Origin of the sequence: Pseudomonas sp. PP3, from assembly GCF_905336995.1 — a bacterium.
In the GTDB taxonomy this organism is placed as follows: Bacteria; Pseudomonadota; Gammaproteobacteria; order Pseudomonadales; family Pseudomonadaceae; genus Aquipseudomonas; species Aquipseudomonas reinekei.
This window is the reverse complement of the sequence record NZ_HG995459.1, coordinates 5,953,494-6,011,164: the sequence shown is the minus strand read 5'-3', so window position 1 is coordinate 6,011,164 and position 57,671 is coordinate 5,953,494. Positions and strand designations below refer to the sequence as shown.

Annotated in this window: 51 protein-coding genes (2 of these 51 cut by a window edge); 29 read left to right on the top strand and 22 right to left on the bottom strand. The window is 60.8% G+C overall.

The window, feature by feature from the left end:
* The 4 genes from KHO07_RS27180 to KHO07_RS27165 form a co-directional block, all read left to right on the top strand.
* Positions 1-2,645, top strand: partial view of a DUF2339 domain-containing protein gene (locus KHO07_RS27180; RefSeq protein ID WP_212626013.1) — the 3' portion only. Its footprint begins 565 nt before the window's first position; only the last 2,645 of its 3,210 coding nucleotides appear in the window; the start codon falls outside the window, past its left edge; it ends in the stop codon at positions 2,643-2,645.
* The gene (locus tag KHO07_RS27175; protein WP_212626012.1) at positions 2,642-4,003 is read left to right on the top strand and encodes a DUF3999 domain-containing protein; all 1,362 of its coding nucleotides are present in this window, start codon (positions 2,642-2,644) and stop codon (positions 4,001-4,003) included. Before KHO07_RS27180 ends, KHO07_RS27175 begins: the two co-directional genes overlap by 4 nt.
* A 273-nt stretch (positions 4,004-4,276) precedes the next feature.
* Positions 4,277-5,287 (top strand): class 1 fructose-bisphosphatase, encoded by a 1,011-nt coding sequence (locus KHO07_RS27170; protein ID WP_015093094.1) that lies wholly within the window; start codon positions 4,277-4,279, stop codon positions 5,285-5,287.
* A 3-nt stretch (positions 5,288-5,290) separates the two neighbouring features.
* Complete coding sequence (locus KHO07_RS27165; protein WP_150735511.1) at positions 5,291-5,893, top strand: DUF924 family protein; 603 nt, start codon at positions 5,291-5,293, stop codon at positions 5,891-5,893.
* Between the two features lie 116 nt (positions 5,894-6,009).
* Here the strand turns inward: KHO07_RS27165 and KHO07_RS27160 are convergent, their stop codons facing one another.
* Positions 6,010-7,902, bottom strand: coding sequence for a methyl-accepting chemotaxis protein (locus KHO07_RS27160; RefSeq protein ID WP_212626011.1), 1,893 nt, complete (start codon positions 7,900-7,902; stop codon positions 6,010-6,012).
* Positions 7,903-8,183: 281 nt separating this feature from the next.
* Between KHO07_RS27160 and KHO07_RS27155 the strand changes: the two genes are divergently transcribed.
* Both KHO07_RS27155 and KHO07_RS27150 read left to right on the top strand, forming a co-directional pair.
* Positions 8,184-8,438 carry a hypothetical protein gene (locus tag KHO07_RS27155; RefSeq protein WP_056725770.1) on the top strand — a complete coding sequence of 85 codons (255 nt, stop codon included), beginning with the start codon at positions 8,184-8,186 and terminating at the stop codon, positions 8,436-8,438.
* 31 nt (positions 8,439-8,469) lie between these two features.
* Positions 8,470-9,039, top strand: a complete 570-nt coding sequence (locus tag KHO07_RS27150; RefSeq protein WP_150735513.1) for a lipocalin family protein — start codon at positions 8,470-8,472, stop codon at positions 9,037-9,039.
* A gap of 101 nt (positions 9,040-9,140) precedes the next feature.
* Here KHO07_RS27150 and KHO07_RS27145 read toward each other — a convergent pair whose 3' ends face one another.
* Entirely contained in the window at positions 9,141-10,505 is a 1,365-nt protein-coding gene (locus KHO07_RS27145) for a formimidoylglutamate deiminase (RefSeq protein WP_212626010.1), read from the bottom strand.
* A gap of 188 nt (positions 10,506-10,693) precedes the next feature.
* Here KHO07_RS27145 and hutC point away from each other — a divergent pair, with 188 nt between their 5' ends.
* The 17 genes from hutC (at position 10,694) to mdoH (ending at position 32,376) form a co-directional block, all read left to right on the top strand.
* Positions 10,694-11,362, top strand: a complete 669-nt coding sequence (hutC, locus tag KHO07_RS27140; protein WP_244858324.1) for a histidine utilization repressor — start codon at positions 10,694-10,696, stop codon at positions 11,360-11,362.
* Complete coding sequence (locus KHO07_RS27135) at positions 11,359-11,928, top strand: HutD family protein (protein ID WP_212626008.1); 570 nt, start codon at positions 11,359-11,361, stop codon at positions 11,926-11,928. The genes hutC and KHO07_RS27135 overlap by 4 nt, the downstream gene beginning before the upstream one ends.
* Positions 11,929-12,351: 423 nt before the next feature.
* The gene (hutU, locus tag KHO07_RS27130; protein WP_150735516.1) at positions 12,352-14,019 is read left to right on the top strand and encodes a urocanate hydratase; all 1,668 of its coding nucleotides are present in this window, start codon (positions 12,352-12,354) and stop codon (positions 14,017-14,019) included.
* A 140-nt stretch (positions 14,020-14,159) separates the two neighbouring features.
* On the top strand, positions 14,160-15,632 hold the full coding sequence (locus KHO07_RS27125) for a cytosine permease (RefSeq protein WP_212626007.1): 1,473 nt from the start codon (positions 14,160-14,162) through the stop codon (positions 15,630-15,632).
* Between the two features lie 69 nt (positions 15,633-15,701).
* Positions 15,702-16,670 carry an ABC transporter substrate-binding protein gene (locus KHO07_RS27120; protein ID WP_150735518.1) on the top strand — a complete coding sequence of 323 codons (969 nt, stop codon included), beginning with the start codon at positions 15,702-15,704 and terminating at the stop codon, positions 16,668-16,670.
* Between the two features lie 70 nt (positions 16,671-16,740).
* Positions 16,741-17,592, top strand: coding sequence for a proline/glycine betaine ABC transporter permease (locus tag KHO07_RS27115; RefSeq protein ID WP_150735519.1), 852 nt, complete (start codon positions 16,741-16,743; stop codon positions 17,590-17,592).
* Complete coding sequence (locus KHO07_RS27110; protein WP_150735520.1) at positions 17,589-18,419, top strand: glycine betaine/L-proline ABC transporter ATP-binding protein; 831 nt, start codon at positions 17,589-17,591, stop codon at positions 18,417-18,419. The genes KHO07_RS27115 and KHO07_RS27110 overlap by 4 nt, the downstream gene beginning before the upstream one ends.
* Positions 18,420-18,588: 169 nt before the next feature.
* Positions 18,589-20,112, top strand: a complete 1,524-nt coding sequence (gene hutH / locus KHO07_RS27105) for a histidine ammonia-lyase (protein WP_212626006.1) — start codon at positions 18,589-18,591, stop codon at positions 20,110-20,112.
* A 117-nt stretch (positions 20,113-20,229) separates the two neighbouring features.
* Complete coding sequence (hutH, locus tag KHO07_RS27100) at positions 20,230-21,762, top strand: histidine ammonia-lyase (RefSeq protein ID WP_212626005.1); 1,533 nt, start codon at positions 20,230-20,232, stop codon at positions 21,760-21,762.
* A gap of 97 nt (positions 21,763-21,859) precedes the next feature.
* Complete coding sequence (gene hutI / locus KHO07_RS27095; RefSeq protein WP_150735523.1) at positions 21,860-23,065, top strand: imidazolonepropionase; 1,206 nt, start codon at positions 21,860-21,862, stop codon at positions 23,063-23,065.
* Positions 23,066-23,075: 10 nt separating this feature from the next.
* Positions 23,076-23,879 (top strand): N-formylglutamate deformylase, encoded by an 804-nt coding sequence (gene hutG, locus KHO07_RS27090; RefSeq protein ID WP_212626004.1) that lies wholly within the window; start codon positions 23,076-23,078, stop codon positions 23,877-23,879.
* 199 nt (positions 23,880-24,078) lie between these two features.
* Positions 24,079-25,035, top strand: a complete 957-nt coding sequence (locus tag KHO07_RS27085; protein ID WP_150735525.1) for a choline ABC transporter substrate-binding protein — start codon at positions 24,079-24,081, stop codon at positions 25,033-25,035.
* Positions 25,036-25,240: 205 nt separating this feature from the next.
* Positions 25,241-26,158, top strand: coding sequence for an alpha/beta hydrolase (locus tag KHO07_RS27080; protein ID WP_212626003.1), 918 nt, complete (start codon positions 25,241-25,243; stop codon positions 26,156-26,158).
* Between the two features lie 104 nt (positions 26,159-26,262).
* Positions 26,263-27,234 carry a prolyl aminopeptidase gene (pip, locus tag KHO07_RS27075; protein WP_150735527.1) on the top strand — a complete coding sequence of 324 codons (972 nt, stop codon included), beginning with the start codon at positions 26,263-26,265 and terminating at the stop codon, positions 27,232-27,234.
* Positions 27,231-27,668 carry a D-aminoacyl-tRNA deacylase gene (dtd, locus tag KHO07_RS27070; protein ID WP_212626002.1) on the top strand — a complete coding sequence of 146 codons (438 nt, stop codon included), beginning with the start codon at positions 27,231-27,233 and terminating at the stop codon, positions 27,666-27,668. Before pip ends, dtd begins: the two co-directional genes overlap by 4 nt.
* Before the next feature lie 321 nt (positions 27,669-27,989).
* Positions 27,990-29,813: a glucan biosynthesis protein gene (locus KHO07_RS27065; protein WP_212626001.1), complete on the top strand. Its 1,824-nt coding sequence runs from the start codon at positions 27,990-27,992 to the stop codon at positions 29,811-29,813.
* Positions 29,806-32,376, top strand: coding sequence for a glucans biosynthesis glucosyltransferase MdoH (gene mdoH / locus KHO07_RS27060; protein WP_150735530.1), 2,571 nt, complete (start codon positions 29,806-29,808; stop codon positions 32,374-32,376). The genes KHO07_RS27065 and mdoH overlap by 8 nt, the downstream gene beginning before the upstream one ends.
* A 93-nt stretch (positions 32,377-32,469) precedes the next feature.
* Here mdoH and KHO07_RS27055 read toward each other — a convergent pair whose 3' ends face one another.
* The 10 genes from KHO07_RS27055 to ubiE all read right to left on the bottom strand — a co-directional run bounded on the left by KHO07_RS27055 (position 32,470) and on the right by ubiE (position 40,652).
* A complete protein-coding gene (locus KHO07_RS27055) occupies positions 32,470-34,386 on the bottom strand; it encodes a methyl-accepting chemotaxis protein (protein ID WP_212626000.1) in 1,917 nt (638 codons plus the stop codon).
* Between the two features lie 111 nt (positions 34,387-34,497).
* Positions 34,498-35,205: a 16S rRNA (uracil(1498)-N(3))-methyltransferase gene (locus KHO07_RS27050; RefSeq protein WP_212625999.1), complete on the bottom strand. Its 708-nt coding sequence runs from the start codon at positions 35,203-35,205 to the stop codon at positions 34,498-34,500.
* A complete protein-coding gene (gene tatC / locus KHO07_RS27045) occupies positions 35,202-35,996 on the bottom strand; it encodes a twin-arginine translocase subunit TatC (protein ID WP_212625998.1) in 795 nt (264 codons plus the stop codon). Before tatC ends, KHO07_RS27050 begins: the two co-directional genes overlap by 4 nt.
* The gene (gene tatB / locus KHO07_RS27040) at positions 35,993-36,448 is read right to left on the bottom strand and encodes a Sec-independent protein translocase protein TatB (RefSeq protein WP_075947214.1); all 456 of its coding nucleotides are present in this window, start codon (positions 36,446-36,448) and stop codon (positions 35,993-35,995) included. The genes tatC and tatB overlap by 4 nt, the downstream gene beginning before the upstream one ends.
* A gap of 10 nt (positions 36,449-36,458) precedes the next feature.
* Entirely contained in the window at positions 36,459-36,737 is a 279-nt protein-coding gene (locus KHO07_RS27035; protein WP_150778905.1) for a twin-arginine translocase TatA/TatE family subunit, read from the bottom strand.
* Between the two features lie 25 nt (positions 36,738-36,762).
* The gene (locus KHO07_RS27030; RefSeq protein ID WP_008047820.1) at positions 36,763-37,095 is read right to left on the bottom strand and encodes a phosphoribosyl-ATP diphosphatase; all 333 of its coding nucleotides are present in this window, start codon (positions 37,093-37,095) and stop codon (positions 36,763-36,765) included.
* Positions 37,088-37,489 (bottom strand): phosphoribosyl-AMP cyclohydrolase, encoded by a 402-nt coding sequence (gene hisI, locus KHO07_RS27025; protein ID WP_007989281.1) that lies wholly within the window; start codon positions 37,487-37,489, stop codon positions 37,088-37,090. The genes KHO07_RS27030 and hisI overlap by 8 nt, the downstream gene beginning before the upstream one ends.
* A 168-nt stretch (positions 37,490-37,657) precedes the next feature.
* Complete coding sequence (gene ubiB, locus KHO07_RS27020) at positions 37,658-39,262, bottom strand: ubiquinone biosynthesis regulatory protein kinase UbiB (protein ID WP_150735537.1); 1,605 nt, start codon at positions 39,260-39,262, stop codon at positions 37,658-37,660.
* Entirely contained in the window at positions 39,259-39,882 is a 624-nt protein-coding gene (locus tag KHO07_RS27015; RefSeq protein WP_212625997.1) for an SCP2 domain-containing protein, read from the bottom strand. Before KHO07_RS27015 ends, ubiB begins: the two co-directional genes overlap by 4 nt.
* Positions 39,882-40,652: a bifunctional demethylmenaquinone methyltransferase/2-methoxy-6-polyprenyl-1,4-benzoquinol methylase UbiE gene (gene ubiE / locus KHO07_RS27010; RefSeq protein ID WP_212625996.1), complete on the bottom strand. Its 771-nt coding sequence runs from the start codon at positions 40,650-40,652 to the stop codon at positions 39,882-39,884. Before ubiE ends, KHO07_RS27015 begins: the two co-directional genes overlap by 1 nt.
* A gap of 155 nt (positions 40,653-40,807) precedes the next feature.
* Here ubiE and KHO07_RS27005 point away from each other — a divergent pair, with 155 nt between their 5' ends.
* From KHO07_RS27005 to KHO07_RS26995, 3 genes are all read left to right on the top strand, one after another.
* A complete protein-coding gene (locus tag KHO07_RS27005; protein WP_212625995.1) occupies positions 40,808-41,083 on the top strand; it encodes a polyhydroxyalkanoic acid system family protein in 276 nt (91 codons plus the stop codon).
* Between the two features lie 230 nt (positions 41,084-41,313).
* Positions 41,314-41,736 (top strand): phasin family protein, encoded by a 423-nt coding sequence (locus tag KHO07_RS27000; RefSeq protein ID WP_212625994.1) that lies wholly within the window; start codon positions 41,314-41,316, stop codon positions 41,734-41,736.
* 10 nt (positions 41,737-41,746) lie between these two features.
* The gene (locus tag KHO07_RS26995) at positions 41,747-42,631 is read left to right on the top strand and encodes a phasin family protein (protein WP_212625993.1); all 885 of its coding nucleotides are present in this window, start codon (positions 41,747-41,749) and stop codon (positions 42,629-42,631) included.
* Between the two features lie 138 nt (positions 42,632-42,769).
* On the opposite strand, the gene KHO07_RS26990 is transcribed toward KHO07_RS26995, so the two are convergent.
* From KHO07_RS26990 to KHO07_RS26945, 10 genes are all read right to left on the bottom strand, one after another.
* Positions 42,770-43,390 (bottom strand): TetR/AcrR family transcriptional regulator, encoded by a 621-nt coding sequence (locus KHO07_RS26990; RefSeq protein ID WP_075947222.1) that lies wholly within the window; start codon positions 43,388-43,390, stop codon positions 42,770-42,772.
* Positions 43,391-43,450: 60 nt separating this feature from the next.
* Positions 43,451-45,133 carry a class II poly(R)-hydroxyalkanoic acid synthase gene (phaC, locus tag KHO07_RS26985; protein ID WP_150735543.1) on the bottom strand — a complete coding sequence of 561 codons (1,683 nt, stop codon included), beginning with the start codon at positions 45,131-45,133 and terminating at the stop codon, positions 43,451-43,453.
* Between the two features lie 114 nt (positions 45,134-45,247).
* On the bottom strand, positions 45,248-46,102 hold the full coding sequence (gene phaZ / locus KHO07_RS26980) for a poly(3-hydroxyalkanoate) depolymerase (protein ID WP_212625992.1): 855 nt from the start codon (positions 46,100-46,102) through the stop codon (positions 45,248-45,250).
* Between the two features lie 140 nt (positions 46,103-46,242).
* On the bottom strand, positions 46,243-47,925 hold the full coding sequence (gene phaC / locus KHO07_RS26975) for a class II poly(R)-hydroxyalkanoic acid synthase (RefSeq protein ID WP_150703404.1): 1,683 nt from the start codon (positions 47,923-47,925) through the stop codon (positions 46,243-46,245).
* Positions 47,926-48,183: 258 nt separating this feature from the next.
* Positions 48,184-48,564 carry a DUF971 domain-containing protein gene (locus KHO07_RS26970; RefSeq protein ID WP_150735545.1) on the bottom strand — a complete coding sequence of 127 codons (381 nt, stop codon included), beginning with the start codon at positions 48,562-48,564 and terminating at the stop codon, positions 48,184-48,186.
* Between the two features lie 205 nt (positions 48,565-48,769).
* Entirely contained in the window at positions 48,770-50,107 is a 1,338-nt protein-coding gene (hslU, locus tag KHO07_RS26965; RefSeq protein WP_150735546.1) for an HslU--HslV peptidase ATPase subunit, read from the bottom strand.
* 55 nt (positions 50,108-50,162) lie between these two features.
* Positions 50,163-50,693, bottom strand: a complete 531-nt coding sequence (gene hslV, locus KHO07_RS26960) for an ATP-dependent protease subunit HslV (protein ID WP_007975582.1) — start codon at positions 50,691-50,693, stop codon at positions 50,163-50,165.
* 271 nt (positions 50,694-50,964) lie between these two features.
* Entirely contained in the window at positions 50,965-51,675 is a 711-nt protein-coding gene (locus KHO07_RS26955; RefSeq protein ID WP_075947229.1) for an SPOR domain-containing protein, read from the bottom strand.
* 1 nt (position 51,676) lies between these two features.
* Complete coding sequence (gene argS, locus KHO07_RS26950; RefSeq protein WP_212625991.1) at positions 51,677-53,413, bottom strand: arginine--tRNA ligase; 1,737 nt, start codon at positions 53,411-53,413, stop codon at positions 51,677-51,679.
* Between the two features lie 237 nt (positions 53,414-53,650).
* Positions 53,651-55,870 (bottom strand): primosomal protein N', encoded by a 2,220-nt coding sequence (locus KHO07_RS26945; protein ID WP_150735548.1) that lies wholly within the window; start codon positions 55,868-55,870, stop codon positions 53,651-53,653.
* 234 nt (positions 55,871-56,104) lie between these two features.
* Here KHO07_RS26945 and rpmE point away from each other — a divergent pair, with 234 nt between their 5' ends.
* From rpmE to KHO07_RS26930, 3 genes are all read left to right on the top strand, one after another.
* Positions 56,105-56,323, top strand: a complete 219-nt coding sequence (gene rpmE, locus KHO07_RS26940) for a 50S ribosomal protein L31 (protein ID WP_150703410.1) — start codon at positions 56,105-56,107, stop codon at positions 56,321-56,323.
* A gap of 35 nt (positions 56,324-56,358) precedes the next feature.
* Entirely contained in the window at positions 56,359-57,147 is a 789-nt protein-coding gene (locus KHO07_RS26935; RefSeq protein ID WP_150735549.1) for a thermonuclease family protein, read from the top strand.
* Positions 57,148-57,329: 182 nt separating this feature from the next.
* On the top strand, positions 57,330-57,671 hold the beginning of the coding sequence (locus tag KHO07_RS26930; protein ID WP_150735550.1) for a malic enzyme-like NAD(P)-binding protein. Its footprint extends 927 nt past the window's final position; the window shows 342 of its 1,269 coding nt (coding positions 1-342); the start codon lies at positions 57,330-57,332; its stop codon lies beyond the right edge, outside the window.

The following is a 57,671-nucleotide window of genomic DNA, read 5'->3' as shown; positions in this document are numbered from 1 at the left end:
AAGGCGTGGTGGTGCCGGTTGAACTGCGTTACGCCGGTGTCGCGGCGGCGGCGTTGGGACTGCTGGGCCTTGGATGGTGGCTGCGCAGCCGAAACAACCATTACGCATTGATGCTTCAGGGCGCTGGAGTCGCGGTGCTGTACCTGACGGTGTTCGCAGCGATGCGATTGCATCCGCTGCTCGACCCTTCGGCGGCGTTTGGGCTGCTGGTGGCGGTGACGGTGTTTTCGGCGATTCTCGCCGTTACCCAGGACTCGTTGGGGCTGGCCGCTGCGGCTGCATTGGGCGGGTTTGCCGCGCCGATTCTGGCGTCTACCGGTAGCGGCAGCCATGTTGCGTTGTTCAGCTATTTTGCCTTGCTCAATGCCGGCATCCTGGCCATCGCCCGGTTCAAGGCCTGGCGGACGCTGAACGTGATCGGCTTCGTCGGCACCTTCGGCATCGGTTTCGCCTGGGGCGCACGAACCTACACGCCGGAGCTGTTGTGGAGCACCGAGCCGTTTCTGATTCTGTTCTTCCTGATGTATCTGGCCATCGGTCTGCTGTTCGCCCGCCGCAAGTTGCTGGAGATCGGCGATGCGCCCGAGGGCAGCGACCGCAAGGCACTGCTGCAGTGGTCGGCCCGCAAGGGCGACTACGTCGATGGCACGTTGTTTTTCGGTCCGCCGCTGGTGGGCTTCGGCTTGCAGTTCGCGTTGGTGCAACACCTGGAATTCGCCGCCGCGTTCAGTGCCTTGGCTCTCGGCATCATCTACATGAGCCTGGCGCGTCTGCTGTATAGCGGTCGTACGTTGCTGCTGGCAGAAACCTGCCTGGCCTTGGGCGTGATCTTCACCAGCCTGGCAATTCCACTGGGGCTTGATGCGCGCTGGACGACAGCGGCTTGGGCCGTAGAAGGCGCGGGGATTTTCTGGCTTGGCCTGCGTCAGCAACGACCGGTGGCCCGGGCATTCGCCTTGCTGCTGCAACTGGGTTCGGCGCTGACGTTTCTCAGCCAGCTGAGCGATGGCGAGGGCAGCCTTCTTGACGGTGTGCCATTGGGTGCATTGCTGCTCGGTATCGCGTTGTTGTTCAGCTTCTATCAATTGCATAAAGCCCCGCCCGAGCAGGTGTCACCGTGGGAGCGCAAAGGTGTTCCGGTGTTGGCCTGCCTCGGCCTGACATTCCTCTATCTGCTGGCACCGCTGTTCTTCTTCACCGAGGGCACGACGATCAGTTGGGCGTTGGCCGGGTTGATCACAGTGTTTGTCGGTCTGCGTCTGCCGTCGCGCACCTTCGTGTTCACCGCCATGGCCGTGCAGTGGCTGGGGGGTGTGCTGTTCCTGGTGGCCGCTCCGTTGTTCACCGAGGATTTACGCCCGTTGGCCCATGGCGGTTTCTGGACACCATTGATACTCGGCCTGACGGGGTTGGTCGGCGCCTGGCGCGTGCAGTTCAGCAAGCCGACCACGGCGTTTGATGGAATGACGCTGCAACGTCTGTCTCAGGTATTGCTGGTGTGGGGCGCAGGCTGGTGGGCGCTGGCGTGGGTCAGCGAAGTGCTGCGGTTTGCTCCGCCGACCCTGCAAGCGGCGTTGTTGCTGGCGGTCGCGGCGCTGAGCGTTGCGTTGTGGGCCTTGCTGGCGTTGCGTCTGAATTGGTCATCACTGGCGTTGCTTTGCACTTTGCTGATCCCGGCTGCGGGCCTGATTTTGCTCGCCGCATGGCATTCGCGTTATCACCCGGCGGCCAACTTCGGCTGGCTGGCGTGGACGGCGCTGTTCGTGGTGCATTTCATCTCACTGCGACGCTTGGCACCGCTGTTGCCTGCGTGGGCGCTCAGTGCCGCCCATGTGCTCGGTTGCTGGCTGCTGATCGGCGTGCTCGCGCTGGAGTTGCGTTACGGCTTGTTGCTGTTGTCCGAGCAATACAACGCCTGGCGCTGGTTGGGCTGGGCGATTCTGCCAAGCCTGTATCTGGTGCTGATGGCCGCGCCCCGGGATTGGTCGTGGCCGGTTTCGGATTATTCCCGCGAGTACCGTGTGTACGCCGCCGCGCCTTTGGCGTTGTTGATGCTGGGCTGGTTCTGGTTGGCCAACGCTGTCAGTGACGGCATGGCCGAGCCGCTGCCCTACGTACCGTTGATCAATCCGCTGGAGCTGGGATTGTTGTTTGCACTGTTCGGCGTGTACGTCTGGTCGCGCAGCGCCGTGACGCAACTGGAGGTGCGCAAGGACTACGCCGCCCGCGCCACGCAGATGATCGCTGGCGTCTCGCTCTTCGTGTTCTTTACTGCGCTGGTGATGCGCACGGCGCACCATTGGAGAGGTGTGCCGTTCCAGCTCGATGCATTGCTCGAATCCATGTTGGTGCAGGCCGGACTGTCGATCGTCTGGACGTTGATCGCCCTGAGTCTGATGATCGGCGGCCATTTGCGTCATCGTCGCGAAGTCTGGCTGATCGGTGCGGCGCTGATCGGCGTGGTGGTGGCGAAACTGTTCTTTGTCGAATTGAGTAACCGTGGCGGACTGGCGCGGATCGTGTCGTTTATCGGCGTTGGCGTGTTGCTGTTGGTGGTGGGCTACTTTGCCCCGTTGCCACCCAAGCGCGCCGAGGCGGCGGATGCCGGAAAACCGGCCCCGCAAACCGGAGGAGTGTCGTCTTGAGTCAAAAGCTGAACCTGAGTTGGTTGGGCGTGATTGCCATGGGGATGGCGCTCTCGGCTGGCGCCCAGGAAAAACTCGCGGACTTCACCACGCAAGTGCCGCTGTCCGTCAGCGGCGAGGGGCCGTGGTATCGCCTTGAGCTGCCATTGGCGGTGCAACTGAATGCCCGGCAAACCGACCTGAGCGATGTTCGCGTGTTCAACGCCGATGGCGAACCACAGGCCTACGCCCTGGCGCGGGCCACCACCCAAGCGGAAGACAGCCGAACGCTGACCGACGTCAAATGGTTTCCCCTGTACAACTCGGCGGACGCCACCGAGCATGCGCCGAGCGTGCGGGTGCAATCGAGTGCCAACGGCACGCTGGTCGAAGTGCAGCCTTCCAGTCAGTTGGAGGCGGGCGAGGAAGAGTTGCGCGGCTGGCTGCTCGACGCCAGTGCGATCAAGGCGCCGTTGCAGCAATTGATCCTCGACTGGACCAGCGAGCGCGACGGCTTCCAGCGCTTCACCATCGAGGCCAGTGACGATTTGCAAAACTGGCAGTCCTGGGGAGAAGGGCAGGTCGCGCGACTGACCTTTGCCGATGAGCGGGTCGAGCAACATGAAGTCGGTCTGCCGGGGCAATCGGCGCGCTATTTGCGTTTGCTGTGGGAGACACCGCAATCGGCGCCGATCCTGACGTCGGCACAACTGCAAAGCAGCCGCAGCCTGCCGCTGCCGTTGGTCTGGTCGCAAGCGTTGGCCGGCAGCAGCGTGAAGGCCGGTGAGTACACCTGGCAATTGCCGATGGGGGTCAATGTCGAGCGAGTGCAGGTCGAGCTGAGCCAGCCCAATAGTCTGGCGCCGGTCATGTTATCCGGTCGTCGGGATAGCAGCCTGCCGTGGCAACCGTTGAGCAGCGGTTTACTTTATCGCCTGACCCAGAGCGGGCAGGACGTGGTGCAAGACGAATTGCAGTTGTCGGGGCAAACCGTACAGCAATTGAAACTGATCGTGGACGAGCGCGGCGGTGGTCTCGGGGCGCAGGCGCCTGCGGTGAAATTCGCCGTGCGGGCGACGCACCTGGTATTTCTGGCACGCGGGCCGGGGCCGTATACGCTGGCGCTGGGCAATTCGACAGTGAAGGCGGCGAACCTGCCATTGTCGACGCTGATACCGGACTACAGCGCGGCGAAACTGGCAACATTGGGCAAGGCTGCGGTGGATGGTGGGGTGGTGACACCGACGGCTGCGACAGTGCCGGTGGCCGTGGGCACCGACTGGAAGAAATTCGGCCTGTGGGCGGTGCTGTTGCTCAGCGTACTGTTCCTGGCGGCGATGGCGTTCAGTCTGCTGCGCAAACCGCCGGTCAAACCTTGAAGTCCGGTGGCTGCGCACCCGATCGCTGGCAAGCCAGCTCCCACAGGTACTGCGGCGTCCCTGTGGGAGCTGGCTTGCTAGCGATGGCGTCGGAACTGACACTGAATTATCGAAACTGCCTCTATCGGTGCCTCACATCCGGCCCATTTCCATCTACGCTCAACCCCGCGCATGAACTCTCTTCGGCCGATCACGTCTGATAGGAGGAAATACGCCCCGACTCGCGTTAAACTGCGCGGGTTTTTAGCCCCCCCCCATTCCTCGGAGCCTTCCATGTCCCGCGTTACCTTGAGTCGCTATTTGATTGAGCAGACCCGTAGCAACAACACTCCTGCCGATCTGCGCTTCCTGATCGAAGTGGTGGCGCGTGCTTGCAAGGAGATCAACCACGCCGTGTCCAAAGGCGCGCTCGGCGGCGTTCTGGGCAGCATGGGCACTGAAAACGTCCAGGGCGAAGTGCAGAAGAAGCTCGACGTGATCTCCAACGAGATCCTGCTCGAAGCCAACGAATGGGGCGGCCACCTGGCCGGCATGGCGTCCGAAGAAATGGACAACGCCTACCAGATCCCGGGCAAATACCCGAAAGGCGCGTACCTGCTGGTTTTCGATCCGCTGGACGGTTCGTCGAACATCGACATCAACGCTCCGGTCGGCACGATCTTCTCGGTTCTGCGTTGCCCGAATGAATACCTGAGCCAGAACGAACCTTTGAATGAAAAGGCCTTCCTGCAGCCAGGCACCCAGCAAGTCGCCGCCGGTTACGCGATCTATGGTCCACAGACCATGCTGATCCTGACCTTGGGCGACGGCGTGAAAGGCTTCACCCTGGACCGTGAAATGGGCAGTTTTGTACTGACCCACGAAAACATCACCATTCCTGAAGCCACCCAGGAATTTGCCATCAACGCGTCCAACCAGCGTCACTGGGAAGCCCCGGTACAGCGCTACGTAGGCGAGCTGTTGGCAGGCGATGAAGGCCCGCTGAAAAAGAACTACAACATGCGTTGGGTTGCCGCGATGGTCGCCGACGTACACCGCATCCTGACCCGTGGCGGTTTGTTCATGTACCCACGCGACAGCCGCGAGCCTTCGAAGCCGGGCAAACTGCGCCTGATGTACGAAGCCAACCCGATGTCGTTCCTCGTGGAACAGGCGGGCGGTGCTTCCACTGACGGTCACCAGCGCATCCTCGACATTCAGCCGGAAGGCCTGCACCAGCGCGTAGCGGTGTTCCTCGGTTCGAAAGAAGAAGTGGCCCGCGTAACGGCTTATCACAAGGAATAAACCATGACTGCGCCCTGGCAGCCGTTGCTCGAATGGTGGTTCGGAACCTCTGAATCAGCAAAGGAAGTGGCGGCGCAAAAGGGCAGGTTGTGGTTCGGCAAGCGTGACAGCCAGGACCTCGAAGCGCGTGAGCGTTTCGGGGACTGGGTCGAGCAGGCACTGGCCGGCGGATTGACCGAGTGGACGCAACGTCCCGAAGGTTGGCTGGCGCTGGTGCTGTTGCTCGATCAACTCCCGCGAATGATCTTTCGCGACTCTCCCAAATCCTTTTCCGGCGATCTCAGGGCTCAGGCACTGGTGGCGCAAGGCATTGCTGCGGATTTCGATCGGCAGTTGCAGCCGATCCAGCGAGTGTTCATTTATCTGGTGCTGGAGCACTGCGAGCACCTGGCGGTGCAGAACGAATGCATCTCGCGGTACATCGAACTGGTGGCACAACAATCGGAAGATGACCGGGCGTTGTTTGCCGATTATCTGGATTACGCCGAGAAGCATCAGAAAGTGATTGCGCAGTTTGGACGGTTTCCCCATCGCAATGCGGTGTTGGGGCGCGAATCTACGGCAGAAGAGTTGGCGTTTCTGTCGAAGCCGGGATCAAGGTTTTAGAATTGTATTGCCGCTGATGCCGCCATCGCTGGCAAGCCAGCTCCTACAGTGATCTGCGGTGCGGCAAAGATCTCTGTAGGAGCTGGCTTGCCAGCAATGAGGCCAGCGAAAGCGCCTTAAATCCTGAAACTACCCACCAATTGCTTCAACCGCGCCGCTTGCTGCTCAAGGTCCGCACACGCGCGCAAGGTCGATTGCAGGTTCTCCACGCCTTCCTGGTTCAGCGTGTTGATTTCGGTGATGTCGACGTTGATCGATTCCACCACGGCCGTTTGCTCTTCGGTGGCGGTCGCTACCGATTGGTTCATGCCGTCGATTTCGCTGATGCGCTGGGTCACGCTGCCCAGGCGTTCGCCGGCCTGGTTGGCGATACCGACGCTGCTTTCGCTCTGGCGCTGACTGTCGGTCATGATGCCCACGGCCGCACGGGCGCCGACTTGCAGCTCTTCGATCATGGTCTGCACTTGCTGTGCGGAGTCCTGGGTGCGATGGGCAAGGTTGCGTACTTCGTCGGCGACCACCGCGAAACCGCGTCCGGCCTCACCGGCTCGTGCCGCTTCGATGGCGGCGTTGAGCGCCAGCAGGTTGGTCTGCTGGGAGATGCTGGTGATCACTTCCAGAATCTGTCCGATGTTGACCGTGTTGCTATTGAGTGTCTCGATGTTGCCGCAGGAATCGCTGATTTTTGCCGAGAGCTGCTGCATCGCCGCGATGGTTTTATCCACCACCTGCTGGCCGTCTTCGGCCAGGCTGCGCGCATCGCTGGAGTGCTGCGAGGCGAGGGCGGCGTTCTGGGCGATTTCCTGGGCGGCGGCACCGAGTTGATTGATCGCCGCGGCCACGCTGCTGGTGCGCGAGGCTTGCTGGTCAGAGTTGTACATCGACGAGTTGGAGGCCGCCACCACACGCAGGGCGACTTCGTTGACCTGGCCGGTGGCCGAGGACACTTCGATGATCGAGGTGTGAATGCGCTCAACGAAGCGGTTGAACGACAGCCCCAGCGCGCCGAATTCGTCGTGACCGTGAATGGTCAGGCGTTTGGTCAGGTCACCTTCGCCTTCGGCGATGTCATGCATGGCGCGGCCCATGGTCAGCAGCGGTTGCATCAACAGGCTGATCAGCATGCCCAGCAGCGCGATGATGATCACCACGGCAATCACCATGGCAATGAATGCCGAGGTGCGGAATTCGCTGAGCATCGAGAACGCGGTGTCCTGGTCGAGTACCAGTGCCACGTACCAATCCGCCGACGGCACACCGTTGACGTGGGTGAAGGAGATGAACTGGCGCTTGCCGTCGATCTCGACTTCTTTCATGCCCGGGCTGACGTTCGGCGCACCGTTGGGGTAAGCCTCGGCCAGGTTCTTGAGCACCAGTTTGTTGTCCGGGTGGATCAGGATCTTGCCATCGGCGCCGACGATGAACGCGTGGCCGTGACCGCCGAAGTTCAGCGAGTTGATGATCGCGCTGACGCTGGACAGGTCGATGTCGGCGCCGGCCACGCCGATCATCTGGCCCTGACGCTGCACCGGTGTGGCCACGGTGATCACCAGTTTGCCGGACGAAGCGGCGATGTACGGCTCGGTGACGATGGTCTGTTGCGCGCTGTTGGCGGCCTTGTACCAGCCACGGGCGCGTGGGTCGTAGTCTGGCGCGCGGTTGCCGGCCGGGACCGAGAACATCACCCCGTCGGCGCCACCGAAGTAACTCAGCTGGAAATTGCCGGTGTAGGCGGGCAGGTCGATGATCCGTTTCAGGCTGGCGGGGGCATTGCCGTCGGCACTCACCTGCTGGGCCATCGATTGCAGCAACTGCATGCGGCTTTCCAGCCAGGTCTGGATGTTGCTTGTGGTCAGGCTGCCGAGTTCCTGCATCGACGCTTCGGTGCTGCTGCGCAAGGTTTGCCGTTGGCGATAGTCGTTGAACAGGATGAAACAAGCGAATGCGACGGCCACCACGAGGGCGGCAGCCAACAAAATCTTGTGGCTGAACTTCATGTTTCGAGTCATTGGATGAGCTACCGCAGGAAATCTGGTCAACAAAGGGGGGGGGCAATGGCCAGCGACGTGGCTTTGCGTTGCATTTGTGTCGACTGGGCGGCGCCAAAGATTAGGCGGATTTGCGCAAATCCGACGAAATACTCGATAGCCATGCAAAGTGGCTGATTTGCCGGATAAAGGCAGACGAGCGGCCTAACAAATAGCCAGCCGGGCAGGGAACCAGATAGGGGTTTTCTCTTCTAAGGTTCTGCTTGGCAGTCATGCCATTCCCCATCGCCCCTGGAGTTCACATGTCGCTGCGATCCATCGCCCTGCTTTCGTTCTGCGTGTTGTTGGCTGCGTGCAGCAAAGTCAATCAGGAAAACTACTCGAAGCTCTCGGCCGGTATGGCCAAGGCCGAAGTGGAAACCTTGTTGGGCAAACCCGCCGATTGCTCTGGCGCGCTCGGCATGTCCAGTTGCACATGGGGTGACAAGAACAGCTTTATCAGCGTGCAGTTCGCCGGTGACAAAGTGTTGATGTTTTCCGGCCAAGGCCTGAAGTAAACCGGGGCGACGTGCCCACGGGAGAAAAACAATGAAGCGGTTATTCATAATGCTTTTTGCCGGCCTGGTATTGGCCGGCTGTGCCAGTTCTGGCCAGGATCCGTTGGCGCCCAAGACTGCCAACAGCGTCAACCTCAAGCGTTACCAAGGCACCTGGTACGAGTTGGCCCGACTGCCGATGTACTTCCAGCGTGACTGCGCGCAATCCGAAGCCCACTACACCCTGTTGCCCGATGGTAACGTCGCGGTGTTGAACCGCTGCCTGACAGCGCAGTGGCAATGGGAAGAGGTCAAGGGCACGGCTTATCCACAGGTGCCGGGTAAAACCGACAAGTTGTGGGTCGAGTTCGACACCTGGTTTTCGAGGCTGATTCCGGGCGTGGCGAAGGGCGAATACTGGGTGCTGTATGTCAGCGATGACTACAAGACCGCCATCGTCGGCGACCCGAGCCGTCGCTACCTCTGGCTGCTGTCTCGCACCCCGACCGTCAACGGGGTGGTGCGTGAAGAATTGCTGAGCAAGGCGCGTCAGCAGGGTTACGACACCACGCGATTGATCTGGCGGGCGTCGGATACGCAGATGGCCAAGACCTCGAACTGATAGCGCATTCTTGTAGGAGCCGGCTTGCTGGCGATTCAGGCACCTCGGTGTGTCAGGCAAATCGCAATCGCCAGCAAGCCGGCTCCTACAAAGGTTGGGCGTTAGCCCAAGAGATCGCGCAGAACTTGAGTGAAGGCGCGATTGCTTTCCTCTTCCCCGGCATGCCGCCCATCACGCACGACCCACTGACCATTCACCCACACATCCCGCACCTGCCGATCGCCCCCGGCAAATAACCAGCGATTCAAGATCCCGTCGCCACTGGCCGTCGCCAGATACGGATCGTTACCGTCCAGCACCAGCCAATCCGCACGCTTGCCCACTTCCAACGCTCCAATCGGCTGGCCCAGCGCCTGCGCGCCGCCATCCAGTGCCGCATCGAACAACGTGCGCCCGACCATCGGCTGATCCGCACCATACAAGCGGTTGCGCCGCTGATCGCGCAGTCGCTGGCCGTATTCCAGCCAACGCAACTCTTCCACCACGCTCAACGAGACATGGCTGTCGGAACCGATGCCCATGCGCCCGCCTTGGGCGAGGAAGTCCACCGCCGGGAAAATCCCGTCGCCGAGGTTGGCTTCGGTGGTCAGGCACAAGCCGGCAATCGCGCGGCTTTTGGCCATCGACGAGACTTCTTCCGGGTTGGCGTGGGTCGCGTGGACCAGGCACCAGCGCTGATCGACGTCGACATTCTCGTATAACCATTGCAACGGACGTCGGCCGCTCCAGCTCAGGCAGTCGTCGACTTCTTTCTGTTGTTCAGCGATGTGGATGTGCACCGGGCACTGCTTGTCGCTGGCGGCCAGCACTTCGCTGATCTGCTGCGGCGTGACCGCGCGTAGCGAGTGGAAACACAAACCCAGCGACTGAGCCTTTTGTTGCGCCAGTATGGGTTGCAAGCGCGATTGCAGCTTGAGGTAGTTTTCGGTGCTGTTGATGAAGCGGCGCTGACCTTCGTTCGGAGTCTGGCCGCCGAAACCGGAATGGCTATACAGCACCGGCAGCAGGGTCAGGCCAATGCCGGTCGAGCTGGCGGCCTCGCTGATACGCAGGGCCAGCTCGGCCGGGTCGGCATAGGGCTGGCCATCGGTGTTGTGGTGTACGTAGTGAAATTCCGCGACCGATGTGTAACCGGCCTTGAGCATTTCGATGTACAGCTGACGGGCGATGACGCCGAGTTGCTCCGGGCTGATTTTTCCGACGAGGCGATACATCAAGTCGCGCCAGGTCCAGAAACTGTCATTCGGATTGCCCGCCACTTCCGCCAGCCCGGCCATGGCCCGCTGGAAGGCGTGGGAGTGCAGATTCGGCATGCCTGGCAGCAGCGGGCCGCTTAACCGTTCAGCGCCTTCTGCGGTGGAATCGGCCTGGATATGGGTCAAAACGCCGTCGGCGCTGACCTCAAGACGTACATTGTTGGCCCATCCACTAGGCAGCAGCGCGCGTTCGGCAAAGAAGGCGGACATGGTTCAGCACCCCATCGTGTGTTATTTGTATATACATATACAGACGTTTGCCTGCTCGGTAAACTCCGGCAATCTAGTAGCCCTCAACAAATGAACAAGGATTAACCGTGCCGACTCCGCCTGCCACATCGCCGCTGAGTGCCAATTTGGGCGACAGTCCGGCGCCCTTGTACGCCCGCGTCAAACAAATGATTACCCAGCAAATCGACAGTGGAAACTGGCCGCCGCATTACCGCGTGCCGTCGGAAAGCGAACTGGTCAGCCAGCTTGGCTTCAGCCGCATGACGATCAACCGCGCCTTGCGCGAGATGACCGCCGACGGTCTGTTGGTGCGCATGCAGGGGGTCGGTACGTTCGTCGCCGAGCCGAAAAGCCAGTCCGCCCTCTTCGAAGTGCACAACATCGCCGACGAAATCGCCTCCCGCGGCCATCGTCACACCTGCAAGGTCATCACCCTGGAAGAAGAGGCCGCCGGTTCAGAGCGCGCCCTGGCCCTGGACATGCGCGAAGGGCAGAAAGTCTTCCACTCGCTGATTGTGCATTTCGAAAACGATATTCCGGTGCAAATCGAAGACCGTTTCGTCAATGCGCTGGTGGCGCCGGACTACCTCAAGCAGGACTTCACCCTGCAGACGCCTTACGCCTACCTCAACCAGGTCGCGCCGCTGACCGAAGGCGAACACGTGGTCGAGGCGATCCTGGCCGAGCCGTCCGAATGCAAATTGCTGCAGATTGAGAAAGGCGAGCCGTGCCTGCTGATTCGACGCCGCACCTGGTCTGGCCGCCAGCCCGTGACCGCCGCTCGATTGATTCACCCCGGTTCCCGTCATCGTCTGGAAGGACGCTTTCATAAATGAGCAGTTTGAAAGTTCTACGCGCCAAAGATTACCCGCGCATGCCGTGGAAAAACGGTGGCGGCAGCACCGAAGAAATCACCCGTGATGTCGGTACCGGCCTGGACGGGTTTGGCTGGCGCTTGTCGATTGCCGATATCGGTGAGTCCGGTGGGTTTTCCACATTTGCCGGTTACCAGCGGATCATCACGGTGTTGCAGGGCGATGGCATGACCTTGTCGGTTGACGGCCACAACACCCGGCCGTTGTTACCGCTGGACCCGTTTGCGTTCAGCGGCGAGAGCAAGGTTTCCTGTACGTTGCTCGGCGGGCCGATCCGCGATTTCAACCTGATCTATGCGCCACAACGCTACGGCGCGCGGTTGCAATGGTTGAGTGGTGAGCAGCGTTTTTTCAGTGAGGCCGGTACTGTGCTGGTATTCAGTGTCAGTGAAGCGCTGGAAGTGAAGGTCGGTAACAGTGCGTCGCAGTTGGGGTGTCATGATTGCCTTCAGCTTGTTGGCAACGTCGGTCTGCTTGAGGTTTCCATTCGCGGCGCCTGCTGCGTGATCGAATTGACAGAGCGCTGAACTACACCCTGTAGGAGCCGGCTTGCTGGCGATAGCGATCGTAAGGACGCTATCGCCAGCAAGCCGGCTCCTACGAAGCTGTTCCCCAAAGCGCACCACATTGTTACCGAACGCCCCAGCGTGGCGCAAAACCCCGCTCAAGTAACAGCCTGCAGCCCCTCCGAAAAATCCCCGCGAAAAATTTCATCTGCGTCAGAACCCTTGTTTCAGGCGCTCTCCCGCCGTTTCCGAATTTTTCTTGAATGCTCATCCAATAAGTTGGCCGCTTGATTGCATATGCTTGTATGTACAAGTAAAGACGTATGCGTATGAGTCACGAAGACTCAACCGTCGTCCACTGATTCGCCGGTGTGCACTGATGCCCATCGGCTTGCTCGCCCACTGCCTGGGTTGGTTTTGGATTGATTGCTGAGGAGTTTTTTCGTGACTAAATTTCGTGACGTTGAAATCCGCGCTGCTCGCGGTAACAAGCTGACTGCCAAGAGCTGGCTGACTGAAGCGCCGCTGCGCATGCTAATGAACAACCTCGACCCGGAAGTCGCCGAGAACCCGAAAGAACTGGTGGTTTACGGTGGTATCGGCCGTGCGGCACGTAACTGGGAATGCTACGACAAGATCGTTGAAAGCCTGACCAACCTGAACGACGACGAGACCCTGCTGGTGCAATCCGGCAAGCCGGTCGGCGTGTTCAAGACCCACAGCAACGCTCCACGCGTGCTGATCGCCAACTCCAACCTGGTACCGCACTGGGCGAGCTGGGAGCATTTCAACGAACTGGACGCCAAAGGCCTGGCCATGTACGGCCAGATGACCGCCGGCAGCTGGATCTACATCGGCAGCCAGGGCATCGTCCAGGGCACCTACGAAACCTTCGTCGAAGCCGGTCGCCAACACTACAACGATGACCTGAAAGGTCGTTGGGTACTGACCGCTGGCCTGGGCGGCATGGGTGGCGCTCAACCGCTGGCCGCCACCCTGGCCGGTGCCTGCTCGCTGAACATCGAATGCCAGCAGGTGAGCATCGATTTCCGCCTGAAAAGCCGCTACGTCGACGAACAAGCCAAAGACCTCGACGACGCACTGGCACGCATCGAAAAATACACCAAGGAAGGCAAGGCGATCTCCATCGCTCTGCTGGGTAACGCGGCAGAAATCCTGCCGGAACTGGTCAAGCGTGGCGTACGCCCGGACATGGTCACCGACCAGACCAGCGCCCACGATCCGCTTAACGGCTACCTGCCAGCCGGCTGGACCTGGGACCAGTACCGCGAGCGCGCCAAGACTGAACCAGCCGCTGTCATCAAAGCCGCCAAGCAATCGATGGCCGTGCACGTTAAAGCGATGCTGGACTTCCAGAAAATGGGCGTGCCGACCTTCGACTACGGCAACAACATCCGTCAGATGGCCCAGGAAGAAGGCGTGGAAAACGCATTCGACTTCCCAGGCTTCGTTCCGGCTTACATCCGTCCGCTGTTCTGCCGCGGCATCGGCCCGTTCCGCTGGGCCGCACTGTCGGGTAACGCTGAAGACATCTACAAGACCGACGCCAAGGTCAAAGAGCTGATCCCGGACGACGCCCACCTGCACAACTGGCTGGACATGGCCCGTGAACGCATCAGCTTCCAGGGTCTGCCGGCACGTATCTGCTGGGTTGGCCTGGGCCTGCGCGCGAAGCTGGGCCTGGCGTTCAACGAAATGGTCCGTAGCGGCGAGTTGTCTGCGCCAATCGTGATCGGTCGCGACCACCTGGACTCCGGTTCGGTATCGAGCCCGAACCGCGAAACCGAATCGATGCAGGACGGTTCCGACGCTGTCTCCGACTGGCCACTGCTCAACGCTTTGCTGAACACCGCGAGCGGCGCGACCTGGGTTTCCCTGCACCACGGCGGCGGCGTCGGCATGGGCTTCTCCCAGCACTCGGGCATGGTGATCGTCTGCGACGGTACTGACGAAGCGGCCGAGCGTATCGCTCGCGTTCTGCACAACGACCCGGCCACCGGCGTTATGCGTCACGCTGACGCGGGTTACCAGATCGCCATCGACTGCGCCAAGGAACAAGGCCTGAACCTGCCGATGATCACTGGCAAGTAATGCTTGCCCTGTAGGAGCCGGCTTGCTGGCGATAGCATCTGTGCGGTGCACCCGTTACACCGCGCCGCATGGATCGCCAGCAAGCCGGCTCCTACAGGGGATCACAGCAACACCGAATAACAATCCACAGAGGTTGAACCATGGCTGTTAACAGCGAGCGTGCAGGCAACAAACCGTTGATCGAGAAACGCTCGATCGACTACATCCCGGAAGCGGAAAGACACGGTCGTCTGTTCAGCCAGTTCACCTTGTGGATGGGTGCAAACCTGCAAATCACCGCGATTGTCACCGGGGCTTTGGCCGTGGTGCTGGGCGGTGATGTGTTCTGGTCGCTGATCGGTCTGCTGATCGGCCAACTGCTTGGCGGTGGTGTGATGGCGCTGCATGCCGCGCAAGGGCCGAAGCTTGGCCTGCCGCAGATGATCTCCAGTCGCGTGCAGTTCGGCGTCTATGGTGCGGCCATCCCGATCGTGCTGGTGTGCCTGATGTACCTGGGCTTTACCGCAACGGGCACGGTACTTTCCGGCCAGGCGCTGGGCCAGTTGTTTGGCGTCAGCGACAGCGTCGGTATCCTCATTTTCGCCAGTGTCATCGTGCTGGTCACGGTGCTCGGCTATCGGGTAATCCATTGGATCGGCCGTGTCGCCAGCGTCGTTGGTGTGATTGCCTTTGTTTTCCTGTTCAGCCGCCTGATGAGTCAGACAGACGTAGGCGCACTCCTGGAAATCCGTCACTTCAGCTGGAGCAGCTTTTTGCTGGCGGTGTCGCTCGCGGCGTCCTGGCAGATCGCGTTCGGCCCCTATGTGGCTGACTACTCACGCTACCTGCCGAGCAATGTTTCCTCGGTGAAAACCTTTTTCGCCGCGGGTGCGGGTTCGGTCATTGGTGCGCAGGTGGCGATGATCCTCGGCGTGTTTGCCGCGGCTTCGGCCAACGGGCAATTCGCTGGCCACGAAGTGGCGTACATCGTGGGTCTGGGTGGTACCGGTGCCACTGCTGCGCTGCTGTACTTCAGCATCGCGTTCGGCAAGGTCACCATCTCCACGCTGAACTCCTACGGCAGCTTCATGTGCATTGCGACCATCATCAGCGGTTTCCGCGGTGACCTGAAAGTCACGCGCTTGCAGCGTCTGGTGTTCGTGCTGGTGATCGTCGGTGCCGCGACCCTGATGGCGTTGCTCGGCCAGCACTCGTTCCTCGGTGCGTTCAAGTCTTTCATCCTGTTCCTGCTGGCGTTCTTCACGCCATGGAGCGCAATCAACCTGGTGGACTACTACTGCATCACCCGCGAGCGTTATGACGTGCCGGCACTGGTCGATCCCAAGGGTCGCTACGGTCGTTGGAACGCGCTCGGTATCAGCGTCTATGTTTTCGGTGTGCTGGTGCAATTGCCGTTCATCTCCACCAAGTTCTACACCGGTCCGCTGGTCGCAGCGCTGGGTGATGTGGATATTTCCTGGATCATCGGTCTGGTGCTGCCCGCTGCCATGTATTACGTATGCGCAAAAAAATGGCATGGCTCAGTACCCGATCACCTGATTCTGCCGGTCGAGCAGGACAGCGTTGTACAAACTAAAACAAGCGGGGCCGGTCGCGCTGCGGCGCAGGCCTGACTGGACGTGGACAGGGCTGGATGCCTCTTGACTGCCGTAAGCCCATTCATGATTAGGAGCGTCACTACAATGAAATCGAACAAGACCCTGCTGACCACTTTGCTTTCCATGGGCCTGTTGGCCAGCGCTGGCGCCACTCAGGCGGCGGGCTGGTGCGAGTCGGGTAAACCGGTGAAATTCGCCGGCCTGAACTGGGAAAGCGCCATGCTCCTGACCGACGTGATGCAAGTCGTGCTGGAGAAAGGTTACGACTGCAAGACCGACAGCCTGCCGGGCAACTCCATCACCATGGAAAACGCCCTGAGCAGCAACGACATTCAAGTGTTCGCCGAAGAGTGGGTGGGTCGCAGCGAAGTCTGGAACAAGGCCGAGAAGGCCGGCAAAGTCGTTGGTGTCGGTGCTCCAGTGGTCGGTGCTGTCGAAGGCTGGTACGTGCCGCGTTATGTGATCGAAGGCGATGCCAAGCGCAAGCTGGAAGCCAAGGCCCCTGACCTGAAAAACATCGCCGACCTGGCCAAGTACTCTGCGGTATTCAAGGACGCCGAAGAGCCATCCAAGGGCCGCTTCTACAACTGCCCGGCCGGTTGGACCTGTGAGCTGGATAACAGCGAAATGCTGAAAAGCTACGGCCTGGAAAGCAGCTACACCAACTTCCGCCCTGGCACCGGCCCTGCGCTGGATGCCGCGGTGCTGTCGAGCTACAAGCGTGGCGAGCCGATCCTCTTCTACTACTGGTCGCCAACCCCGCTGATGGGCCAGATCGACGTAGTGAAACTCGAAGAAAAACCAGGCGTGAACAAGACCGTGACCATCAAGGTCGGCCTGTCCAAGACTTTCCACGAAGAAGCCCCGGAACTGGTGGCGGTGCTGGAAAAGGTCAACGTTCCGATCGACCTGCTGAACCAGAACCTGGGTCGTATGAGCAAGGAACGCATCGAGTCGCCAAAACTGGCCAAGATCTTCCTGAAGGAACATCCTGAAGTCTGGCACGCCTGGGTGAGCGAAGACGCAGCCAAGAAAATCGACGCGGCCTTGTAGGTTGGGCTTCTCCGGCTGTCGACGACGGCAGCCGGATGCTTGATCGCAACCCCTTGATTGAGAGTCTCTTATGTTTCCCGAAAGCTTTACCTTTTCCATCGCCGACTGGGTCAACGGTTGGGTCGATTCGCTGGTCACCAACTACGGCGATGTGTTCCGCAGCATCTCCGATACGCTGCTGTGGGCCATCGTCAATCTCGAAAGCCTGCTGCGTGCCGCGCCCTGGTGGCTGATGCTGGCGATCGTGGGGGGCGTTGCCTGGCACGCAACCCGTAAAGTCGTGACCACCGCCGTCATTGTCGGCTTGCTGTTCCTGGTGGGGGCGGTCGGCCTCTGGGACAAGCTGATGCAGACCTTGGCGCTGATGATGGTGGCGACGGTCATTTCGGTACTCATCGGCATCCCGCTGGGCATTCTTTCGGCGCGCAGCAATCGCCTGCGTTCGGTGCTGATGCCGTTGCTGGACATCATGCAGACCATGCCGAGCTTCGTGTACCTGATCCCGGTATTGATGCTGTTCGGTCTGGGCAAGGTCCCGGCGATTTTCGCCACGGTGATCTACGCCGCGCCGCCGCTGATCCGCCTGACCGATCTGGGCATCCGCCAGGTTGACGGCGAGGTGATGGAAGCGATCAACGCCTTCGGTGCCAACCGTTGGCAGCAACTGTTCGGCGTGCAACTGCCGCTGGCCCTGCCGAGCATCATGGCGGGTATCAACCAGACGACCATGATGGCCCTGTCGATGGTGGTGATTGCGTCGATGATCGGTGCCCGTGGTTTGGGTGAAGACGTGCTGGTGGGGATTCAGACCCTCAACGTCGGACGCGGCCTCGAAGCCGGTCTGGCGATCGTGATTCTGGCTGTAGTGATCGACCGCATTACACAGGCGTACGGTCGTGCACGGCATGAGGTGAGCAAATGAACAACGCAACCGTGAGCAAGATCGAAGTCAAAAACGTCTTCAAGATTTTCGGCAACCGTTCCAAGGATGCGCTGGCGATGGTTGGCCAGGGCAAGACCAAGGAGCAGGTGCTGTCCGAAACCGGCTGCGTGGTCGGCGTCAACGACCTGTCATTGAGCATCGGCAGCGGCGAGATCTTCGTGATCATGGGCCTGTCGGGCTCCGGCAAGTCGACGCTGGTTCGCCACTTCAACCGCCTGATCGACCCGACCAGCGGCGCGATCCTGGTGGACGGCGTGGACATCCTGCAATACGACATGGAAGCCCTGCGCGAATTTCGCCGGCGCAAGATCAGCATGGTGTTCCAGAGCTTCGGCCTGTTGCCGCACAAGAGCGTGCTGGACAACGTTGCCTACGGCCTGAAGGTCCGTGGCGAAAGCAAAGCCCTGTGCAGCGAACGTGCGCTGCACTGGATCAATACCGTGGGCCTCAAGGGCTACGAAAACAAATACCCGCACCAGCTGTCGGGTGGCATGCGTCAACGTGTGGGCCTGGCCCGCGCACTGGCGGCGGACACTGACATCATCCTGATGGACGAAGCCTTCAGCGCCCTCGACCCGCTGATCCGCGCGGAGATGCAGGACCAGTTGCTGGAGCTGCAAAAGACCCTGCACAAGACCATCGTCTTCATCACCCACGACCTCGACGAGGCCGTGCGCATCGGCAACCGCATCGCGATCCTCAAGGACGGCCGCCTGATCCAGGTCGGCACGCCGCGCGAGATCCTGCATTCGCCAGCGGATGAGTATGTTGACCGGTTCGTACAGCGTCGGGCGGCGGTGGTTTAAAGACTGGCAGTGTCTGTGCCGGCCCCATCGCTGGCAAGCCAGCTCCCACAGTGTTCTGTTGTGTGAACGAAATATGCGCAATACGACCACGTCCCTGTGGGAGCTGGCTTGCCAGCGATGAGGTCGGTGAAGCTGCATCAATATTCAGGTTGTAAGCACGAGGTCAAAGATGTCTCAGGCTGAAAAAATCGTTATCACCCAAGCGCAGGTCACCTGGCAGGACGTGGTCGCCGTAGCCCGTCATGGCGCACAGCTTGAGCTGTCGGCACCGATCTGGGCGCGCATCGAAAACGCGCAGGCCATCGTCCAGCGCATCGTCACCAGCGGCGAACGGGCCTACGGCATCAACACCGGCCTGGGAGCGCTGTGCAACGTCTCGCTGCAGGACGAACAACTCAGCCAGTTGTCGCGCAACACTTTGCTCAGCCACGCTTGCGGCGTTGGTGCGCCGCTCAGCAATGAGCAGACCCGGGCGATCATGTGCGCCGCCGTCGTCAACTACAGCCACGGCAAATCCGGCCTGCACCGGCAGGTGGTCGAAGCGCTGTTGGCGCTGCTCAACCGCGGCATCACCCCGCAAGTGCCGTCCCAGGGTTCCGTGGGCTACCTGACCCACATGGCGCACATCGGCATCGCGCTGCTGGGCGTCGGCAATGTCAGCTATCGCGGGCAGATCGTTTCCGCGCAGCAGGCGTTGACCGAAGAAGGGCTGCAGCCAGTCAAGCTGGGCGCGAAGGATGGCTTGTGCCTGGTCAACGGCACCCCGTGCATGACCGGTCTGAGCTGCCTGGCCATTGCTGACGCCGCGCATCTGCTGGAATGGGCCGACGTCATCGGTGCCATGAGCTTCGAAGCGCAGCGCGGACAGATCGACGCGTTCGATGCCGAAATCATCGCGCTCAAGCCGCACCCGGGCATGCAGCAAGTCGGTATCAACCTGCGTGCGTTGCTCGACGGCAGCGAAGTGATCGCTCAAAGCAAAGGCATTCGCACCCAGGATGCATTGAGCATTCGCTCGATTCCTCAAGTGCACGGCGCCGCTCGCGACCAACTGCTGCATGCTACCCGGCAAATTGAAACCGAACTCAACAGCGCCACCGACAACCCGCTGGTGTTGGGTACCGCGCAGAACTACCGCGTGGTTTCCCAGGCCAACCCGCACGGTCAATCCGTGGCGTTGGCGGCGGACCTGCTGGCCATCGCCATGGCGGAAATCGGCTCCATCGCCGAGCGTCGCCTCGACCGCTTGATCAACCCGCACGTCAGCGGTCTGCCAGCGTTCCTGGTGGCCAATCCGGGGGTGAACTCCGGGATGATGATCGTGCAATACGTCGCCGCGTCGCTGTGCGCGGAAAACCGCCAATTGGCGCAACCGGCGGTGCTCGACAACTACGTGACGTCGGGCCTGCAGGAAGATCACTTGAGCCTGGGCACCAACGCCGCGCTGAAGCTGCATCGCGCACTGGAAAACTGCACGCAGATCCTCGCCATCGAGTACTTGCTGGCGGCCCAGGCGTTTGAATTTTTGAAAGAGCAGCGTTTCGGCGCCGGCACCGATGCCGCGTGGCGTCTGCTGCGTGAACGCGTCCCGGCCTACGATCAGGACCGCTGGCTGGCGCCGGACATCGCCGCCGCTGCTGGCGTGTTGAAAGAAGCGAATTTGCTGCACAAGACGTTGCCGAACCTGAACTGATTTCTACATAAGCCAGCGTGCCAAGGCGCCAGCCCCCTCAAAAAGGGGGAAGCGACGGACAACGGAATTATCCGGAGCGTCTGGTAGTTAATAAAAAACTCTCAAAAGGAGAACAAAATGACTGCGCTAAACCTGATTCCCGGCCAACTGACCCTCGCTCAACTGCGTGACGTGTATCAGCAACCGGTGAAGCTGACCCTCGACAACAGCGCCTCCGCCCAGATCGAAGCCAGCGTTGCCTGCGTGGAACAGATCCTCGCCGAGAATCGCACCGCCTACGGCATCAACACCGGTTTCGGCCTGCTGGCCTCGACCCGCATCGCCAGCGAAGACCTGGAAAACCTGCAGCGCTCGCTGGTGCTGTCCCACGCCGCCGGTGTTGGCCAGCCGATCAGCGACGACCTGGTGCGCTTGATCATGGTGCTCAAGGTCAACAGCCTGAGCCGTGGTTTCTCCGGCATCCGTCGCGTGGTCATTGACGCGCTGATCGCCCTGATCAACGCCGAGGTTTACCCGCACATTCCGCTGAAAGGTTCGGTCGGCGCTTCCGGTGACCTGGCGCCTCTGGCCCACATGTCGCTGGTGCTGCTGGGTGAAGGCAAGGCGCGCTACAAGGGTGAGTGGATGGAAGCGACTGAAGCGCTGAAAGTCGCCGGTCTGACCCCGCTGACCCTGGCCGCGAAAGAAGGTTTGGCGCTGCTTAACGGCACGCAAGTATCCACGGCATTTGCCCTGCGTGGCCTGTTCGAAGGCGAAGACTTGTTCGCCGGTGCCTTGGCGCTTGGCGGCCTGACCGTTGAAGCGGTGCTCGGCTCGCGCTCGCCGTTCGATGCGCGCATCCACGCTGCACGCGGCCAGAAAGGCCAGATCGACGCCGCTGCCGCTTATCGCGACCTGTTGGGTGAGCGCAGCGAAGTCTCCGACTCCCATGAGAACTGCGAGAAGGTCCAGGATCCGTACTCCCTGCGTTGCCAGCCACAAGTCATGGGCGCATGCCTGACCCAGTTCCGTCAGGCCGCTGAAGTGCTGGCCGTCGAAGCCAACGCCGTGTCGGATAACCCGCTGGTTTTCGCGGCTGAAGGCGATGTGATTTCCGGTGGCAACTTCCACGCGGAACCCGTGGCCATGGCCGCTGACAACATGGCGCTGGCCATTGCCGAAATCGGCTCCCTGAGCGAGCGCCGGATCTCGTTGATGATGGACAAGCACATGTCGCAACTGCCGCCGTTCCTGGTGGCCAATGGCGGTGTGAACTCCGGCTTCATGATCGCCCAAGTGACCGCAGCGGCGCTGGCCAGCGAGAACAAGGCCTTGTCCCATCCGCATTCGGTCGACAGCCTGCCGACCTCCGCCAACCAGGAAGACCACGTGTCCATGGCCCCGGCGGCTGGCAAGCGTCTGTGGGAAATGGCCGAGAACACTCGCGGGATTCTCGCGGTTGAATGGCTGGCGGCGGTGCAGGGCCTGGACCTGCGTAATGGCCTGAAGACCTCGCCGAAGCTGGAAAAGGCGCGGGGGATTCTGCGTAACGAAGTGCCGTTCTATGAGAAAGACCGGTTCTTTGCGCCGGACATCAATGCGGCGACTGAGCTGCTGGCTTCGCGTTGCTTGAACGAGCTGGTGTCGACGAAGTTGCTGCCTAGCCTGTAAGGGCGCCATCGCCGGCAAGCCGGCTCCTACTGGTTTACGCGATCTGTAGGAGCTGGCTTGCCAGCGATTCGATTTTGAATTTTGTGGAGACTAAGGGATGAAAACCCTCTGGCAACACTGCCACGTCGCAACCATGGCGCAAGGCGTCTACTCGATCATCGAGGACGCGGCCATCGTGACGTCCGGTGCGCTCATTGAATGGGTTGGCCCACGCGCTGAACTGCCGGCGGGCGAATACCCGGCGGTCAATGATTTGAACGGGGCCTGGGTCACGCCGGGCCTGATCGACTGCCACACCCACACGGTGTTCGGCGGCAACCGCAGCGGTGAATTCGAGCAGCGCCTGCAAGGCGTCAGCTACGCGGAAATTGCCGCTGCCGGCGGTGGTATCGCCAGCACCGTGCGCGCCACCCGTGCCGCCAGTGAAGACGAGCTGTTCGCCAGCGCCGCCAAGCGTCTGAAAAGCCTGATGCGCGATGGCGTCACCAGCATCGAGATCAAATCCGGCTACGGCCTGGACTTGGCCAACGAGCGCAAGATGCTGCGGGTGGCCCGTCGCCTCGGTGCCGAACTGCCGGTCAGCGTGCGCGCCACTTGCCTGGCCGCGCACGCCTTGCCGCCGGAATACAAGGATCGCGCTGACGATTACATCGATCACATTTGCTCAGAAATGCTCCCGGCCCTGGCCGCCGAAGGGCTCGTGGATGCGGTGGATGCATTCTGCGAATACCTGGCGTTCTCGCCTGCGCAGGTCGAGCGCGTTTTCATCACCGCCCAGACGCTGGGGTTGCCGGTGAAGCTGCACGCCGAGCAACTGTCGTCACTGCACGGTTCGAGCCTGGCGGCGCGGTACCACGCACTGTCCGCCGATCACCTGGAATTCATGACCGAAGACGACGCCATCGCCATGGCCGAATCCGGCACCGTCGCGGTATTGCTGCCCGGCGCATTCTACTTTCTGCGCGAAACCCAATTGCCGCCGATGGACGCCTTGCGCAAGCACGGCGTGAAAATGGCCATCGCCAGCGACCTCAACCCGGGCACCTCGCCGGGACTGTCGCTGCGCCTGATGTTGAACATGGCCTGCACCTGTTTCCGTATGACCCCGGAAGAAGCCCTGGCCGGCGCGACGATTCATGCCGCCACTGCCTTGGGCATGGCGCAAACCCACGGCTCGCTGGAAGCCGGCAAAGTCGCGGATTTCGTCGCCTGGCAAATCGATCGTCCGGCCGACCTGTGCTACTGGCTGGGCGGTGACCTGGAAAAACGCGTCGTGCGTCACGGCGTCGAAACGAGTCTGTAGGAGAGCAGTTGTGGATAAGGTTCTGAACTTCAAACAAGGCCGCGTGCCCCTGCTGATCAGCATGCCCCACGCCGGTGTGCGTCTGACGCCTGCGGTCGAAGCCGGGTTGATCCCCGATGCGAAAAGCCTGCCGGACACCGACTGGCACATCCCGCAGCTTTACGACTTCGCCGCCGAACTGGGCGCCAGCACCCTGGCCGCCGAATACTCGCGGTTTGTCATCGACCTGAACCGTCCGGCCGATGACAAGCCTTTGTATGTGGGCGCCACCACCGGCCTGTACCCGGCCACGCTGTTCGACGGTATTGCGTTGTTCCGTGAGGGAATGGAACCTTCGAAGGAAGAACGCGCGACCTGGCTGGAACAGATCTGGACGCCATACCACAGCACCTTGCAGCAGGAACTGGCGCGCCTCAAAGCCGAATTCGGCTATGCGCTGCTGTTCGATGCGCACTCGATCCGCTCGATCATCCCGCACCTGTTTGACGGCAAGCTGCCAGACTTCAACCTCGGCACCTTCAATGGCGCCAGCTGCGATCCACAGCTGGCGACTCAGCTGGAAGCGATCTGCGCCCGCCACACCGATTACAGCCATGTGCTCAACGGGCGCTTCAAGGGCGGCCACATCACTCGGCATTACGGTAACCCGGCAGAAAACATTCATGCGGTGCAGCTGGAGTTGGGGCAGTGCACGTACATGGAAGAGTTTGAGCCGTTCCGATATCGGCCGGATCTGGCCGAGCCGACGCGAGTAGTGCTCAAAGAGTTGCTGCAAGGCTTGTTGGCCTGGGGCGAGAAGCACTACAAGCACTGAAACCCTACACAACCCTTGTGGGAGCAAGCTCGCTCCCACAGGTTTTTCAGATATCGCAACATCTGCACATGACAGTCGCCACTGTGCAAATCTCAGTCGCCACAGTTCGCTTTTACCGCTCGTCTGCTGCGTAATGTTCTGGCCACGGTGCACAAAGACACCGGCCTCACAATAATCGCTGCCGCACGAGATGCTCTCTATGACAAGCACCAAACGTTTGTTCACCCGCTGTCTCTCAATCCTCTGCGGCACGGCTCTTCTGAGCGCCAGCGTTCTGGCCGCTGACGACGCCTCCTGCAAAGCCGTGCGCATGGGCGTGGTCAACTGGACCGACGTGATCGCCACCAGCGGCATGGCCGATGTGCTGCTCAATGGCCTCGGCTACGAAAGCAAGCAGACCAGCGCCGTGCAGCAAATCATCTTCGCCGGGATCCGCGACAAGCGCCTGGACATCTTCCTCGGGTACTGGAAACCGGCGATGGACAAAAACATCGCGCCGTTCCTGGCCGCCAATCAAGTGAAGGTCCTGGACAAGCCAAGCCTGGCCGACGCCCAGGCAACCCTCGCGGTGCCTGATTATGTCGCGGCTGCCGGTTTGAAAACCTTTGCCGACATCGCAAAGTTCAAGGATCAACTCGGCGGCAAGATCTACGGCATCGAGCCGGGCAGCGGCGCCAACACCACGATCAAGACCATGATCGAAACCAATCACTTCGGTCTCAAGGATTTCAAACTGATCGAGTCCGGTGAGGCTGGCATGCTCGCCGCCGTGCAGCGTGCGGTGAATCGCAAGGAGTTCGTGGTGTTCGTCGGCTGGACCCCGCACCCGATGAACATCAACATGAACATCGCCTACCTGACCGGCAGCGAAGACGTCTACGGCCCGAACGAAGGCGCCGCGACTGTCTCGACCGTGACCGCTCCCGATTACGCCCAGCGTTGCCCGAACGTCAATCGCCTGCTGGAAAACCTGACGTTCACCGCCGCCCAGGAAAGCCAGTTGATGGTGCCAATCATGGAGCGCCAGACGCCTCAGGACGTTGCCAAAAAATGGCTGCGCGAGCACCCGGAAGATTTGCAGCGCTGGCTGGCGGGTGTCAGCAGTTTTGATGGCAAGGACGGCGTAGCCACGGTTCAGGCTAGTCTGAAAAACTGACGGATTTCTGGGTTGCAACCTATCCTTTGTGGCGAGGGAGCTTGCTCCCGCTCGGCGGCGAAGCCGTCGCAAAGTCGGCTGAGCAGAGGCATCGGGTGAAACCTGGCTCAGTGGGTCGGGGCTGCTTTGCAGCTCGGCGGGAGCAAGCTCCCTCGCCACAAAAACGGGTTCCAAGCGAAATCACTGAATTGACTGGCACCGGCTCATGACTCCTTACCCGCTTTCTGAACAGATGACGGCATTCGTCGACAAAACCCTCAGTTTCAACAGCACCGAAAGCAGCCTGAACGGATTGCGCCAGGCCTATAGCGAGATGTGCCGGGCATTCACGCCGCCGCGTCCTGCCGGGTTGTATGTGGTCGATTTCGAATTGGCGGGGGTTGCCGTTCGTTCGTATCAGCCGCCGGTTGCACCTGCATCCGGCGGCGTGCCGTGCATCGTCTATCTGCATGGTGGCGGCTGGGTGGTGGGGGGCCTTGATTCCCATGACTTCATTTGCGCGGAACTGGCCTCGACCCTCGGCGTGCTGGTGATCGCCGTCGATTACCGTCTGGCGCCGGAACATCCGTTTCCGGCAGCCTTCGACGATTGCCTCAAAGTCTGGCGGGTGCTGCGCACCGGGCCGTTTCAACTGGATCCCGCACGCACGCTGGTGGCGGGCGACAGCGCCGGTGGCAATCTCGCGGCCGCGCTGTGCCTGGCATTGCGCGACGCGGGCGAGCCGTTGCCGGCGGCGCAAGTGCTGATCTATCCGGGGCTGGGTGGCGATCAGCACTTGGCTTCCCGCAGTGAATGCATCGATGCGCCGTTGTTGAGCAGCAGCGATGTGGATTGCTACCACGCGTTGTACCTGCAAGGCACTGCGAAGCCGGTCGCTTATGCGATGCCGCTACGGGCCCTGGACTTCAAGGGCCTGCCCCCGGCCTTGATTGCCGTGGCGCAGTTCGATCCGCTGCGCGACGACGGTGTGCTCTATGCCGAGCGACTGAATGCCGCCGGTGTGGCCGCGACGCTGTATTACGGCGAGGGGCTGGTTCACGGTTGTTTACGAGCGCGGGGGCAGGCTGCCGAGGTGGATGCGTTGTACGAAACGCTGCTCGGGTATCTCGCGGAAAGACTCTGACCCTGCAAGGGCATGCTCATTGACGTAAATCGGGTTTATGATGCCCAACGGCAGAATAATAGAAGTCCCCCCAGGGATGACCTCGACCCCTTACGGAGCGCGCAATGCAGACTTTGTACCCGCAGATCAAACCCCACGCCCGGCACGATCTGGCCGTCGACGCGACTCACACGCTGTATGTCGACGAGAGCGGTTCACCGGAAGGTTTGCCGGTGGTGTTCATTCACGGTGGCCCCGGGGCCGGTTGTGATGCCCAGAGCCGTCGGTACTTCGATCCAAACCTGTATCGCATTGTCACTTTCGACCAGCGTGGTTGCGGTCGTTCCACGCCCCACGCGAGCCTGGAAAACAACACCACCTGGGATTTGGTCGCCGACCTCGAGCGCATTCGCAAACACCTGGGCATCGACAAATGGGTGCTGTTCGGCGGCTCCTGGGGTTCGACCCTGGCCCTGGCTTATGCGCAAACCCATCCGGAGCGCGTGCACGGTCTGATCCTGCGCGGGATCTTTCTCTGCCGTCCGCAGGAAATCGAATGGTTCTATCAGGCCGGTGCCAGCCGCCTGTTCCCCGATTACTGGCAGGACTACGTGGCGCCGATCCCCCTGGACGAACGCGACGATCTGCTCAATGCCTTCCACAAACGCCTGACCGGCAATGACCAGATTGCCCAGATGCATGCGGCCAAGGCCTGGTCGCTCTGGGAAGGCCGGACCGCCACCCTGCGCCCGAATCCGCTGGTGGTCGATCGTTTCTCCGAGCCTCAGCGCGCGTTGTCCATCGCCCGTATTGAATGCCACTACTTCACCAACAATGCGTTTCTTGAACCGGATCAGTTGATTCGCGACATGGGCAAGATTGCCCACTTGCCCGGCGTGATCGTCCATGGCCGCTATGACGTGATCTGCCCGCTGGACAACGCCTGGGAGCTGCACCAGGCCTGGCCGAACAGTGAGCTGCAAGTCATTCGCGACGCTGGGCATGCGGCGTCCGAGCCGGGTATCACCGACGCGTTGGTACGCGCTGCCGATCAGATGGCACGACGTCTACTCGACCTGGCCCCTGACGAAGCATGAAGGGTTTGCTGCAGCGCGTGCGTGGCGCGCGAGTCGAGGTAGCAGGGGAGGTGGTCGGCGCAATCGATCAAGGTTTGCTGGTGCTGGTGGCCGTTGAACCCGACGACACGCGGGCCAGCGCCGACAAACTTCTTAATAAGCTGCTTAACTATCGAGTGTTCAGCGACGCAGAGGGCAAGATGAATTTGTCCTTGGCGGACGTGGGCGGCGGGCTGCTGCTGGTCTCGCAGTTCACCCTGGCCGCCGATACCAAGAGCGGGTTGCGCCCGAGTTTCTCGACCGCCGCCCCTCCGGTCCTGGGCGAGGAGCTTTTCGACTATCTATTAGGCAAAGCGAAACAGGTGCATGGCACTGTGGCATCAGGTAGATTCGGCGCGGATATGCAGGTGCACTTGGTCAATGATGGCCCGGTAACCTTCCTGTTACAGACCTGAAAGCGCTTGAAACATCTTTTTAAGCGCATTTCGACTGAAAACAGGCGTTTTTCCCGATAAATACTTTGTTACCCCTGATGCGTTGTAACGCGGCCTACTAGATAATCGCGCGCTACGGGGATCAGCGTTCGTTGGTCCATTTTGACTTAGGTAGAGACTTGTCTGGATCCGATTGGGGAATCATTTTGCCCCAGCGGAGTCGGAACAATGCTCGCCAACTTGGCAAGAGTGGTCTGCGGGACCGGTTTTCATGTACCGGACACCGTACAGACCCTTTAACTGGCCGTTGGTTTTTTGATCTGTTTTCGGCGAGGGTTGCTCGTGATTGTTAGTCCCTGTAACGCACCAAAATTGTCTGCCAAACGGTTACGTAGCGCTCTGGTAGCGGGCTCTGCATTGCTCTGCCTGTTCAGCGCCGGTCAGCTTTGGGCATTCAATCTGGATGATGTATCGGTCAAGGCAAAAGAACTGGCCGGGCAGAAGTACGAAGCGCCGCGCAGTAACCTGCCGAACGAATTCCGCGAGATGAAATTCGCGGACTATCAGAAAATTCGTTTCCTGACTGAAAAGGCTGAATGGGCGGACCAGAAAACCCCGTTCAAGCTGTCGTTCTATCACCAGGGCATGCATTTCGATACGCCGGTGAAAATCAACGAAATCACGGCGAACACCGTCGAAGAAATAAAATACGACCCAACCCGGTTCGATTTCGGCGACCTCAAGTTCGATCCTAAAGCCACTGAACAACTTGGCTATGCCGGTTTCCGTGTGCTGTACCCGATCAACAAAGCTGACAAGCAAGACGAAATCATGACCATGCTCGGCGCGAGTTACTTCCGCGTTGTCGGCAAGGGTCACGTCTACGGCCTGTCTGCTCGCGGCATGGCGATCGATACCGCATTGCCTTCCGGTGAAGAATTCCCGCGTTTTCGCGAGTTCTGGATTCAGCAGCCGCGACCGGGCGACAAGCATCTGGTGATCTTCGCGTTACTCGATTCGCCACGCGCGACCGGTGCCTATCGCCTGACCCTGCGTCCGGGCAGCGACACCATTGTTGACGTCAAGGCACAGATGTTCCTGCGTGACAAAGTCGCCAAGCTCGGCGTTGCGCCGCTGACCAGCATGTACCTGTTCGGCGCCAACCAGCCTTCGAAAGTGCTGAACTATCGTCGTGAACTGCATGACTCCAGCGGTCTTTCGATCCATGCCGGCAACGGCGAGTGGATCTGGCGCCCACTGAATAATCCGAAACACCTCGCCGTGAGCAACTTCTCGGTGGAGAACCCGCGCGGTTTCGGCCTGCTGCAACGTGGCCGCGACTTCAGCCACTACGAAGACCTCGACGACCGCTACGACAAGCGTCCAAGTGCCTGGATCGAACCAAAAGGCGACTGGGGCAAAGGCTCCGTCGATCTGGTGGAGATTCCGACCGCTGACGAAACCAACGACAATATCGTGGCCTTCTGGAGCCCGGAAAAACTGCCGGAACCTGGCCAGCCGCTCGATGTCGCTTATCGTATGCACTGGACCATGGACGAAGCTTCGATCCACGCGCCGGACAGCGCCTGGGTCAAGCAGACCCTGCGTTCCACCGGCGACGTCAAACAGTCCAACCTGATTCGTCAGCCGGACGGCAGCGTGGCGTATCTGGTGGACTTCGAAGGTCCGTCGCTGGCGGCATTGCCGGCCGATGCGGACGTTCGCAGCCAGGTCAGCGTGGGTGACAACGCCGAGATCGTTGAAAACAGCGTGCGTTACAACCCTGAGACCAAAGGCTGGCGCTTGACCTTGCGCATGAAGATCAAGGACCCGAGCAAGTCCACCGAAATGCGCGCTGCACTGGTGCAGAACATCGTGACGGCTGACCTGGCCAAGTCTTCGGTTCCAGCGTCGAATTCGTCCGTTGCCAAGGCCGACAAAGTCGCCGCCAAACAGCAGGAGAAAGTAGACAAGGAAGCCAAGGATGCCAAGCAAGCGGAGGCCAAGCAGGCTGAAGCCAAGCCGGTTGCAGATGCTAAGGACAAGGCCAATAAAGACGCCACGCAGCCAGCCGCTGCTGACGCGGCCCCAGCCACACCGGAATCGGCGCCGACTGAAGAAGTCCTGACCGAGACCTGGAGCTATCAGTTGCCTGCCGATGAGTAATTCTCAAGTACAGCCAGAAACTCTTTACGAGTATCTGGCGCATCTGCCGATGACCGACCAGCAGCGCGCGGAACTCGCGGGCTGCAAGTCCTTCAGCGAGCTGCATGAACGCCTGTCGTCCTCCACGTTCGACGCCCCGACCGAAGCCGCCCAGGCTTCGGTGGGCAAGCGCCTGACCCTGAGCACCGCCGAAGAGCTTCAGGACGCCGAAATGCTGGCGCTCGACGCCAGCGGTCGGGTTTGCCTCAAGGCCACTCCGCCAATTCGCCGGACCAAGGTCGTGCCCGAGCCGTGGCGTACCAACATCCTGGTACGTGGCTGGCGCCGGATGACCGGTCGTACCAACCCGCCGAAGCCGCCGAAGGACGAACGTGTCCTGCCGGCTGCGCGCTGGCGCACCGTGGGTTCGATCCGTCGCTATATCCTGCTGGTTTTGATGCTCGGCCAGACCATCGTCGCCGGCTGGTACATGAAAGGCATCATGCCGTACCAGGGCTGGTCGTTCGTCGACCTTGAAGAAGTCCTGCACCAACCGCTGCTGCAAACCGCCACGCAAGTGCTGCCGTATGCGTTGCAGACCAGCATCCTGATTCTGTTCGGGATTCTGTTCTGCTGGGTGTCGGCCGGTTTCTGGACCGCGCTGATGGGCTTCCTCGAGTTGCTCACCGGTCACGACAAGTACCGCATCTCCGGCAAAAGCGCCGGCGACGAGCCGATTCCGAAAGATGCGCGCACCGCGCTGGTGATGCCGATCTGCAACGAAGACGTGCCGCGTGTATTCGCCGGTCTGCGGGCGACCTTCGAGTCGGTTGCAGCCACGGGTGATCTGGACCGTTTTGACTTCTTCGTCCTCAGCGACAGTAACGACGCCGACATCTGCGTCGCTGAACAGCAAGCCTGGCTGGACGTCTGCCGCGAAGCCGGTGGTTTCGGCAAGATCTTCTATCGCCGCCGTCGCCGTCGCGTAAAACGTAAAAGCGGCAACCTCGACGACTTCTGCCGTCGTTGGGGCAGTGACTACAAGTACATGGTCGTTCTCGACGCCGACTCGGTAATGAGCGGTGAGTGCCTGACCAGTCTGGTGCGCTTGATGGAAGCCACGCCGGACGCCGGGATCATCCAGACCGCGCCGCGTGCGTCGGGCATGGACACCCTGTATGCGCGCATGCAGCAGTTTGCGACCCGTGTATACGGTCCGCTGTTCACCGCCGGTCTGCACTTCTGGCAGTTGGGCGAATCGCACTACTGGGGCCACAACGCGATCATTCGCATGAAGCCGTTCATCGAGCACTGCGCCCTGGCGCCGTTGCCCGGTAAAGGCGCGTTCGCCGGTGCGATCCTGTCCCACGACTTCGTTGAAGCCGCGCTGATGCGCCGTGCCGGTTGGGGCGTGTGGATTGCCTACGACCTGCCGGGCAGCTACGAAGAACTGCCACCGAACCTGCTGGACGAACTCAAGCGTGACCGTCGCTGGTGCCACGGTAACCTGATGAACTTCCGCCTGTTCCTGGTAAAAGGCATGCATCCGGTGCACCGTGCGGTGTTCCTGACCGGCGTGATGTCTTACCTGTCGGCGCCGCTGTGGTTCTTCTTCCTGGTGTTGTCGACGGCGCTGCTGGCGGTCAATACGTTGATGGAACCGCAGTACTTCCTTGAGCCGCGTCAGCTTTATCCGCTGTGGCCGCAATGGCACCCGGACAAGGCCATCGCGCTGTTCTCGACCACCATCGTGCTGTTGTTCCTGCCGAAGCTGTTGAGCATCATCCTGATCTGGGCCAAGGGCGCGAAAGAGTTCGGCGGCAAGTTCAAGGTGACGCTGTCGATGCTGCTGGAGATGCTGTTCTCCATGCTGCTGGCGCCGGTGCGGATGATTTTCCACACCCGTTTCGTACTGGCCGCGTTCCTCGGCTGGGCCGCGACCTGGAACTCGCCACAGCGTGACGACGACTCCACGCCATGGAGCGAAGCGGTAAAACGCCACGGTCCGCAAACCTTGCTGGGCTTCTTCTGGGCCTTGCTGGTGATCTGGCTGAACCCGAGCTTCCTGTGGTGGCTGGTGCCCATCGTGGGTTCGCTGATGCTGTCGATCCCGGTCTCGGTGATCTCCAGCCGGGTCGGCCTGGGCCTCAAGTCCCGTGACGAGAGCCTGTTCCTGATCCCCGAGGAATACAATCCGCCGCAGGCCCTGCTGGCCACCGACCAGTACACCCACGAAAACCGCTGGCATGCACTGAACGACGGCTTCATCCGTGCGGTGGTCGATCCACAGCAGAACGCCCTGGCGTGCTCGCTGGCGACTTCTCGTCACCGCGAGGCCGAGCCGATTGAATGGCTGCGGGTCGAGAGGGTGCGCCACGCGATGAAAGTCGGTCCTGAAGGCTTGACCAACAACGAACGAGTGCAGCTGCTGAGTGATCCGGTGGCCCTGGCCCGCTTGCATGAGCAGGTCTGGAACGAAGGCCATCCAGAATGGCTGGGCGCGTGGCGCAAGTCGGTGAAGGCCGACCCCCACGCACCGCTGTTACCGCTCAAACCGTTGAGCGTGCAGCCTCAGATGGCGTAATGAAAAAACCCGCGAAAGCGGGTTTTTTTATGGCCTGATCATTCCCACGCAGAACCTGGGAGCGGTCAACGACCTGTTGCTTTGTGTGCGCAGTTAAACCTTGAACCTGCCCACCAGCATCTGCAAATGCGTCCCCAACCGCGCCAGCTCAACGCTGGAGGCCGCGGTCTCTTCACTGGCTGCCGAGGTCTGATCCGATACGTCACGCACGTTCAGCACGCTACGGTTGATCTCCTCGGCCACGGCGCTCTGCTGTTCAGCAGCGGCAGCGATCTGCTGGTTCATCGCCTGGATCGCTGACACCGTGCGGGTGATGCTTTCCAGTGAGCCACCGGCGCGGCGGGTCAGTTCGACGCTGCTGTCGGTGAGCATGCGGCTGTTATCCATGATGGTCGCGACCTGCTGCGTGCCGTTTTGCAGGCCGACAATCAGTTCTTCGATCTCTTCGGTGGACTTCTGGGTGCGCTGGGCCAGGCTGCGGACTTCGTCGGCGACCACGGCAAAACCGCGTCCGGCTTCACCGGCTCGGGCGGCTTCGATGGCGGCGTTGAGCGCCAGCAGGTTGGTTTGCTGCGCCACGGACTTGATCACGTCGAGCACGCTGCCAATCTTGTCACTTTCGCGCTTGAGCTCGCCCATGGCTTCGGTGGAGTTGCCGACTTCCTTGGCCAGGCGCTCGATCTGGGCGATGGCTTCGCCCACCACCTTGTCGCCCTCACGGGCCTGTTGGTCAGCGGCAACGGCGGCCTCGGAGGCTTCCTCGGCGTTGCGCGCGACTTCCTGCACCGTGGCGGTCATTTCGTTCATGGCGGTGGCCACCTGGTCAGTCTCGACCTTCTGGCTGTTGACCCCGGCGCTGGTCTGCTCGGTGACCGCCGACAACTCTTCGGCGGCGCTGGCGATCTGGGTGACGCCATCGCTGATACCGCCGATCAGTTCGCGCAGACCCTGGGTCATGCTCTGAATGGCGCGTTGCAACTGGCCCAGTTCGTCCTGACGTTTGGAGGCCAGGTTGTGGGTCAGGTCGCCGGCGGCGATGCGCTCGGCGACCTTGAGTGTCTGGTTCAGCGGAATCACGATCTGCCGGGTGATGGCCCAAGCGGCAAACAGACCGAAGATCAGTGCCAGGACGGTGGCCAGCATCAGCATGTTCTTGGCGTGTGCCACATCGGTGTCGCGCACAAGCGTTTGCGAGGCCGTGAGTTTGTTGCTGGTCTGCAGCAGGATCTCGCCTTGAGCCGCCATGCGTTTCAGGGCCTCGGCGCTGGCCGCCTGGGAATCACGGTACTGACTGACCGCGGCACGGTAAGCCTTGAGCGAGTCGGTGGCTTGTTGCAAGTTGGCGATGTGTTCTTCCGGCAGTTTCGCCGGCAGGCTTTCGAGGTTTTTCAGGGCATTGTCGATCGCGTCGAGAGCGGGTTGTTCGGCCTCGCTCTTGCCGCTGTAGGTGTAGCCACGAACCTGGAAGCGCGCTTGCTGGATCAGTTTGCTCAGCTCGATCACGCTGTTGAAGGCTGTCACGCTGTCGCCTTGCAGCATGGATTTCTCCACTTCAGCGACTTTGGCGACAGCGTTGTCAGCCGTGGCGCCGAGTTTACTGCGGGCATCTTCACGCATGGCGCCGGCCTGGGTCATGGCGGCGAAGGCTTGCTTGTACTGGCTGAGGGCGGCCAGTTGCTGGTCGATCATGGCAATGTCGGCGGGCTGTTCGATCATCTGGCGAGCAGCTTGCAGGCTGGTGTCGATCTTGCCCAGCAGGTCATTGACGGCGCCGGGGCCTTGCTCGCCGCGACGCGTTTCGTAGTCCAGGCGGGCGATGCGCAGGTCTTTGGTCAGCCCGTTGATCTCGGATATGAAACCGAGTTTATCGCCACGACTGGTCACATCGCTCAGGCCGGTCCAGCCGGTAAAGGTGATCAGTATTGTCAGCAGCAGCACGAGACCGAAGCCGACGCCCAACTTGCGGTTTACGCCTACGTTTCCCAGCTTATCGGCCAGCCATTGGTACATGCTGCATTCTCCCGGACCATGCATTGGTTTTATGGGAGGTATATCGGCAAGTGAGTGGAAATCTGTAGAGGCGACCCGATATGCGGGGAGGCAGGTTTCCCTGTGGCGGGGTTAGAAGAGGCGTGCCAGCAGTGCTGTAACGGCGGTTTCGACGCGCAGGATACGGTCGCCCAGTTGCACCGGTTGCAGGCCGGATTTACCAAGCAGGTCGATTTCGTAAGGAATCCAGCCGCCCTCGGGGCCGATGGCCAGGGTCACCGGTTCGCTCAGTGCGCGGGGGCAGGGCGGGTAGTTGCCCGGGTGGCCCACCAGGCCGAGGGTGCCTTCGGTAATGGCCGGCAGACGGTCTTCGACGAAAGGTTTGAAGCGTTTCTCGATGACGACTTCCGGCAGCACACTGTCCCGCGCCTGTTCGAGACCGAGGATCAGCTGCTCGCGAATTGCTTCCGGCTCCAGGAACGGTGTCTGCCAGAAGCTCTTCTCGACGCGATAGCTGTTCACCAGCACAATCCGTGGCACACCCATGGCCGCCACGGTCTGGAACACCCTACGGAGCATTTTGGGGCGTGGCAGGGCCAGCACCAGGGTCAGTGGCAGCTTGGCCGGTGGTGGCTGGTCGAGAGTGACGCGCAATTCGGCTTCAGTGGCATCCAGGCGCAGCACTTCGGCCGAACCCATCAGTCCGCCGATGCGCCCGACGCGCATGCTGTCGCCGACCTCACAGCGGTGAACGTCCTGCATGTGGGTCAACCGCCGGTCACGCAGGATCACCCGGTCGGCCGCAATGAAATCGGCCTCTTCGAGAAGCAGCAGGTTCACGCTTGGGTCGCTGGTGGCTGGTCGTTGTGATCGTCAGCCGGTTGATCGTCCGGGTGTTCGCCACGTTTGCTGATCAGGCTGCCAAACAGGATGCCGACTTCAAACAGCATCCACATCGGTACGGCCAGCAGGGTCTGCGAGAAGATATCCGGAGGGGTCAGGATCATGCCGACCACGAAGCAGCCGATGATCACGTACGGACGGATTTTCTTCAGGTATTTGACGTCGACCACGCCGATCCACACCAGCAAAACAACGGCCACCGGAATCTCGAACGCCACGCCGAAGGCGAAGAACAGCGTCATGACGAAATCGAGGTAGCTGGTGATGTCGGTCATCATTTCCACACCGGCCGGGGTGGCGGCGGCGAAGAACTTGAAGATCAGCGGGAACACCAGGAAGTAGGCGAATGCCATGCCGGCATAGAACAGAAAGATGCTGGAGACCAGCAAAGGCACGGCGATGCGTTTTTCATGCTTGTACAGGCCGGGTGCGATGAAGCCCCAGATCTGATGCAGGATCACCGGGATCGCCAGGAACAGCGACACCATCATCGTCAGCTTCAGCGGCGTCAGGAATGGCGACGACACGTCTGTGGCGATCATTGTCGCGCCGGCCGGCAGGTAAGCCCGCAACGGCGTCGAGACGAAGGTGTAGATCTGCTGGGTGAAAGCGAACAACCCGGCAAAAATGATGAAGATCGCCGCTACACAGCGCAGCAGGCGGGTACGCAACTCGGTGAGGTGCGAAACCAGCGGCATGTGCTGGTCGTTTTCTGGGAGATCGCTCATGGGGCTCGCGGCGGCAGTGTTGGGTCATGAGGGGCCGGCGCAACGGGCGCAGCCGCAGGTGTAACGGGTTCAACCGCAGGGGTTGCAGCAACAACGGGCGCAGGCTCGACAGCCGCAACTGCAGGGGCCGGTGTTGGCGCGGCGGCAGGGGCGGGTGCGTGAATCGTCTGCTCACCCACGTGCTCGACCGGTGTTGGCTCCTGCTGGGTCGGCGAGAAGATCTTCCGCGCCTCCTGCTCAAGCGACAGGATGTGTTCGTTGTGCAGTTGCCGGCGAATTTCGTCGGCACCGATCTCACGTTCAACTTCCTGTTTGATCGCATTGAAGCTGCGCTTCAGTCGCCCGACCCACAGGCCGGCGGTGCGCGCTGCGCCCGGCAGGCGCTCGGGACCCAGCACCAGCAGGGCGACGAGGCCGACGAGCAGCAATTCAGAGAAGCTGATACCAAACATTAGTCAGTGCTCACACGTCTTTGCGGATCGGCTCTTCGACTTTCTGCGCCTGCACGTCAATGGTGTGCGGCTGATTCACGGACTGGGTGGTCTGTGGCTGAACAGGTGGAACCGGTTGGGCCGGGGTCGCTGTCGGATCGGCCGGTTTCTCGTCATCGTTCATGGCTTTGCGAAAGCCCTTGATCGACTCGCCGACGTCAGTGCCGAGGTTTTTCAGCTTCTTGGTGCCGAACACCAGTACGACAACAACCAGAATGACGACCCAGTGTTTCCAGTCAAAAATGCCCATGTTGCTGCTCCTCTCTAATCGTTATTCAGGCGGACGGGCGCGAGGCTTTCTCGGCGTGTCCGGAGAGACCGAAACGACGGTCCAGTTCATCGAGTACAGCCTGAGGATGCTGCCCCAGTTGGGCGAGCATGACCATGCTGTGGAACCACAGATCGGCGGTTTCGTAGATCACATCGCTGCAGTCACCGCTGATGGCGGCGTCCTTGGCGGCGATAATGGTTTCGACCGACTCTTCGCCGACTTTTTCCAGAATCTTGTTCAAGCCCTTGTGATAGAGGCTGGCGACATACGAACTGTCCGCGGCGGCGCCTTTGCGCTCTTCCAGTACCTCGGCCAGTCGGGTGAGAGTGTCACTCATGTTTGTGTCCTGCGGAATAGATGGCGTGCGGATCTTTCAGAACCGGGTCGACGGTGGTCCAGTCGCCGTTCTCATAGACGCGGTAGAAGCAACTCTGGCGGCCGGTATGGCACGCGATGTCGCCGATCTGCTCGACCATCAGGATGATCACGTCGGCGTCGCAATCCAGACGCATCTCATGCAGGGTTTGCACATGGCCGGACTCTTCGCCCTTGCGCCACAGCTTGCCACGGGAGCGGGACCAATAGATCGCGCGATTCTCGGCAGCGGTCAGTTCCAGTGCTTCGCGGTTCATCCAGGCCATCATCAGGACGCGCCCGGTCTTGTGATCCTGGGCAATCGCCGGCACCAGGCCATCAGCGTCCCATTTGATCTCGTCCAGCCAGTTTTTCATCTTCGGTTCCTGAAAAGCAGCTACAAGCTTCGAGCTTCAAGCCGCAAGTAAAAGCCAGTGCGTAACGGTCTCTCGTATTGTGCAACGCCTGGCTACCGGCGTGAATTAAACATGAGTGCTAACCACAGCGCTTGAAGCTTGCAGCTTATAACTTGCAGCAGATTGATGCTATCGACGAACGACCAGATACAAACCGACCGCCATCATGATCCCGGCCGGCCAGTAGGCCAGTTCGTTCAGGGGACCACCCGCGGCGAGGATGGCGCCACCGGCGAGATGCGCCGTGCCGAGCAGGCGCAGGAACCAGTCGTCGCGACGTCGGTGCCACGGTGGTGGCGGGTCGTAGGCGTGGGGTTGGGACATGCGTTCGAGCAGGTCGCGGGCCATGTTGGCCAGGTGCGGTAGCTGTTCGAACTGGCTCTGCACGTTGCCGATCAAGGCTTTGGGGCTGACCCTTTCGCGCATCCAGCGCTCCAGGAATGGCTGCGCGGTGTTCCACAAATCGAGGTCCGGGTACAGCTGACGGCCCAGGCCTTCAATGTTCAGCAGGGTTTTCTGCAACAGCACGAGCTGCGGCTGCACTTCCATGTTGAAGCGTCGAGCTGTCTGGAACAGGCGCATCAGCACTTGGCCAAATGAAATATCTTTTAACGGTTTTTCGAAGATCGGCTCGCAAACGGTTCGGATCGCCGCTTCGAATTCATTGAGTTTGGTTTCCGCCGGCACCCAACCCGAATCGATGTGCAACTGCGCCACGCGGCGGTAGTCACGCTTGAAGAAGGCGAACAGGTTGCGCGCCAGGTAATCCTGGTCTTCCGGCGTCAGGCTGCCGACGATGCCGCAGTCGATCGCGATGTATTGCGGGCTCCACGGGCTCACGGTGCTGACGAAAATGTTGCCCGGGTGCATGTCGGCGTGGAAGAAACTGTCGCGGAACACCTGGGTGAAGAAGATCTCCACGCCGCGTTCGGCGAGCATTTTCATGTCGGTGCGCTGGTCGGCCAGCGTCGCCAGATCGGTGACCTGAATGCCGTAGATGCGCTCCATCACCAACACTTTCGGGCGGCACCAGTCCCAATAGACTTGCGGCACGTACAGCAGCGGCGAACCTTCGAAATTGCGCTTCAACTGGCTGGCGTTGGCCGCCTCGCGCAGCAGGTCGAGTTCGTCGTAGATGGTTTTTTCGTAGTCCAGAACCACGTCCACCGGGTGCAACAGGCGGGCGTCGGCCGAGAGCTTTTCGGCGGCGCGGGCAAGGATGAACAACCATGCCAGGTCCTGGGCAATCACCGGTTTCAGGCCCGGGCGGATGACTTTGACCACGACTTCTTCACCGGTTTTCAGCTGCGCGGCGTGCACCTGCGCCACCGAGGCCGAGGCCAGCGGTTCGACGTCGAAGCGGCTGAACACTTCGCTGATTTTCTTGCCGAGCTGTTCTTCGATCAGCTTGACCGACACCTGCGAGTCGAACGGCGGCACGCGGTCTTGCAGCCTCATCAGTTCGTCAGCGATGTCCTCGGGCAGCAGGTCGCGGCGGGTGGACAGGATCTGTCCGAACTTGATGAAGATCGGCCCCAGGTCCTGCAAGGCCAGGCGCAGTCGTGCGCCACGGCTCAGGTCCAGGGTCTTGCGCGGGAACCAGCGCCACGGCAAGGCATAACGCAGCGCTCGCAAGAACCAGGGCAGCGGCAGGGCGAACAGCAGGTCATCGAGGCGGTAGCGGATCACGACGCGCTGGATGCGCAACAAACGGCGGACGGCAAGCAGCTTCATGCGTTATCGCTTGGGTCGAGGGATCGGGAAAGGCGCTCGAAACGCGCCTCGAGACGTTCCAGATCAAGTTTGATCCGGTCCAGTTCACTGAAACGGGCTTCGGCTTCGCGCTGCCCGACGAGGGTGCGCGATTCTTCGGCCAGGTACTCGCCCAGGTTCTGGCCCAGGCTGGCAAATCCTTGCTGATACCAGCGGGCGCGGCTGCGCAGGTGGCCGCCGACCAGTTGCGTGGCGACGGGGCCGAGCCAGCGCGAGAGTTCGTACTCCCAGTCCAGCTCCAGGTCCTGAAGAATCGTCGCCAGTTCCAGCAGTACGCCGCTGTCACCGTCGAGTTCGACTTCCGGGGCGTGCAGCACCGAGGTCTTGTCCTTGCTCATCGCCAGTTTCAACAGGCTTGAGGCCGGTGCACGCAAGGTGCAATCGGCGCCGGTTTCCCACTGGGACGCGAGCATCAGGCCTTCGTCGCTGGGCAGGATGAACAATTGCAGCGCCGGGCTGCGGCAATCGACGGCAATCACTTTGCCGGTCAAATGCGCGAGCCGCGGCAGCGCCGTGCTGTCGAGACGAAGCACCCGGTTCAGGCCGAGTTCAACGCTGGCGAGCAGGCCGGCGAGCAACATCAGGGCTTGATGCCGCGGTGCAGGGCGACGATGCCTGCGGTCATGTTGTGATAGGTCACGCGGTCGAAACCGGCCTCGACCATCATCGACTTCAGGGTTTCCTGATTCGGGTGCATGCGGATCGATTCGGCCAGGTAGCGATAGCTTTCCGAGTCGTTGGTGATCAGCTTGCCCATCAGCGGCATGAAGGCGAACGAGTAAGCGTCATAGGCCTTGGACATCAGCGCGTTGGTCGGCTTGGAGAACTCCAGCACCAGCAGGCGACCGCCAGGCTTGAGGACGCGCAACATGGAGCGCAGGGCGTCTTCCTTGTGCGTGACGTTGCGCAGGCCGAAGGCGATGGTCACGCAGTCGAAATGGCTGTCCGGGAACGGCAGCTTTTCCGCATCGGCCTGGACGAACTCGACGTTGCCCGCCACACCCAGGTCCAGCAGGCGGTCACGACCGACCTTGAGCATGGACTCGTTGATGTCGGCCAACACTACCTGGCCGGTCGGGCCGACGAGGTGCGAGAATTTTTTGGTCAAATCACCGGTGCCGCCGGCGATGTCGAGCACGCGGTTGCCGGTGCGAACGCCCGACAGTTCGATCGCGAAGCGCTTCCACAAACGGTGCATGCCGCCCGACAGAAGGTCGTTCATCAGGTCGTACTTGGCGGCTACCGAATGGAAAACCTCAGCGACTTTTTCCGCTTTCTGGCTTTCCGGAACGTTTTTGAAGCCGAAGTGTGTGGTGGGTTCGGCATCGTTGCCTTTGCGCTGATCAGTCATATCGCTGTCACCAAAAGAGAATGCGCGACATTCTAATCCCCAAGGGATGCTTTGTCTTGGCAAGGCTGAAGGTAAGATGGATCACCCTCGGGACGTTTTGCCGCAGCAGCGGTCAAGATTTACCGTACAAGCATTCACAAAACAGGAGTCATTCGATGGCCCGTATCAGTGTTGAACGTGCCCACGGCCTGGGTAAGGACGCGGCGCGCGCGAAGGCCGACAAGCTGGCGCAGAAACTCAACGAGCAATATGGCCTGGAGCCGCAGTGGTCGGGTGACACGCTGAACCTCAAGCGCTCGGGCGTGAAAGGCGCGGTGCATGTCAGTGACGATTTGATCAAGGTCGATGTGGAACTGGGCCTGATGATGTCGGCCATGAGCGGCATGATCAAAGCGGAAATCGAAAAGGCGCTGGATAAAGCGCTGGCATAACGCGCGCGATCTTGTAGGAGCAAGCTTGCTCGCGATGGCATCTATGCGGTGTAACTGAAACACCGAGGTGCCTGCATCGCGAGCAAGCTTGCTCCTACAGCAAGTGGCGACGCCACCACCTGTTTATGTCAGTTGTTAGGGTGCCGTTTCTAATTTTTCTCCCTACTTTGTGCCAGAGCCCGACACTTTTCCCGGGCAGTTCCTCAAACCTTCTGCGCGTGAGGTGGACCATGGCCAAAGTTATTTTGAAGAAAAAAATCGACGCATCGACCAGTGCTCTGGGCGACGTCAAATCCTATGCCCGCAAGGTCTGGCTGGCAGGCCTGGGTGCCTACGCCAAGGTGGGCCAAGAGGGCAGCGATTACTTTCAAGAGTTGGTGAAAGCTGGCCAAGCTGTTGAAAAGAAAGGCAAAAAAGTGTTCGCTGAGAAGCTCGAAGCGGCCAATGCCGAGATCGACGACGCCAAGAATGAAGTCACTACATTCAAGGGCAAGGTCGAAGTTCAACTCGACAAGGTCGAGAAGGCGTTCGACACGCGTGTCGCAAGTGCCTTGAATCGTATCGGCATTCCGTCTAAACATGACGTTGAGACACTCTCTGCTAAGCTCGATGAGCTGACGGCATTGCTCGAACGTGTCGCGCGTAAATCTTAAGGAGAACGGGATGGCTGTTAAAAAGAACACCGAAAAAGAAGGCAGCTCGTGGATCGGGAAGGTCGAAGACTACTCCCGGAAAATCTGGCTGGCTGGTTTAGGCGTGTACTCGAAGATCGACACTGACGGCAGCAAACTCTTCGATGCATTGGTTAAGGACGGCGAGAAAGCCGAGAAGCTCACCAAGAGCGCCGTTGGCAAAAAAGTCGACGCCGCCAAGGACTCCGCTTCTTCGGCCAAATCGCGCATCAGCGGCGTGAAAGACCGCGCACTGGGCAAGTGGGATGAGCTCGAAGGCGCTTTCGACAAGCGTCTGAACAGCGCCATTTCGCGTCTGGGCGTACCGAGCCGCAACGAAGTCAAGGCACTGCACAGCAAGGTCGATACCCTGACCAAGCAAATCGAAAAACTGACCGGTGCCAAGGTTGCGCCAGCGGCGGCGAAAACCGCAGCGGCCAAACCGGCGGCCAAAACCGCGGCTAAACCTCTGGTAAAAGCTGCAGCCAAACCTGCTGCCAAGCCAGCGGCCAAAACGGCTGCCGCTAAACCTGCAGCTGCCAAGCCAGCGGCCAAACCAGTCGCTGCCAAAGCGGCTGCCAAGCCGGCCGCCAAGGCAGCCGCCAAACCGGCAGCGAAGCCAGCCGCTAAACCGGCCGCAAAAACCGCCGCAGCTAAACCTGCAGCCAAGCCAGCGGCCAAACCGGCTGCTGCGAAGAAGCCAGCGGTGAAAAAGCCGGCGGCTCCAAAAGCTGCCGCCAAGCCAGCAGTGGCAGCGGCCAAACCGGCAACCCCGGCAGCCGCCCCGGTCAGCGCATCGAACTCCGCGACTGCACCGACCCCAGCTGTCACCCCGACTGTCGCGCCGGCTTCATCGACGCCAACCAGTCAGTCCTGATTCTTCAGGGCTCAAGAAAACGCCCGGCCTGCCAAGGTCGGGCGTTTTTTGTTGTGCGTCATTTTGAAAACACCACAAACCCAATGTGGGAGATTCTATGTTGCAGGCTCGCTCCCACAGGGATTGATGTGATCAGCGCTACTCGTGTACTTCCAGGTATTGAAGGGCCAGTTGTTCTGTCGCGGCCTTGATCGGCGGCAACAGGTGCGGCGCCACCAGCATCATGATCTGGTAAACCACCAATCGTACTTCTCCCTCTCGATCGAGAATCCGCTGATAGTCCAGCGAGAACAGCAGCGTCATGGTGATTTGTTCCACCAGTTGCCCCAGCGCTTGCGTTTCACTGACCAATAACCCCTGAGCCTGCAAGCGCGCCAGCAACGAGGCCAACGTGCGCTTGAGCGCATTGAGTAAATTGCGAATGCCCTTGGCCAGTTTCGGCAGGCGCCCGGCAAGGTTCGACAGGTCCTGGAACAGAAACCGGTAGTGGGCCAGGCGTTCGACGATCAGGTGCAGGAACAGCCAGTAATCCTCGGGAGCCAGTTCGACGTCCGCCGGTGGGTCGAGCAGCGGGGCCAGCTCGGCCTGAAAGCGTTCGAACAACCCGAGGATCAATGGCTCCTTGCCGTGGAAGTGGTAGTAGAGGTTGCCCGGGCTGATGCCCATTTCATTGGCAACTTCCATGGTGGAAACGTTCGGTTCACCCTTCTGATTGAACAACAGCAGGGCACATTCGAGGATGCGGTCGCGGGTTTTCATCCAGTCTTCTTAATGTTCGGGTCCTGCCACGGCCGACATCGACCGTGGTTCGTTTGAATGTCAGCGCACGCGCACGTAAGTACCGGGCGCCGCCTCCATCGGTGGATAGTTCTGGTTGCCGAGGGCCATGTGGGTTTCCTTTTGCGCCCCTGAGCGCTGCTGAATCCAGTCCAGCCATTGCGTCCACCAACTGCCATCGACACGCTTGGCGTCGTAGTACCAGGCCCGCGGGTCGCTGCTCAGTTTGCCGTTCTCGACGTAGTTGGCTTTCGGGTTGTTCGGCGGGTTGAGGATGCTCTGCACATGGCCGCTGTTGGAGAGCACGAAGCGGCGCTCGCCACCCAGCAATAATGTCGAGCGATACACCGCATCCCATGGCGTGATGTGGTCGTTGATCCCGGCAACGCTGAAACTGTCGACGGTGACCTTCTGCAGATCGATCGGCGTGCCGCACACTTCAAGGCCGCCCGGATGGCTCAACGGGTTGTGCTTGAAGAAGTCCAGCAAGTCGCCATGCAATGCGGCCGGCAGGCGCGTGTTGTCGTTGTTCCAATAGAGGATATCGAAGGCGGGCGGCTCTTTGCCCAGCAGGTAGTTGTTGACGAAGTAACTCCAGATCAAATCATTGGGTCGCATCCAGGCGAAGATCTTGGCCATGTCACGGCCATCAAGTACACCTTTCTGATAGGAGCGACGTTTGGCCGCTTCAAGCGTTTGTTCATCGGCGAACAGGGTCGCCGGGGAGTCCAGTTCGCTGTCGAGCAGGCTCACCAGATAGGTCGCGCTGGAGACGCGGCGCAATTGTCGCTTGGCTTGCAGGTGACCTTGCAGCGCGGCGATGGTCAGCCCGCCGGCGCAGGCGCCCATCAGGTTGACCTCGCGGGCGCCAGTGATCGTGCGGCAGACATTCATGGCTTCTTCGACCGCTTCAACGTAAGTCGACAGGCCCCATTCGCGATGGCGCACGTCCGGGTTGCGCCAACTGATCATGAAGGTTTGCAGGCCGTTCTTGAGCGCGAACTGGACGAAGCTGTTATGCGGGCTGAGATCGAAAATGTAGTACTTGTTGATTTGCGGCGGCACCACCAGCAACGGTTTGGAATATTGCTTTTCGCTCATCGGCTTGTACTGGATCAGCTCCAGCAGTTCATTGCGAAACACCACGGCGCCCGTGGTGGTGGCGACGGTCTTGCCGACCTCGAATGCCTGCTTGGTGACCTGCCGGGGCAAGCCGTCGTTGTGCAGCAAATCATCAACCAGATGGCTGATCCCGCGCACCAGGCTGTTGCCGCCGGAGTTGAAGATTTCCTTGATCGCCAGCGGGTTGAGCAGGCTGTTGGACGGCGACACGGCATCGTTGAGCAGGGCAAAGGCAAAGTGCGCGCGGGCGCGATCATCCGGGCTCATGTTGCTTTCGTCGATCCAGCTTTTGACCTCTTTCTGCCAGGTCAGGTAGGCCTGCAGGCTGCGACGATAAAACGGATTGAGGCTCCAGGCCGGGTCGGCGAAACGATTGTCCTGGGGGTTGGTCGGGTGCAAGGTGTCGCCCAGCAACACGCGGCCCAATTGCCCACCCAGTTTCAAGGCGTGCCGAGCGGTGTGCAGCGGGTTGCGCAAGCCATGGGCAGCAACGCTGCGCAGGGTCGAAATCAGATCCCGGCCGCGCAGGCCGGTAATCGCACTCTGTGCGTTGATGAACGCGGCGGGAGTGGGCAACGAATCCCTGGCTGGTTTGTCACGCATCAGTCAACACTCCTTCGTCTTCAGGCCAAAAACAAACACACCGAACCAGAACACCATAGACGCTGTAACGGGTTGTTGCGCGGCGCGGCGTCCTGCCGACCGACAATGGGCGGTTTAGCCGCCCAATGGCGCCGGATGCGGATGCATCACTGCACGCTGACGTTCTTCCTCGAGAAATTTCATGATGATCGGCGCCACCGCCTCAGCCCGGGTAATCAGGAACAGATGGCCGTCATCGATGATGTGCAACTGGGCGTTGGGAATGCGCCAGGCCAGCAAGCGCATGTTGACCAGCGGGATCAGCGGATCATCATCACCCGCCAGCACCAGGGTCGGCTGGTTGATCTTGTGCAGCCAGTGAATGCTGGTCCAGCCAAGACCGGCGAACAGCTGCCAGTAGTAGCCGAGCTTGCCCGCCGAACGCACTTTCGCGGCATGGCTGGCGGCCAGCGTCGGGTCGCGACGGAACGAGCCGCCGTAAATCATCGGGGCGATGCGGATCACGTGTGACGGCTGGATATAGCGTCGTGGGCTGGCCATCATCCACAACACTTTCGGTTTGCCCGGCACCATCACCGCGCCAGCCGCCGTGGCCGCCAGCACCAGCTTCTTGCAACGCTCCGGATAGTCGTAAGCAAATTGCTGCGCAAGGGCGCCGCCCCACGACACGCCGATCACGTTGACCTGTCCGTAGTCGAGATAATCGAGCATCCGCGCCGTGAGTCTGGCCAGGCCCGGAAAACGATAAGGCCGGTTCGGCGTCGATGAACCACCGACACCGGGAACGTCGAAAGCAATGACTTCCAGGTCCGGATCCAGCGCCGCGACGAACGGAAACACCAGCTCAAGGTTGGCGCCGATGCCATTGAAAATCAGCAGGGGCGTCAAGTGAGGCTTGCCGGGACGTACTGCCGTGCGGAGGGTCTGGCCATCCAGGTCGACGGTACGGAATATGAACGGTTGCGGCATGCTCTAGCCCTGTGGGTGGATCCTGGTTCCTGACACACATCCTGTAGGAGCCGGCTTGCTGGCGATGCGACCACTGCGGTCTGCCAGTTTCACCGGGGTGATGCATTCGCCAGCAAGCCGGCTCCTAAAGGTCTGTGGGTCTAGCGTTCGTGTACATACGTGCCCGGTGCCGCTTCACCCGCCGGGTAAGCCTTGTTGCCCAGTTTCGCCGGGGCCTTCTTCATTTCACCGGAACGCTGGGCCTGCCAGGCCTGCCAATGCAGCCACCAGGAATCGGTGTGCTTGGTGGAGTTCTCTTGCCACTCCTCGGCACTGGTGGCCATTTTTTCTGTGCTGGTCATGTAGCGCGATTTCGGGTTGCCCGGCGGGTTCAGGATGCTCTGGATATGCCCGCTGCTGGACAGCACGAACTCAACATTGCCACCGAACAGCTGTGCGGACTTGTAGCAAGACTTCCACGGCGTGATGTGGTCATTGGTGCCGGCCAGGGAAAAGATATCGGCGGTGACCTGCTTGAGGTCAATCGGCGTGCCGCACACTTCCAGTGCATTGGAGCGGATCAATGGATTGTTTTTGAACATCTCGATCAGGTCGCCGTGGAACGCTGCCGGCAACCGCGTGGTGTCGTTGTTCCAGAACAGGATGTCGAACACCGGCGGCTCGTTGCCCAGCAGGTAGTTGTTGACCCAGTAGTTCCAGATCAGGTCGTTGGGGCGCATCCAGGCGAAGACTTTCGCCATGTCGCGGCCTTCCAGTACGCCGGCCTGATACGAATGGCGCTTGGCGGTCTCGAGGGTCTGCTCGTCGACGAACAGGGCCACGTCGCTGTCCAGGGTCGTGTCGAGCACGCTGACCAGCAGGGTCAGGGCGTTGACCTTGTTCTCGCCGATCGCGGCGTAGTGGCCCAGCAACGCGGTGCAGGTGATGCCGCCGGAGCAGGCGCCGAGCATGTTCACGTCTTTGCTACCGGTGATGGCGGTGACCACGTCGACCGCTTCCTTGAGCGCCTCGATGTAGGTCGACAGGCCCCACTCGCGCTGCTCCTTGGTCGGGTTGCGCCAGCTGACGATGAAGGTCTGCACATTGTTGCGCAGGCAGAACCGCGCCAGGCTCTTGTCCGGGCTCAGGTCGAAAACATAGAACTTGTTGATCTGCGGCGGCACCACCAGCAATGGACGCTCGTGGACTTGTTCGGTGATCGGCTTGTACTGGATCAGCTCCAGCACATCATTGCGGAACACCACCGCACCTTCGGTCACGCCAAGGCTTTTGCCGACCTCGAACGCGCCCATGTTGACCTGGCTCGGCATGCCGCCGTTGTGCACCATGTCCTTGGCCAGATGCGAGAGACCGTCGAGCAGGCTTTTGCCGCCGGTCTCGAAAAAGCGTTTGACCGCTGCAGGGTTGGCCGCCGTGTTGGTCGGGGCAAACGCTTCGGTCATCAGGTTGATCACGAAGTGCCCGCGAGCGACGTCCTTGGGCGCGAGGTTGCTGTCGTCGATCCAGTCGTGGAGTTCCTTGCGCCACGCCAGGTAGGTTTGCAGATAACGTTTATAGAGCGGGTTCTGGCTCCAGGCCGGATCCGCGAAGCGACGGTCATCGCTGGTCGGTTGCAGCTCGGATTTACCGAACAGCACGTTCTTGAGTTCAAGGCCGAAATGCGCAACATGCTTGGCGCTGTGCACCGGTTGCTTGATGGCCTGCCTGAGCACCATTCGAGCAGAAGCCAGTAGATCCTTTCCACGCAGCCCAACGACAGGATTCAGTCCCAAGGTATTTTCCGAGGCCTGATACTTCAAGTCATCGTTATTCTTGTTACTCATCTACGACGCTCCATTGTCCTGAGACGAGTACCGGGGCCTGCTGTGTAGTCACACAGCCAATGCCAGGTACTACTGCTCGGGTGACCGTTAATACTGCATCACTGCTTTTTGTTCGCAGAGAGCACTGCAGGGAACTTGCCAGCTCCATTGGTTACCCGAGTTTAATTTTTTTCGCAAGCAGGCCAATCGCCGACCCTGAAGCGGAGCATTCAAACAGATGAAATTAGAAAATGCCCTCTAAAGAGCAAGAGGCTCAGGCTAGAGCATCAGCTTGACGACAGACTCGCTGGGGTCGCGGGTTTTTCCGGCCGCTTTTAGTTCGGCAAGATAATCCTCCCAGAGTGCGTCATGGCGTCGCCCCAGCTCGTACAGGTATTCCCAAGTGAACAGGCCGCTGTCGTGGCCGTCGTCGAAGGTCAGTTTCAGTGCGTACTGACCGGCCGGTTCTACCTTGCTCAGGCCTACGTTGATCTTGCCAAATTGCAGGATAGGTTTGCCGTGGCCCTGGACCTCGGCGGAAGGAGAGTGCACGCGCAAGAATTCGGCGGGCAGGGTGTATTCCTCGCCGGACGCATATTTGAGCGTCAGGGTTTTCGAGGCTTTGTGCAGTTTGATGTCGGTGGGGAGTTGGGTCGTCATGGGGCCGGTCTTCCGTCTGATGGAGGCCCTGTGTCGGCGGGTGATCCTGTAGCGAGGGAGCTTGCTCCCGCTCGGCTGCTCGGCAGTCGTAAAACCGGAGAATGCGATCTGTCTGATGAACCGCATTCGCCGTTTTCGGGGCCGCTTCGCGACCCAGCGGGAGCAAGCTCCCTCGCCACAGAAGCCCGCTCACACAGAATGTGACCTACAGGATATAACGGGACAGGTCTTCGTTCTGCGCCAATTCACCGAGGTGGCTGTTGACGTAGTCGGCGTCGATCTGGATGACCTTGCCGTCATGGCTGCTGGCCAGGTCGCCGGCACTGAACGACACCTCTTCCAGCAGACGCTCGAGCAGGGTGTGCAGGCGACGGGCACCGATATTCTCGGTTTTCTCGTTGACCTGCCAGGCGATCTCGGCGATGCGCTTGATGCCGCTCGGCTGGAACTCGATGCCCAGGCCTTCGGTTTTCAGCAGTGCGCAGTATTGCTCGGTGAGCGATGCGTGCGGTTCGCTGAGGATGCGTTCGAAATCTTCAGGCGACAGCGCCTTGAGCTCGACACGAATCGGCAGACGACCTTGCAGCTCGGGCACCAGATCGCTCGGCTTGCTCAGGTGGAAGGCACCCGAAGCAATGAACAGGATGTGATCGGTCTTGACCATGCCCAGTTTGGTGTTGACGGTGCAGCCTTCGATCAGCGGCAGCAGGTCGCGTTGCACGCCTTCGCGGGAGACGTCGACGCCACCGGAATTGCCGCGCTTGGCGACCTTGTCGATTTCGTCGATGAACACGATGCCGTGCTGCTCGACGGCTTCCAGGGCCTTGGCCTTCAACTCTTCATCGTTGACCAGGCGGCCGGCTTCTTCGTCGCGTACCAGTTTAAGCGCTTCTTTGACCTTGAGCTTGCGAGCCTTCTTTTTGCCCTTGCCCATATTGGCGAACAGGCTTTGCAGCTGGTTGGTCATTTCTTCCATGCCTGGAGGCGCGGAGATATCGACGCCGGCCATTTCGGCCACTTCGATTTCGATCTCCTTGTCATCCAGCTGACCTTCACGCAGGCGCTTGCGGAACAGCTGACGGGTGTTGGAATCGGCCGTCGGGGCGTCGTCGTTGCTGAACCCCATGCGCGGCGGCGGCAGCAGCGCATCGAGAATGCGCTCTTCGGCGGCGTCTTCGGCGCGATGGCGGACCTTGACGATTTCCTGTTCACGCAGGAGTTTGATGGCGGCATCGGCGAGGTCGCGAATGATCGATTCGACATCGCGGCCAACGTAGCCGACTTCGGTGAACTTGGTCGCTTCGACCTTGATGAACGGCGCGTTGGCCAGCTTGGCCAGGCGACGGGCGATCTCGGTTTTACCGACACCGGTCGGGCCGATCATCAGGATGTTCTTCGGCGTTACTTCAACGCGCAGCTCTTCAGGCAGCTGCATCCGGCGCCAGCGATTGCGCAGGGCAATGGCGACGGCGCGCTTGGCATCGTCCTGGCCGATGATATGGCGATTGAGTTCGTGGACGATTTCACGGGGAGTCATGGACATAGTATTTAGCGGACCTCAAGCAAGAATGAGCCGTGGCGCGATGGCCTGCACGGGCTTACTCGGCGCAGTCCTGCTCCTCAATGGTCTGGGTGTGGTTGGTGAATACACAGATGTCGCCGGCGATGCCGAGGGCGGTTTCGACGATTTCACGGGCCGACAGATCGGTTTTTTTCAGCAGCGCGCTGGCGGCGGCTTGAGCGTAGGCGCCGCCGGAACCCATGGCGATCAGGCCGTCTTCGGGTTCAACTACGTCACCGTTGCCGGTGATGATCAGGGAAGCATCTTTGTTGGCGACGGCAAGCATGGCTTCGAGGCGGCTCAGGGAGCGGTCGGTGCGCCATTCTTTGGCGAGTTCGACAGCGGCGCGAACCAGGTGGCCCTGGTGTTTTTCCAGCTGGCCTTCGAAGCGTTCGAAGAGAGTAAAGGCGTCAGCGGTGGCACCGGCAAAACCGGCGATGACCTGGCCGTGGTACAGGCGACGAACTTTTTTCGCGTTGCCTTTCATCACGGTATTGCCAAGCGAAACCTGGCCGTCGCCGCCCATGACGACTTTGCCGTGGCGGCGAACTGAAACGATGGTGGTCAAGGGAAGAGTCTCCACGCAGCGGGGCGAAAATGCCTTATGCCCATTCATATGGGGGTGGTGGAGTGGATTTCAACTGTGGGGCGCGAGAGGGGACGGGCGGTGCGCAACGATGATGCTCGACGCCGAAACAATTGTGGCGAGGGAGCTTGCTCCCGCTTGGCTGCAAAGCAGCCACAATCCCAGTCTGATCGGTCTGTCTGATGGACCGCAGTTACAGGTTTTGGGAGTGCTGCGCACTCCAGCGGGAGCAAGCTCCCTCGCCACAGGGCGGTCAGCGGCTCTGGCGTTGTTGTAACAACAGGTTGCTGAAGCCGGCGCCGGCCAGCTGTTTCTGTGCGGTGGTCAGTTGCTCGCGGTTGCTGAACGGGCCGACTAGAACGCGGTACCAGGTTTCGTCCTTGACCGTGCCGGACTCAACCGCCACCGCCTGGCCGAGCAGGATGATCTGCGCGCGAACCTTGTCGGCATCAGTCTCCTTGCGGAACGAACCGGCCTGGAGGAAGAACTTGGTCACCGGCGCGGCCTTGGTCACGGGCGGCGCTGGCGGCGGCGTAATGCCGGCCAGGGCTGCCTGGGCGCGGGCGGTATCGATTTTCGCCGCTTCGGCCGGGGTCACCGGCGTGGTCGGAATGGCCGGCACTTGTGGCGTCGGCAGGGTTTTCTCCGGCACGGCATCCGGTGGCACGATGACTTCCGATTCCGGCAGCAAGGTATAGAAGTCGTACTTCGGCTTCACCGGTTGCGTCGGGCTCGGCGGGGTCTTGTTGGCTTCGGCGATTTTGCTGGCTTTCTGTTGCTGCTCGACCTTCTCGCGCTTGACTGTGTCGCTGCCCTTGCCCGGCTCCAGTTTCATCAGAAACACGAGGAACGCTCCGACCGTCAGGCCGATGGCCATCCACAACCAACCCGGGATCGGTTGCTTCGCTGGAGCTTGATAACGGCTGGCGCCACGCTTGGGTGCAGGTTTTTTCTTGGCAGCCAACTTACATGCGCTCCAGTGTTTCCAGGCCCAAGAGTTCCAGGCCTTGCTTGAGAGTACGTCCGGTCAGCGCGGCGAGGCGCAGGCGGCTCTGCATTTGTTCCGGGGTGTCGGCGGCGAGGATCGGGCAGTTCTCGTAGAAGCTGGAGAACAGGCCGGCGACGTCGTACAGGTAAGTGCAGAGAATGTGCGGCGTGCCTTTTTCGGACACGTTGTTCAGGATCTCACCGAACTGCGCGAGTTTCGCTGCCAGCTCATGCTCGTGCGGCGCTTCCAGAACGATCTGGCCTTCGACTTCGCTGAAGTCCTTGCCGAGTTTGCGGAATACGCCAGCCACGCGGGTGTAGGCGTACAGCAGGTACGGCGCGGTGTTGCCTTCGAAGTTCAGCATCAGGTCGAAGTTGAAGCTGTAGTCGCTGGTACGGTGCTTGGACAGGTCGGCGTATTTCACCGCGCCAATGCCCACCACCTTGGCGATGTTGCGCAGCTCGGCTTCGGCAAGTTCCGGGTTCTTGTCTTTCACCAGCGTGTAGGCGCGTTCCTGGGCTTCGGTCAGCAGGTCGATCAGCTTCACGGTGCCGCCATCGCGGGTCTTGAAAGGACGGCCATCGGCGCCGTTCATGGTGCCGAAGCCCATGTGTTCCATTTCCATCGGATGGGTCACGAAGCCGGCCTTGCGGGCCACGGCGAACACTTGCTGGAAGTGCAGGGCCTGACGCTGGTCGACGAAGTACAGCGCACGGTCAGCCTTGAGCGTGCCGCTGCGGTAGCGCACGGCCGCCAGGTCGGTGGTGGCATAGAGGTAGCCGCCGTCAGCCTTGACGATGATCACGGGCAGCGGGTCGCCATCGGCATTCTTGAACTCGTCGAGGAACACGCACTGGGCGCCGTTGCTCTCGACCAGCATGCCGGCGGCCTTGAGGTCGTTGACCACGTTGATCAGGTCGTCGTTGTAGGCGCTTTCGCCCATCACATCGGCCATGGTCAGTTTGACGTTGAGCAGTTCGTAGATTTTCTGGCAGTGGGACAGCGAGATGTCCTTGAACTTGGTCCACAGCGCCAGGCAGTCCGGATCACCGGCCTGCAACTTGACCACCAGGCCACGGGCGCGGTCGGCGAACTCTTCGGACTCGTCGAAGCGTCCTTTGGCGGCGCGGTAGAAGTTTTCCAGGTCCGACAGCTCGTCGCTGGTGATCGGGTTTTCCTGCAGGTAAGCCATCAGCATGCCGAACTGGGTGCCCCAGTCGCCGACGTGGTTCTGGCGGATGACTTCATCGCCGAGGAACTCCAGCACGCGGGCCACGCCGTCGCCGATGATGGTCGAGCGCAAGTGGCCGACGTGCATTTCTTTGGCCAGGTTCGGCGCCGACAGGTCGACCACGGTGCGCTGCACCGGGCCAGCCTTGCGCACGCCGATGTTGGCGTCGGCCAGGGCCGCGTCCAGGCGCGAGGCCAGGGCGTCAGTATTCTGGAAGAAGTTCAGAAAGCCAGGGCCGGCGATTTCGGTCTTGCTGACGTTTTCGTCAGCCGGCAACGCGGCGATGATTTTTTCCGCCAGGTCGCGGGGCTTCATGCCCGCCGGTTTGGCCAGCATCATGGCGATGTTGCTGGCGAAGTCGCCGTTCTTCTTGTCGCGGGAGTTCTCCACCTGGATCGCCGGCGACAGGCCTTCAGGCAACACACCTTCGTTGACGAGTTGGGTGATGGCTTGTTGGATCAGCTGGCGAATGGTGTCTTTCATGGTCTTCTCTTTCGACCGCTGGCGCGGCGGCGCATCATGCGCTGGTGGAAAAACTGGGCATTATCCGTTGCGAAGGCGGGCTTGCCAACTATAGCGGGCAGGTTATGGATATGTGGTGACAAATCGACCGCTATCGCCGGTAAGCCGGCTCCTACACTGATCGTGAGTGTTCACGCATGTCGGTGCCACCGCAAAGCCCCTGTAGGCGCTGGCTTGCCGGCGATCCCAAACTTAAAGTCAATACAAGTCGACCGGGTCCACATCCAGAGACCAGCGCACCGCCCGCCCGCTCGGCATCTGCTCCAGGACCAACAACCAACTGGCAAGCAACCGATGCAGCGGCGCCCGGGCCGTTGCCTGCAGCAGCAACTGCGCCCGATAACGCCCGGCCCGGCGTTCCATCGGGGCGGGCACCGGCCCCAGCAATTCGATGCCAGTCAGATTTTGTTCAATCAGCAGACGCTCAGCTTCGCTGCACGCTTCATCAAGAAAACCTTCAGCCTGCCCGGGTTTGTGCGCTTCGGCCCGCAGCAGCGCCAGATGCGCGAACGGCGGCAACCCCGCCGCGCGGCGTTCACTCAACGCCTGTTCGGCGAACGCGAAATAACCTTGCTCGGTCAACTGTATCAGCAATGGATGGTCGGCCAGGTGCGTCTGAATGATCACCTTGCCCGGTTCTTCGGCGCGGCCTGCGCGGCCCGCGACCTGAACAATCAACTGCGCCATGCGCTCACTGGCGCGGAAGTCGCCGGAGAACAGCCCGCCGTCGGCATCCAGAATCGACACCAGTGTCACCCGTGGAAAGTGGTGACCCTTGGCGAGCATCTGCGTGCCGATCAAGATGCATGGCTGGCCTTTTTGAATGGTTGCGAACAACTGGTTCATCGCGTCCTTGCGCGAGGTGCTGTCGCGGTCGACCCGTAATACCGGGTAGTCCGGGAACAGGATCGCCAGGCGTTCCTCCGCCCGTTCGGTGCCCGCACCCACCGGGCGCAGATCGACCTTGTTGCACTTCGGGCATTGGCGGGGCACGCGTTCGACGTAACCGCAATGGTGGCAGCGCAGCTCGCCGTAACGCTGGTGCACGGTCATGCGCGCGTCGCAGCGCTGGCACTCGGACATCCAGCCGCAGTCGTGGCAAAGCAGGGTTGGCGCAAAGCCGCGGCGATTGAGGAACACCAATACTTGCTGGCCGGCAGCCAGGGTCTGGCCGATGGCTTGTTGCATCGGCCCGGAAATGCCGCTGTCCAGCGGACGGCTTTTTACGTCCAGGCGCAGAAAACGCGGTTGCTTGGCACCGCCAGCGCGCTCATTCAGGCGTAGCAGGCCGTATCGACCGGTGTAGGCGTTGTGCAGGCTTTCCAGCGAAGGCGTGGCGGAGCCGAGCACAATCGGGATGTTTTCCTGCCGCGCACGCACCAATGCCAGATCGCGGGCGTGGTAGCGCAGGCCTTCCTGCTGTTTATAGGAACCGTCGTGCTCTTCATCGATGATGATCAGCCCCGGGTTTTTCATCGGGGTGAACAGCGCCGAGCGGGTGCCGATAATAATGTCGGCCTCGCCATCGCGCGCGGCGAGCCAGGCGTCGAGGCGTTCGCGGTCGTTGACCGCCGAGTGGATCAGCGCGATGCGCGCATTGAAACGCTGCTCGAAGCGCGCCAGGGTTTGTGGGCCGAGGTTGATTTCCGGGATCAGCACCAAGGCTTGCTTGCCGGCTTCCAGGGTCTCGCGGATGAGTTGCAAGTAGACTTCGGTCTTGCCGCTGCCGGTGACGCCGGCCAGCAGGAACGCGTGATAACTGTCGAACCCGGCGCGGATCGCTTCATACGCCGCACGCTGTTCCGGGTTCAGCGGCAGCTCGGGTTGGGCAAGCCAGTGTTCATGACGGGCGCCCGGAGCATGGCGGCGGATCTCGACCTGCACCAGATCCTTGGCCAGCAGCAGATCCAGGCTGTCTTTGCTCAGCATCAGTTTGCTCAGCAGTTGATGGGCGACGCCGTGGGGGTGCTGGGCCAGCGTCGCCAGGGCTTCACGCTGACGGGGCGCGCGGGCGATGCGCGGGTCATCGAGGCTCGCGCCCGGCGCGGCGGACCAGAAGCGTTCCTGGCGCGCTTCGGCCAGTTCACCCTGACGCAGCAGTACCGGTAACGCCCAACTCAACGTGTCGCCGAGGCTGTGCTGGTAATACTGGGATGTCCACAGACACAGTTTGAACAGCGCCGGTGGCAACGGTGGCGTGGCGTCGAGCAAGGCCAATGCGGGCTTGAGTTTTTCCGCTGGTACCTCGCTGGTGTCAGCGACCTCGACCAGGATCCCGATCATCTCGCGGCGGCCAAACGGCACTCGCAGGCGCATGCCGGGGTGCAACTGATCGCGCCGCACGCCGGCTGGCGGGCGGTAATCGAACAGGCGGCGCAGCGGCGAAGGCAGGGCGAGGCGCAGAATGGCGTCGGGCACGCAGGATGGTCTCTATTAGGCGGGGAAGAAAGGCTGACAGGACGCTTTCGCGGGCAAGCCCGCTCCCACAGGTTTGTGTGCAGATGATCAGCGTATTGGGTCGGGAGCCTAGCAGACGGTCGGTAGAAGCGACAGCTTGCGTGATCGGCATTGTCTGGTAGAATCCGCGGCCTAATTACGTGCGGTATTCAACAATAGTGTTGGGTGGCGGCACGCTAGCCCGAGGAAGACATCATGAAAGCTGATATCCATCCAGAATACCCAGAAGTAGCTGTTACCTGCAGCTGCGGCAACAAGTTCGAAACTCGTTCGACCTTCGGCAAAGCCCTGGCGATCGACGTTTGCAACGAATGCCACCCGTTCTACACCGGTAAGCAAAAGACTCTGGACACTGGCGGCCGCGTTCAGCGCTTCGCAGACCGTTTCGGTGCTTTCGGCGCGAAAAAGGCCTAAGGCCGATCAACTTGGGAAGCCGTTGCGGTTTTTCCATGCTGATGAAAAAGGCGTCCCTTGCGGGCGCCTTTTTTGTGTCTGCGATTTGGCTTTCCGCTGCCCAGGCCTTCTGCCCCGCGCCGGCCGGCCTGGCCTCCGCCACGGTGCAGCGGGTGGTCGACGGCGACACGCTACGTCTGAGCGATGGTCGCAATGTGCGCATGATCGGCTTGAATACGCCGGAGTTGGGCAAGAAAGGTCGTTCCGACGAACCGTTTGCCGTGACTGCGCGCAAACGTCTGGAAGCTTTGGTGGCGGCAAGCGACGGGCGGGTCAGCCTGCAACCCGGTAAGGAAAGCAAAGACCGCTATGGCCGCATGCTGGCCCATGTCTATGGTGCCGACGGCGCCAGCCTCGAAGCGCAAATGCTTGCCGAAGGCCTTGGGTTTTTGGTGGCGGTCGGGCCGAATGTCGACCTGGTCAGCTGTCAGCAGGCGGCGGAACGCAGCGCCCGCCAGGCCGGGCTGGGTGTGTGGCGCCAGTCACCTGTACTGAAAGCGGATCAGATCAGTGCCTCCGGTTTTGCTCTGCTCAGCGGCCGTGTGAGCAAGGTTCAACGCAATCGTGGCGGGGTTTGGATCGAGTTGCAGGACTCGGTTGTACTGCGCGTTGCACCCAATGTGCTGAGCCAATTCGATGTGACTTCGCTGGAAGACCTCAAAGGCAAGCAGGTCGAGGCTCGCGGGTGGGTGCTGGATCGCTCGCGCCGTGGCGGACTCAAACAAGGTCAGGCGCGATGGATGCTGCCATTGACCGACCCGGCGATGCTTCAGGTGACGCCGTAAGAAAAAATTGTAGACATTTTTTCTGTCGATTGTGAACAGTCTATCCCTTGTGTTCCGCGGCTCTTGGCCCAAAATCGTAGAGCCGGGCGCTTGACAGGGGTGACCGGTCAGTCTTGTGGGGAATTTGTGAGGCGCGTATCCTCGCTGACCAGTCTGTCCCACAGTAAAAGCGGAATGCCAAAATGTCTGATCTGAAAACTGCCGCTCTCGAATATCACGCCAATCCTCGTCCAGGAAAGCTGAGTGTCGAGCTCACCAAGGCCACCGCTACCGCCCGCGACCTGTCGCTGGCCTACAGCCCCGGCGTAGCCGAACCAGTACGCGAAATCGCCCGCGATCCTGAACTGGCCTACAAATACACCGGCAAAGGCAACCTGGTTGCAGTCATTTCCGATGGCACCGCGATTCTGGGCCTGGGTAACCTCGGCCCATTGGCTTCCAAGCCAGTGATGGAAGGTAAAGGCGTGCTGTTCAAGCGCTTCGCCGGCATCGACGTTTTCGACATCGAAGTCGACTCCGAAAGC

Coding starts and splice junctions, on each gene's coding strand:
- KHO07_RS27170 (WP_015093094.1), top strand. CDS start 4,277: ATGTCCCGCGTTACCTTGAGTCGCTATTTGATTGAGCAGACCCGTAGC.
- KHO07_RS27165 (WP_150735511.1), top strand. CDS start 5,291: ATGACTGCGCCCTGGCAGCCGTTGCTCGAATGGTGGTTCGGAACCTCT.
- KHO07_RS27160 (WP_212626011.1), bottom strand. CDS start 7,902: ATGACTCGAAACATGAAGTTCAGCCACAAGATTTTGTTGGCTGCCGCC.
- KHO07_RS27155 (WP_056725770.1), top strand. CDS start 8,184: ATGTCGCTGCGATCCATCGCCCTGCTTTCGTTCTGCGTGTTGTTGGCT.
- KHO07_RS27150 (WP_150735513.1), top strand. CDS start 8,470: ATGAAGCGGTTATTCATAATGCTTTTTGCCGGCCTGGTATTGGCCGGC.
- KHO07_RS27145 (WP_212626010.1), bottom strand. CDS start 10,505: ATGTCCGCCTTCTTTGCCGAACGCGCGCTGCTGCCTAGTGGATGGGCC.
- hutC (WP_244858324.1), top strand. CDS start 10,694: ATGATTACCCAGCAAATCGACAGTGGAAACTGGCCGCCGCATTACCGC.
- KHO07_RS27135 (WP_212626008.1), top strand. CDS start 11,359: ATGAGCAGTTTGAAAGTTCTACGCGCCAAAGATTACCCGCGCATGCCG.
- KHO07_RS27125 (WP_212626007.1), top strand. CDS start 14,160: ATGGCTGTTAACAGCGAGCGTGCAGGCAACAAACCGTTGATCGAGAAA.
- KHO07_RS27120 (WP_150735518.1), top strand. CDS start 15,702: ATGAAATCGAACAAGACCCTGCTGACCACTTTGCTTTCCATGGGCCTG.
- KHO07_RS27115 (WP_150735519.1), top strand. CDS start 16,741: ATGTTTCCCGAAAGCTTTACCTTTTCCATCGCCGACTGGGTCAACGGT.
- KHO07_RS27110 (WP_150735520.1), top strand. CDS start 17,589: ATGAACAACGCAACCGTGAGCAAGATCGAAGTCAAAAACGTCTTCAAG.
- hutH (WP_212626006.1), top strand. CDS start 18,589: ATGTCTCAGGCTGAAAAAATCGTTATCACCCAAGCGCAGGTCACCTGG.
- hutH (WP_212626005.1), top strand. CDS start 20,230: ATGACTGCGCTAAACCTGATTCCCGGCCAACTGACCCTCGCTCAACTG.
- hutI (WP_150735523.1), top strand. CDS start 21,860: ATGAAAACCCTCTGGCAACACTGCCACGTCGCAACCATGGCGCAAGGC.
- KHO07_RS27085 (WP_150735525.1), top strand. CDS start 24,079: ATGACAAGCACCAAACGTTTGTTCACCCGCTGTCTCTCAATCCTCTGC.
- KHO07_RS27080 (WP_212626003.1), top strand. CDS start 25,241: ATGACTCCTTACCCGCTTTCTGAACAGATGACGGCATTCGTCGACAAA.
- pip (WP_150735527.1), top strand. CDS start 26,263: ATGCAGACTTTGTACCCGCAGATCAAACCCCACGCCCGGCACGATCTG.
- dtd (WP_212626002.1), top strand. CDS start 27,231: ATGAAGGGTTTGCTGCAGCGCGTGCGTGGCGCGCGAGTCGAGGTAGCA.
- mdoH (WP_150735530.1), top strand. CDS start 29,806: ATGAGTAATTCTCAAGTACAGCCAGAAACTCTTTACGAGTATCTGGCG.
- KHO07_RS27055 (WP_212626000.1), bottom strand. CDS start 34,386: ATGTACCAATGGCTGGCCGATAAGCTGGGAAACGTAGGCGTAAACCGC.
- tatC (WP_212625998.1), bottom strand. CDS start 35,996: ATGAGCGATCTCCCAGAAAACGACCAGCACATGCCGCTGGTTTCGCAC.
- tatB (WP_075947214.1), bottom strand. CDS start 36,448: ATGTTTGGTATCAGCTTCTCTGAATTGCTGCTCGTCGGCCTCGTCGCC.
- KHO07_RS27035 (WP_150778905.1), bottom strand. CDS start 36,737: ATGGGCATTTTTGACTGGAAACACTGGGTCGTCATTCTGGTTGTTGTC.
- KHO07_RS27030 (WP_008047820.1), bottom strand. CDS start 37,095: ATGAGTGACACTCTCACCCGACTGGCCGAGGTACTGGAAGAGCGCAAA.
- hisI (WP_007989281.1), bottom strand. CDS start 37,489: ATGAAAAACTGGCTGGACGAGATCAAATGGGACGCTGATGGCCTGGTG.
- ubiB (WP_150735537.1), bottom strand. CDS start 39,262: ATGAAGCTGCTTGCCGTCCGCCGTTTGTTGCGCATCCAGCGCGTCGTG.
- KHO07_RS27015 (WP_212625997.1), bottom strand. CDS start 39,882: ATGTTGCTCGCCGGCCTGCTCGCCAGCGTTGAACTCGGCCTGAACCGG.
- ubiE (WP_212625996.1), bottom strand. CDS start 40,652: ATGACTGATCAGCGCAAAGGCAACGATGCCGAACCCACCACACACTTC.
- KHO07_RS27005 (WP_212625995.1), top strand. CDS start 40,808: ATGGCCCGTATCAGTGTTGAACGTGCCCACGGCCTGGGTAAGGACGCG.
- KHO07_RS27000 (WP_212625994.1), top strand. CDS start 41,314: ATGGCCAAAGTTATTTTGAAGAAAAAAATCGACGCATCGACCAGTGCT.
- KHO07_RS26995 (WP_212625993.1), top strand. CDS start 41,747: ATGGCTGTTAAAAAGAACACCGAAAAAGAAGGCAGCTCGTGGATCGGG.
- KHO07_RS26990 (WP_075947222.1), bottom strand. CDS start 43,390: ATGAAAACCCGCGACCGCATCCTCGAATGTGCCCTGCTGTTGTTCAAT.
- phaC (WP_150735543.1), bottom strand. CDS start 45,133: ATGCGTGACAAACCAGCCAGGGATTCGTTGCCCACTCCCGCCGCGTTC.
- phaZ (WP_212625992.1), bottom strand. CDS start 46,102: ATGCCGCAACCGTTCATATTCCGTACCGTCGACCTGGATGGCCAGACC.
- phaC (WP_150703404.1), bottom strand. CDS start 47,925: ATGAGTAACAAGAATAACGATGACTTGAAGTATCAGGCCTCGGAAAAT.
- KHO07_RS26970 (WP_150735545.1), bottom strand. CDS start 48,564: ATGACGACCCAACTCCCCACCGACATCAAACTGCACAAAGCCTCGAAA.
- hslU (WP_150735546.1), bottom strand. CDS start 50,107: ATGTCCATGACTCCCCGTGAAATCGTCCACGAACTCAATCGCCATATC.
- argS (WP_212625991.1), bottom strand. CDS start 53,413: ATGAAAGACACCATTCGCCAGCTGATCCAACAAGCCATCACCCAACTC.
- rpmE (WP_150703410.1), top strand. CDS start 56,105: ATGAAAGCTGATATCCATCCAGAATACCCAGAAGTAGCTGTTACCTGC.
- KHO07_RS26935 (WP_150735549.1), top strand. CDS start 56,359: ATGCTGATGAAAAAGGCGTCCCTTGCGGGCGCCTTTTTTGTGTCTGCG.